Here is a 40,504-nt window from a genome sequence, read left to right on the forward strand (position 1 = left end):
AACTATGGACTTGGAGTCCATAGTGGTTCATTTCTGATGAAATTAGATTCTTAATCTAAAAGAAAATTATCGTATAAATAAAAATAGAAGTACCCCTAGGGCAAAAGTAAATTTTGCTTAATTAAATCTTGCCCGAAACTTTAATGGACTTAGTTTTGTTTTTGCTTTAAACAATTTGTTGAAACTTTGCGAATGCTCAAAACCCAGTTGGTAAGCAATTTCACTAATGGGGAGTTCACTCGTCGAGAGTTTTTCTTTTGCCTTTTCAATCAGTTTTACGTGAATGAGTTGTTGGGTAGAAAGACCAGTCAAATTTTTTAGCAAACCTCTTAGATAACTTTTAGAAACATTCAGCTTTTCAGAGATAAACTGTACGCTTGGTAAGCCTTTTGATGTTAAATCTTCTTGGTTAAAATAATCATTCAGTAAAAATTCGAGTTGATCCAAAATTTGACAATTACTTCTCTCCCTTGTTAAAAATTGTCGGTTATAAAATCTTTCGGAATAACTCAAAAGGCTTTCAATTTGTGTAATTATAATCTGCTTGCTAAATTTATCGATGTTAGATTGGTATTCTGTTTTGATATTGTTAATAATTCCTCCTAAAATATTTTCTTCTTTTTCTGATAAGAACAATGCTTCATTTACCGCATAATCAAAAAAGTCATATTTACTAATTGTATTCACCAATGATGTTCCCCAAATAAGGTCGGGGTGAATGAGCAAAGTCCATCCTGTTATATTATCTTCAGAGTTGGGTTGTCCTGTCAAAATCTGATTAGGAGCTACAAACATCATCAAGCCATCATTAAAATCAAAGCTTTGTTGTCCATAAAAAAGATTATTTTGACAACCTTTTTTAAGTGCAATGCTATAAAAATCAAACATAACCCTGTCCATAGTTGGAGTTTCAAGAGTTTCAAAATTAATTACGCTTATAAGCGGATGTTCAGGTTGTGGTAAACCCAAAAATTGGTGCATTTCACTAATAGTCTTTATTTTTAGAGGCTTCATGATGATAAATTAAAATTATTTTTGAATCATTTATTTTTTACGGAGGAAATACCCCTAGACTTACTTAAATATAATATTATATACAATTTAAAAATTTTCTTTCGTGCTTGGTAATTTACTCCGAATATTATTGTATTTTCTTAGTTTAGATCCCTATAAACTTACAGCATAATTTTCCCTCCAATTCTCATCCATTGAATTTGCTCAAGTTCTTTCGAATGCTTTTCCTTTAAAATCTGTTCGGGATAGAAAATAGGTTCTTGGCTTAAATCAAAAGTGCCATAATGCATAGGTATCCATTGTTTCGCTTTCAAATCTTTAAATGCTTTTAATGCAGCTGTTGGACCAGTATGGGCCGAACTCATAAACCATTGTGGTTCATATGCTCCTACGCCTATCATCGCAGTGTCAATGTTATATTCATTGCCAATCTCCGAAAAATGGTTTTGATAGCCACTATCACTGGCAAAGTAAATATTCTTGCCCGAAACTTTATCTTGTATCATAAAAGAACCCCAAAGGTTGATATTGGTATCTGTAAACCAACGTCTCGACCAATGGTGGCTCGGCAAATAGTCAATATCAATTTTTTCAGAAGTTTGAAAACGTTGATACCACCCGGCTTCTTGTACTCGATTTTTAATGCCCCACCTTCTCAAAAGTTTACCGATTTCCAATCCCGTTAAGATAATAGCTTGTGGGTTGTATTTACATACCTGAATGATGCTTTTTTTATCGATATGGTCTCGATGATTATGAGATAAAAGAAGGTAATCGACATTGTTTAAATCAGGAATATCAAAAGGGACTTTCGTGTATCGTTTCAAAAATTTGTTATGAGCTATAACTGGGTCAATCAACAAGCGAATTCTATTTAAATCTATGATGAAAGAAGCATGTCCAAGTGGGATTATAGCGTTTTGAATTTTGTCCGAGATATTTTCAATGGTTTGCCAACTTAATGGAGATTGTTGCCCTTTTTTTAGTTTTGAAAGTGAGCTGGGATTTCGCAACATACGCAACGCATCCTTGAATCCCTTGATGTCATCTCCATGAATGTTTGTAAATAAACCTTTATCATTTAGTTTATTTCCAGTCCATCCGGTTTTCACAAAAGATAAATCTGGATTGTGTTTTTTGAAAGCCATTGATATATTCTTCTAAAGATTTAGAAAGGTCTCATCAGATTTAATATGAATCAGTTTTTGGGTATCCTCCCATAGTTTTGCTGCTCTTATTTTATCGTACGATAGCTTTGAGGAAGGTCTTTCATTCAATTGTCCATTATTGGTTTGAAAATATTTTCCAGAACGATTGTCAAACGCAGAATCTACAGCCACTTTAGCCAAGGATTCTCCTGAAAAATCAGCGGAACTTGTTGTAATGCCATTCCTTTTCATAACCCATCGCATGAATGAGGTCTCTGCAAGCCATGCAACGAGCTTTGGCATATTTCGTAAAAATCCTGTACCTGGAGTTGCCCCGGGATCGAATGCAATAGCAGCTATCGGAATATTGGCTTTCTTTAATTTGCGATCCAACTCATAGATATATTGTATCATATCTAATTTTGAGGTGGAATACATTTTCCCTAATGATATGGGTTTTGCACCATTCTTTCCTGTATTCGCTAATTCTACCGCTGTTGCAGTATCTGCAACCCCCATCATTTTTCCATCAGCGGTGTCAGGATCATGTGTGCCACTCGAAGTAAATACAATTCGCCCCTTTTTAGCAATCCGATCCATCAGCAATTCAACCAATAAAACATGCCCTAAGTAATTGGTAGCATAGGTGGTTTCATATCCATCTTGGGTATAAGTTACCTCTCCATTTAAACGGACACCTGCATTGCAAATAATTCCACTTAAAGCGTCAATCTCCCCCCTGTCGAGCATTTTCTTACATTCGGTAACGCCTGCTCTTACCGATGCAAAAGAAGAAGTGTCCACTTTAATTAAATGAACTTTCACATTATGGTCCTTCTCTAATTCTTGTGCAAAGGATTGCATTTTATCAGGATTTCTCCCTGCCAATATCAGGTTGCATTGGTACTTGGATGCCAATAGTTTGGAGCAGTAAACCCCCAGTCCACTGTGACCTCCGGTAATTAGTATTGTAGACATAATATAAATGTTTTTATTTTCGGAATAAATTTCCGGTTGATGGGTTTAATTCGACTGCACCATTTTCATCTATGAGTATAGTTCCTCCTACTGTTACTAGATTTCGGCCAAAAGCACAACTGGGCTCAAAAACGAAACTCATCCCCGGTAAAAGTTCCATATCGGGCATTAACGTTGGGACTTCGTGGATATCAGGATACTTTTCCATCTCCGGTATTTGAATGTAATTTTCTGGTATTCGCCCTATATGTATGGCTGGATTTATGCCATGTATCTGAGGACCACGTACCCAACCACCGGCATCTTCCAACGGGGCCAATAAAGCTTCGGCAACTTCGCCAAACTTTGTCTCAGGCTTTATGATCTTTAATCCTTTTTCATAACAATCCCTAGCTACATTTGCTGCCCGCTCTCTTTCTTCATCTACATCACCAATAGCAAGTGCAAATTGATGTTGTGTACTACGGTCTCCATAGTTACAAAATACTTCTGCCGCTATATAATCATTTTCTTCTAATATTCGTGGAGGAGTAGGTCGGTAGGCCCAAGACGGAGGTCCAAAACGTAAATTATTTTTTCCGGAACACATGTGCATCCAAGGTATTACCGTTCCCCTGGATAGAGCCGCTGCCATTCCTGCAGCATATACTTCTGCTTCCGATATTCCGGGCTTGGCAATTTCAAACATTGCTTGTACCATAGTTTCACCTATATTCGCCGCATGCTTTAATACATTAATTTCTTCTTCGCTCTGTATCATCAATAATTGAGCAAACTCAAAACCTATTGATTGAAATTTAGAATTAGGAAGTTTTGATTTAATATTTGCCCAATAATTATAACCGACAAAACCTTCAGGCTGCCAAGGAATAGCTGGTTCAAGACCTATAACCCCAATTTCACTTTTAGTTAAACCAAGATCTTTAATTGCTTGAACTACAGCATTGGAATCGCGTCCAATACGGATGTTTTTTGCGGGAATCCATGCGTCTTCTCCAACTTCCATATGATCCAGGACAAACATTGGCGCAGGTAAAAGATTAATTGGAGTTCCTTCTTTAGGCAATAATACTGTTGATCCTGGACGAGAGTTAGTGAACCAAACATCATAAGAATAGCTAGCAGGACCAGCATCTTCATGTTCTCCAACTATCAGCATGGCTTCCAATCCATTTTGCTCCATAAATTGTCGTGCGAGATCCCATCTGCGATTGCGTTCCTTTAAAGAATAAATTGGAGCTTTTTGCAATTGACTATTTTCTATATTCGAATTAAATTTTTTATCCATTTTTTTGAAGTTTTATTAATAAATGATTCATTTGATTGAAAATGACCTTAAAAACACGTCATTTTTCTTAATACAAAGTTGACTCAACCTTATAAAACATATGTAGTCAAAACGACTTTTATAGTAGTCAAAAGTTATTTTTGGAATAAGTGTCACTTTTCTAAAGGATATTTATACAGTAGAAATTCATAAAACATACAATCTTGAATCTCGACATATAAAAGCTTTGTTATTTATGAAAGAAACTGGGAGAATTAATAATAAAGAGTACCAAGAACTTTTTGGAATAATCAAAAAAGGTAAATCTATTATATTCTCCAAAGGGATAATAAAGATGCAATTGTCCTACAAGAATATGTGAACATTTTGTAAATAAATGATTTAAGCTTTTTTAAGCGGCCAGTATATCGACCAGAAGTTTTAAATCCTCTATTAATTGGTTCCAATTCTGTACCATAGGGGTCACTAAAAACTCAAAAGTCTTGTAATCCCTATTATTACAAGGCTTTTGAGTTTCCATGTATAAATAATTAATATTAATTCACCCTGTATTTTATTCTTTTACAGCTATTTATAGGTTCGTATCCCATTAGGATGAGACTATATATTTGACATCATTGCGACAGCCATTTCTCTGGGAAAAATCATATTTATGAAGAATACATTTTTATAAATGTCAAGGAATAAATTCGGTGGTGGAGATTGTTTTGAAACAGGCTCCTAGCAAAATTTTCTCCGTATTTTATAGAAAGGGTTTTTATTTAACATTTTCATAACAATTTAAGAAGTACATTTATTTCTATATAAAAAAATATATAAAACCTTTAATTAAGGTATTTTAAATGATACTTTAAAAAAGTAAGATACAGATAGCCCACCTTCCTTCTGCCAAATCTTTTTCTGATATCCAACCGTTGTGGATTAGCAAGATTAAGTAAAACACTATTGACTGCCCTACCATACCCAATAATTTTTTCGAGTATTTTAATTATTAAGAATTTCTGTTTAAAGTAAATTCTTAATAAGAATCCTAACATTTAAAAATTAAAAAATAATGAAAATCCTATATTTAATATTAATCGTAAGCCTTGGAATAAGTACATCGTGCAACAATGATGATGACCAGCCCCGAAAACCTATTGATCAATTACCAGCTGCTACCCAATCCGGAGAACAGACTTTTGGCTGTTTAATTAATGGGGAGGTCTTTATTCCTGATAATTTCGGAAGGGGAAGACCAAACGCGTTTTATCAATTTGTGAATGGCGCATATACTTTGGGTATTCATGCTTCAAATAAAAGTGGAGAAGAACTTTTATCGGTTGGTCTGGGAGCTTTACATGTAGAACCAGTTCAAGAAACACAATATATTTTAAATTCAGAGGCATCAGGAAATTTTTATGGGATCTATCTTTTAGGTGGTGGTTTAACATTAGATACGACAACTACAAATAATAGTCCTGGAACCATAAATATTACAAATTTCGATCCTGAAAACTTTATCATCTCCGGTACCTTTGAATTCACCGTATTTGACAACGAGGGCAATGAAATTAAAATTACCGATGGACGCTTTGATATGCTGTATACCAATTAACTAACCACAACTAATTAATCATGAAAAAAAATTACTTTCTAGTATTGCTCTTCCTTATTTATTATGGAGGAATATTAGCCCAAACCGTGAACACCACTGTGGCGAGCCAAATGAACACTATTTTTGGTCCGCTGGAAAAGACAGGATTCCTAATAACATTCTGTTAGATTATGGTATCGAATTTATCGACATCAGTAAATACGATGGTATATTACGTACTGATAAGTGCCCGTACCGCTTTGGGGGTACCAGGCCTGGAACCGCCTCTACAAGAAGAAGCAGAATGGCAATCTTTACAAAGCCAGAAAAATAACAAGATACCTAACACTGCTTCCATGGTTTTGAGCGGACTTTATTATAATTATTCCCAAATAAGAAGCGATGCCTTGTCCAACAATAAGATAAAAGTGATCAATGGTACATATGATGATTCCTATATAAATGGGATTTGGCAAAACCCGTATGAAACAAAACTGGCTTTTGCCATTACCGCTCCAATACAGGAAGTAAATCAGCCCAATGTATCAGTTTCCCTGCCTCCCACCTTATGGCACACGAATCAAGAGTCCTCTATAAATACAATTCAAATTGACTTCGGAAATGGTACTGGTTATAAAAATCTTAATAATAATGCAGTAGCCACCACTTTCTACAATGCTGCCGGGGTCTATACTTGGACATACCGCCTGCAAATTTCCAGTGGTCAATATAAATACTGCAGACAAAAAATAAAAGTCACAGTACCTCCCGCAACAAAAAACTACTAATGCAAATTGTTCTGATATCCCGATTTCTATTACTGCAAGCAATTCTTATTTAGGAATAGCCGGTAAAGCTACTATACAAATCTCTTATGGAAATAGCGATTGTAAATTGAGGAAACCTCTAATTGTAGCTGAAGGGCTAGATACGGGTTTGTTGGGAGCGTCTGGAACTATAGGAGATTCGGATATAACTGATTTTCTTACATCGATAAGATTATCGGGAAGCAATGAACTTCGTGATCTAATCACAAACAATACCTCAATAGACTATGATGTAGTTTATGTAAACTGGGACAATGGAACGGATTACCTGCAACGTAATGCCTACGTTTTGGAAGAAGTTATTAAATGGGTAAACCAAGAAAAAACAGCGAATGGAAGCACGACGCCAAACGTGGTACTGGGCCAAAGTATGGGCGGTGTCATTGCCCGTTATGCTCTAAGAGATATGGAGAACAGGAATAAACCTCATAATACCAGTTTATATATTAGCCATGATGCTCCACCAGGGAGCACATGTTCCTTTAGGATTGCTTTATATGGCTCGCCACGTGGTGGACCAGTTTATAAGTACTCCTGTTGGGAATATTAATATTCCTGTCAACGGTTCTAATGTCGGTTTGGGAGCTGCAACCGATTTATTAGATGCTCCTGCCGTAAAACAAATGTTGATCAACTATGTGAATGGTAATTTTAAAGTGGATCCTTCGGTACACGATGCATGGCAAAACGAATTAAAACTAATGGGCTATCCTCAACAAACCCGAAATATTGCCTTAAGCAATGGGATTCATTGTGCGTCACCTCAGGAAGTTAGTGCTGGTCAACGTTTGTTGACCATAGATGCTTACGGTAGGACAACCTTTTTGGCAGATTTAGTTTTATCGATTACCGGTCTTGGAGGTATAAGCGCTACTTTAGCTACAATTTTATTAGATGAACCGGGATTGTTACTTGGAATTCTGCCCGGACGAAGTAAATTTGAAATAGATTTTTTGGCAAATGGATTTCCGGCTAGCGGAACTTCCGAAATCTATTATGGAAGAATCCGTTATACTAAAACTTTGCTTTGGCTAATTAATATTAATGTGAATTTAACATCACGAACTTATGATTCGCCTCCGGGAGTACTGCATTGAGATAGCTATCCGGGTGGAAAAAATCCTTCTTTTGGAGAAATCGACATCAGTCAATTTAAAGGAAATGCTTTGGCAAAATATGGTTATAGCGTAGATTTTGAACCAGATTTCAATTTCATACCTGTCACCAGTGCTCTTGATGTGGGGGAAAATAAGGTGAGCCTGATAGGAGCAGATTACCTGAAAATTTACACATCTGCCAATCCACCAACAGGCTCTAAGGCTATTCCTTTTGTAAATTTTACGACCTCATTTAGTACATCTAGTGTAAATGAGCCGCATATTTCATTTAATCCAAAAAATGGTGACTGGCTTGCTGAAGAAATAGATGCAGATTCAGTAACCGAGATTTTTGATTGCTCATATGTTTGCAGCAATATAGAAATTTCAGGAGCTTCAACAATTTGTAGCGGGTCAAGCACCTATTCCTTTCCCTTCTCGAATGTTACTTGGTCGATTTCCAGCTCCACACTTGCATCTATTGTACCAAATGGAAAAAAGTTACAGTAACAAAAAAAGGCAATGGTACAGTGACATTAAAGGCCTCTATTCCAGTTTCTGACTGCGGTCCTGCAATGACTTTTTCTAAAACTATAACCTTAGGATCTACCGTAAGAGTAATTCTCCAATCTAATGTAAATAGTACCGAAGCAAAAGCCAATATAACCGGACAAGGTATTAATACCACGCCCACCTATACCGTTTTATCCAGTTCTGGAACATCAACATTAAGAATGGTCAATAATAACGATGGTAGTTACACGCTTTGGGGACAAGGTAGTACCAATACATGGTCAAAACGGGTAAGGATTACTATTAAATCCAGTTGCGGAACGGAAACAAAAGATATTACCTTAACACCGCCGGCTCCAGGAGGTGGGGGAGGTTGTGACTACACCCTTCAATCAATTAACGTAGATACTTATGCTTTACTTCCGCCTCCAGATTGCGGCTCTAGTTTACAAACAATGGCAATAATATCTACTTCAAATTCATTAACTCCAGAAAATAATGTATCCAATACATTTTATATACAAGTTTATGACATGAATGGTATTGTTGTACTTGAAACTGATGAACAAATTATCAATTTAGAAAACCTTGAAAGAGGAATTTATATTATTAAAGCATACTGGAACGACATTGAGATGACTAAGAAAGTAGCTAAACTTTAAAATCTGATTTTCCAGATTCAAATAGGGAGGTTATTTTAAATACAACCTCCTTATTTTTTTATCAATACGTAGCTGCAAACTGTTATCAATTAAATAGATCGCTCAGTAATTAATGCAGAATGCCGGTAACTTGAGAATATATCAAAAGAACCACTATTCATGATTTACAGAACTGACAGGTAAAAAGTGCATTTTAAGAAAAGAAAATAACTTATAAGGGAACTACATATATTTTCCGCTCCAAAATAGCAATATAGTCATAAAAGGGCCAAAGGGAGGCTCCAATATGAGGACATAAATTCACAAAAAGCATAGCATAGTACTTATTTAATCTGTGATTTAAAAGATCCCATTAGTGATCAAGTAGCCATAATATTCGCCAAAAGCTTTAGATCTTCTATTAATTGGTTCGAGTTTTGTACCGTAAGGGTCACTACAATAACAAAAGCCTTCAAAGTCATTGATTTTGAAGGCTTTTTTGGTTCGATCTATGAAAATTGAAGTTAGAGTAAATAATAAATTATTGATTTATAGCAGTTTAACGGTTCGAGTGCCAAAGCGTTATTTCTGCGGTTAAAGTTAAATATTCTGTGCTTATACCTTTAACTATTTTTGCGAGTTATAAAGTCAAAGAAGAACCGGGTTTCTTAATCCTAATTCTGGTGGCCTATATTCTTTATACAATTATCGCAGATCTAGTACTCAATATGACCGCTTATAATGGAATTTTGTTCACCCTCAACTGAAAGGAGGATTTATGATAATTTCGTTATCATCATCCTTACTACATCCTATAATGCTCATTGCCATAACAAGGATCAGTATTCTGCTAAAAAAGTAAATATTACATTTCATAAATATTCTTTTTGTAAATTATTATTCTAGCAAGCTTAGATCAGCGATACTGCTAACTTCTGTTGATAATTCTCCCAACCAGCCCATATTAGCCTGGATTCCGGTTTGGATTTTTATAAAATCGATTCCGCTTAAATTAACCGGGTTGCCTTCTTCATCAATTGCATCTGCTAAATCTATTTTGTCTCCGCCTGAGGTGTTATCTGCATAACCATATTCAAAAGGCTTGCTGGTTATAAAAGAAGGGTTGCTCATATCAATATTATCGTCGGGTAACAAGGTTCCTGAGATTGTGTAAGAATCCTCTGTAATCCATTCTGGGTAATATGGCTGTTGGTGAAAAGTATTCGTGGCTACAACCCCGGTATTTCCCAGGTTATCTTCCCATGGAATATCCTCTGTTGCTGTATCTGGTCTAAAATAGGTTACTTCATAATCCCTCAGAGTACTTTCCTTACTATGCGCACTACCTTTTATCTCGTACCACGTATCATCTGGTAATCCGTTGGCATTATCATCTTGCATCACATAGATAACACCCGGTTCTGCGGAGGTAGGTAAGGCATTTCCATTAACTATAATATCGTTCTCGCCTTCCCGGTTTAGAACAGTATGGTCAAAAGCAAAGCTTATGGAACCACCCCAGGCACCAAGGCTTACCAGACCGCTACCTCCAACAACACCCTGGGCGCTTTCTAAATTCCCCGGATTTTTATTGATAAACTGCCCAGGAGCAGGATTGAATTCCAGGAGTTCGCTAACATAGGCGATGCTGGTTTCGGTAATAGGCCTAATTTTGGCCGCCACGTTTATCTGGTATTCATAAGAAAATGTACTAGTGGCATTAGAGGCTTCGTAAGTAAGGATATAATTTCCGGAGTTTTGGGGTTCAAAAATGTAGTGATCTTCTTCGCTTACAAGGCTATCGCCCACTGACCATACTTCTGTATAAACAGCTTCATTTTGGTTTACGGTGCCAAATTGTAAACTATCGCCTACCTCCAAGTTAATGTCCTGTTCTTCAACGGTCATTGAAACATCTACTGGTTTTGGCGCTACGTTTATTTGGTACACATAATTAAAAACACCGGAAGCGTTATAAGCATTGAAAATAAGTAGATGTTCTCCTGTAGTCTCGGCATTAAAAGTGTAATTAGCAGTAGAGGATACAAGGCTATCTTCCAGCAACCATTCCTGTTCAAAAGGAGTGTTGTTCTCGGTGCCGGCCTGCAGTTGCAGCGTATCCCCAATGGTAAGCTGTAGTTCCCGCTCAGGTGGATTCATGGTAAGTTGGGGCTTGTCAATTTCAATTTCATCGTCTTTAGAGCAAGAGGTAATTAGCAACATAAGGCAAAAAGCGATAAGAATCCTGGCCAGGTAATTTTTTTTCATGGTTTTCATTTTTAGGTTATTATTTTAGTGTTTAAATGTAATATATGCGGGTATATCTCCGGTTTGTACTTTCCATTTCAGTTCTCCATTGGAAAAACAATAAAGGTTCCCGGGGGTAACATAATCTTTTGCATCAGTTATAAAGACTTCATCGGTTTCGGGATGAATGGCGATTCCGTAGGGCATTTCTATTTGTTCGCGAAACTCTTCATTTATAAAACTATCCTCTAGAAAGGTTTCAGTTTGGGTATCCAGCATCGTATAGGTTATGTTATAATCTCCGGTGATATAGCTAAACTCTGTGCTGTACATATAAGCAATATCATTATGTATGGTAAGATCGGTCACGCCTACATCAAAAGTTTCTTTCACTTCCTCGGTTTGTGTATCTATTACAAATAGCCTTGATGGTATTTCGTAATAATCTCCCCTTGAGGTCACATAAAGATCTCCCTGGCTATCTATCTTTAACCGGTGAAGGTTAATGGCCACTTCAATGCGCCTGGTTTCTGTAAAATCCTGTAGATCTATAACCGAGATGGTAGATTCGTAATCCGGAGGGCTATATCCCCCGGAATTGGCCACATAGATCTTATCGTTATAGGCTACAAGTTCTTCAGGTTGCCTTCCCACTTCAACCCGTCGGGTGATTTCCAAACTGGTGGTATCTATCTCGGCCACCATACCGTTTTGGGCATTGGGATCTCCAATATTGCCCAGATAAGTGCTTAAGTAAGCTTTTCCTCTATAGAAAGTGATATACCGGCAGTTATCGATATCAATTTGTTTTAGGCGTACCCCCGTATCTGCATCGAGTACTTCCACTTTATTAGAAGCATTCACAACCACATACAGTTTAGAACCATAGATGCCAATATCGTTACCCACATCTCCCAGACCGCCTACCAGGTTTGGGTTTGCCTGGCTAAAGACATTCCTTCTGTATTCCCCGGTTTCAAAATCCATGTAATCAAGAGAGGCTTTGTTCATAGACATATTGCCCTCGTTGAGCAAATAGAAACCTCTTACAGCATCATCTGATTCAACAGGTTCATCATCATCATCATCATCTGGGTCTGTTGGATTCGTCGGTATCTCGGGGTTTTGTACATCCTCTTCAATATCAATGTCATCAGTCTGGCACGAATAGAGGGTAAAGCCTAATGCTAATAATAAACAGAGTTTTTTCATGTTATTTTATTAAAATTCATAATTAAGGTTTGCCCGAAACGACCGGCCGGGCATCGGAAAATTTCTTACTACCGCATACTGTTGATCTAAAACATTGTTTATTTCCAGACCCAGTTTTAGCGGGTTGTCTAAAAAATTAAAAATATAACTGGAAGATATATCATGGGTGTACCAGGGTTTCAAATAGTTCGAAGGGATATTAGCCTTTTGACTGTAACGTTCTCCCGTATAAATAAAGCTGTAATTAACATCTAATGTTTTATAAGAAGCCATTACGCTTAGGCTGCCACTATGTGTGGGGATGTAAGGAATTTGTTGCCCAAAGCTGTTCCCACCCGGGGTTACATCTAGAGATTCCTGAAAGGTATAGGTGAGTAATACCGTATAATTAAGTTCTTTGGAAAGATTTCCCGAGTTTTTAACCGTAGTTTCCAGTCCGATGGTCTCTACTTCTCCAAGATTTAGCATCGTCCATCTAAATAAATTGGTACCGGGAACGGCCACTATCATATCTGTGACCCAAATTTTATAGATATCGCTGGTGACATGAAGGAAAGTATTTCCCCATTTTTTCTGCCAGGAAAAACCTAAATTAACCTGGTCTGAATATTCTGGAGATAAAAAAGTATTGCCCACAAAGGTGTAATACAAATCGTTGAAAGTGGGCATTCTAAAAATGTTCTTGTAAAAGCCTCGTATTCTTAACTCTGGAGATGCGAAAGGCTGTAAATTAAACAATAGGCTTGGTGAATATTCCTGAAAATCTTCTGCAGCTTCATAATACCGTACCGATTCGTATATACCTGTGCTTAGAAGGCTTGCCTGCATTGTAAACCGGTTAAAGTTAAGGTTTGTGGCCAGGGCGTTTAGCAAAGTATTTCTTTTAGGGTAAGCAAAACGGTACAAATTGGCTTGCATGGTGTTTTGCTGAAAATCTGTAGCCAGGCTTAAGCTCCAGAAAGGTTTTATCTTATAGGTATTTACAAGGGAAAGATAATATTCCTGTTGGTCGTATTTATTATCCAGAAGCCCGGTAGTAGTGGTAATTTCCGGGTCCAGGTAACGAGAGAAATTCTCGCCTATTTTGCCCCGGACTTTAATCGCATATTTTTCTCCAAACTCATGCTTATAATCGGCCTGAAGAAAATTACTGCGGTCCCATAACCTTTGCGGTCGCCTAAACCTATTGGCAACAATTGCCCCTGGAAGTCCCCTTTCAGAACTATAATGGTAATATTTTACTTGCCAGGAATTATTTTTTGTATGGTTTCCGTGAACAGATGCTTCCAGGAGGTAGGAGGTGATATCTGCATTGTTTCTTACGGCCGTGGTATCATAGACCCCGTTGGAGTACAAGAATTTATACCTTCCGTGAGCTTTAACCATTTCTGAACTTAACCTCACCGCAATGGCGTCACTAATTTTATAATCTACATTCAAGGAAGGATTAAAAAGCCCGAAAGAACCCGACTTTACTCCTGCCTTAAAATTATAAGCTTTGCCCTCATTAAATTTTGGAGTTTTTGTTTTTAAATAGATGGTATTGGCTGAAGCATAAGATTTTGCTGATTGGTGTATTTCACTACGTTGCCCTTGATATAAGCTTACTTTTTCCATATTCTCTAGCGAGAATTTTCCGAGATCCACCTGGCCATTCTGTGCATTTCCCAATTGTATGCCATCATAGAAAACCCCGGTATGCTGCGAACCCATGCTGCGTACATTAACCGTTTTAATACCGCCAATGCCGCCGTAGTCTTTCAATTGAATACCACTAAAATAACTCAGGGCATCTGCTACATTTATACTATTGAGTTTTTGTAGTTTTTCACCCGAGATTGCCTGTACCGGCGCGGGAGAATTATGAGTTTCTTTAAGATTTTTACGGTGGTTTAGCAAGACTTCTTCAAGCACTATTGGGGATATGCTATCCCGCTCCTGCGCCAGGAGTAATAGTGGACTCAAAAAAAGTCCTGTAAATAATAGTATACCAATGCAAATTGAATTCTTCCTCATTAGGTTATTTTACATTCGAGGAAGAATAAGGAAGACAAACCACTTCCTTTAATGAAAGGGTTCATATTACGAATCCAAGCTTCAATCCCCGAAAGCTTTATTGAATTACTAAAAATGGCAGGTATTCTGACTTGCTTTATCCACCCGGCCTTCCCCTCTAATTAGAAAGTGACCATATATGGGCTTCATTTAAAAAGCTTACAGCTGCGGGACAGTTCTGGATTTTCACCAGATTCCCTTTTTAATGTCCGGCGAAAAATCCGGACAACCATTTTTTAATGAGCCGCAAATTTAGTTATTGTTTTTAGAAAGTTTTAAAGTTTATTAATAAAATTTAGAGTAGTGGTAAAATTGTGTTTCTTTAAATTTTATGCCAAGCCATGATGGTTAGAATCAAAAGATCGTAGATATGTTAAAAGTTGAATTTTAAGCGGAATTGATTTCTAGACCATCAGGCAAATAGTATTTTTGCAGCGTGAAATACTTATTTCCCATTACTCGCCTTTTTTATTGTGCTTCGGCCTTTTTCGCTTTATGGGGAGTATGTTTTAAACTACGAATATATTTCAGAAGTATTATGTATCAATAAAGATAAGCCAAAGTTAGATTGCAATGGTAAATGCTACCTGATGCAATCTTTGGCGGAAGCTTCAGATGATACTGGTGATGCTACGGAAATTCCATCAAAAAAATTAGATTTTTAACTATTGTATTTTACCGAAAATATTGCTTCGGACAATTTATTAAACATTGAGTTTAAAAGCCGACTTCATATCGATGCTTATTGCAACGAAGCATACCAATTTCTTTCGCCGGGACAACTGTTTAACCAAACTTTTGGCACATAAAAACTGGCGTATTTAATTACTTCTGGATTAAGAATCAAATTTTTTCTTTTTAAAAAATAAAAATTTGATTAACCATATAATTCCTAGTATTAATAAGATGGTCAAAATAGTTTGCCATATAAATAGATTAATCTCCATAATAAAGTATTTATTAGTGTTATCTTAAAAGTTAATTGCAATTTGGAACTAAGGTATGTTCCGCAGGATCACCATATATAGTTCCTATGCCTTCAAAAAATAAGTTATAATTATAAATCCCATAAGCAGTTGCATAACCGCAATGATTTTCACTGTATTTATAAGTATAACTAACTCCTAAAGTCCATCCTTCAAAAAGCTCCGCCTATTACTTCTGTAAAATTACAACTACCAGCACCTACATAAACCTGAAATATTAAATTTGCATATCCGGTATCAGCTGCACTAATCTCAATAATCCCCCCATTGCAGAGGTGATTGGGTTGAGGCATAGTTGTTTGTTTTTGCATTCCGATTTGATCTTTATGCGGTTTGTTTTTAATTTTATTAATAAAATCCCGATATTCTTCTTCTGAATTTATAATGATCGCATTGGACTCTGAGATAGTTGAATGAACCACTATGGACTTCAAGTCCATAGTGGTTCATTTTGAAAGCTTTTTTGGTTCGAAATATGAAAAATGAAATTAGTGTAAATATTAAATTATTGAAGTGTAGTAGTTTAGTGTTTCGAATACCAAGAGGTTAATAAGCCAATTTATAATAATAATCCGAGGTTATTGGTTCGAATCAAGTCCCCAGTTAATAACAATGACAATACTTCAAAGAACTAGGAACTTTTTTTTGAAACCTTGACGACATTTTTAAAGTCAAATTTTAAGTGCTATCTCAATTGAAAGAAGATTTCACACATTTTCAGCGATAATTCAGGGAGATATCATAAATCATTTTGTTATATATTTCCAATGAGAACTTCTTAGATTATATACAATTTATGAATAGAAATGGAGTTTTATATGAACCAGTTTATTAGATTTGTGACCTGTGGAAAAGTTGAGAACAAAAATATGCTTACTACTGGGAGGTATTATCCTTTCTGCCTGTATTTTACCTGCGTTGCATTCGCTTTCCCACGAAACATCTTTTGGCGATACGGATATAAGTTCGGTTCATTTTTCCGATATGGATGCCAAAGCAGATTGTGATTTTTGTTCCTTTCACCTCACTACTTCCGATTTCCCTGAATTCTATTCTTATACATTATACACTCCCCTAAAGGAAGAGATTTACAGAGTTTCCCTTGAAGACAAAGTAAATCCTTTTCCATTTCGATTATTTCAGCTTCGGGCACCCCCGGCATTAATTGGGTAAATTCTCTTTTACAAAGTTTAGAGTTTCTTTCTGATTATATCTAATTAGGATTCCACTTTTTATTAGAAGATGCCTTATAGGCTCAAGGAAACTCTTCCAAGACTATTCATACTAGTTTTAGGAGCTGATCCTTATCAGAAATTCTACCCATTCCAAGAAAACAATACCAATTGGGTTTATTCCAAAACTCTTGAATTACCCTACTTGACAATTAAAATTTATAAATCCTTAATAATTATACTAAAATCATGAAAATAAGAATTTTTTACGTACTCGCATTTATTAGTTTTTTGTCATTCACATCCTGTAGTAATGATGATGACCAAAACATAGAACCGGCAGAGGCTACACTGACCAATATTGAGATTGGATTAAATAACAATGAAAGAGGAATTATAGGCAGGGACTTTCACCTCAACGCAGATATCGTGGCCGGGGAACGAATTGATATGGTGAGTGTAGATATTCTTCCTCGCGAGCATGAAGAGTATGCTGGAGACTGGTCCTTTAACATCTCTTGGGATGAATACAGCGGCCTGCGCAACACCACCGTTCACAAACATTTTGATATTCCTGATGACGCTGTGGAAGGTGTATATGACTTTATAATCACCGTATCTGACGAGAATGGCAGTATTTCAGAAGAAGTGAGGACAATTACCATCTTTTTACCAGAAAATCTTCCTGTAGATCCAGATTTGACAACCTTCAATTTATCTCTAAATGGTAATTTCATTTATAGAAATGGAGAATTTACTGAAAACGAAACGAGTCTTAAAGTGAATGATACTATTTCGTCCCAGGCAGATATTAGTAGTGGTAAGGGAGATGGTAAAATGTACTTAATATTAATTAATGCATCACTCGATCATCGTCCTGAAACTATTGATGCAATTGACTTCTCCAAAGTCATTGTATACGATTATTATGAACATAGCAATTGGACAGATACAGAAACCTTTTCTAATTTTGTTTTTGATTTGGATTCTTTTGAGATTGTAAGAGATGTCCCGCAAATGGTTATTGGTGCTGAAAGTGATAATGCTCCAGAACCAAATCCTATAGAAGGGGAAAAGCAATGGGAAACAGGTACTTATTACTTTGGGCTTGTATATGAAAATACAACTTATAATGTTGGTTTATTTCATTACATCGAGATTGAAATCAGTGGCTTTTAATAAGCATAATTTTCATAACAACTATGAAAACAAGATTTTTTTTCCTACTGGCAATTATTGGCTTTTTATCATTTACCTCCTGTAACAGCGATGATGATAAGGTTGAAGAACTGGACAGGCCCAGCCTTAGCAACGTAGAAGTAGGATCTGGCAATAATGGGCAGGGAACTATAGGAAGGGACTTTCACCTAAATGCCGATATTGTTGCTGGGGAAAGAATTGACTTGGTAACGGTAGATATTCTTCCTCTAGAAGGGGAGGATTATACAGAAGACTGGTCTTTCAACATTTCCTGGGATGAATTTAAAGGCCTTCGCAATACCACGGTCCACAAACATTTTGATATTCCCGAAGACGCTCCCGAAGGAAATTTTAATTTTATAATCACTGTGACCGATGAGAACGGAACCATATTGGAAGAGGTATATGACCTACAACTTATAGATGCTTCCAATCTACCGGTCGATCCCTATCTATATACCTGGGATTTCTTTGCTAAAGGGGGAAGCTATTATTTTGTCAATGAGCTACTCGAGAATCCTGAAGATGTAACATTTGCTAAGCAGGATACAATTACCTCATCTGTGAGTATTAACAGTGTAAAAGGTGATGGTGAGATGTACATGTTCTTAGTAAAAAAATCTGCCAACCATCTTCCGGAAACCATTGAAGGTATCGATTTATCAAAAGTAATTGTATATGACGTTAAAAGCCATGAGAACGAAGAAGATGTTTTTTCCTTTAGTAATAGAGATGTAGATGAGGACGGTTATTATACCAGTGAAGCGCCAGAACTTATAATTGGTTCTGAGCTTGATAACAATAATCCTGAGCCTAATCCTATAGATGGTGAAAAAGAATGGGAAAACGTTGAGTATTATCTAGGTGTAGTTTACACCAATACTACTTATGATATTAGCGTTTACCATTATGTTGAGTTGGAAATCAGTGGCTTTTAAGCCTTATGTTCTTTAAAAACTATAAACGAACAAGTATGCAAATCTTAAAAAACAATTCTTCTCAGGTAGTTATAGAAGCAAAAAACCTTAGAAAGGAATATCAGGGTAAACTAGCACTTAAGGGATTGAACCTCGAAATAGGACCTGGGGAAATATTTTGCCTCTTGGGGCAAAATGGAGCGGGCAAGTCTACCACCATCAACCTGTTTCTGGGTTTTATTAAACCTACTTCAGGAGCAGCCTATATCAATGGATTGGAAGTAGCTTCCAATGTCACCAGAATAAAGGAGAGCCTTGCCTACATTCCGGAGAATGTAATGCTCTACCCTAATCTTACCGGAATTGAAAACCTGTCCTTGTTCAGCAGTCTGGCTGGATTTAAATATTCTGATAAGGAATTAAGGCAGTATCTTGAAAATGCCGGGTTACCTGCAGAGGCTGCACCACGAAGAGTAAGCGGTTATTCCAAAGGAATGCGACAAAAAGTGGGAATTGCAATTGCCGTGGCCAAACATGCTAAAGTGCTATTGCTGGATGAGCCGACTTCGGGACTCGATCCTAAAGCCAGCAATGAATTTTCTGAATTATTGCTAAACCTAAGCAATACCGGAACTGCCATTTTTATGGCTACCCATGATATTTTTCGCTCTAAAGCCGTTGGAACAAGAGTAGGGATTATGCGGGAAGGCGAATTAGTAGAAGTGTTACCGGCATCCGATCTCGAAGCCAATGAACTCGAAAAAGTTTATTTAAATCATATGCATTTATAAAAATGGTAAGAGACATCGCTAAAAAAGAATTTTTAAGCACCCTGCGCGATAGCCGTTTTATAGCATTAAGCATTTTGGTATTGCTTTTATTGCTGGCTGCAACTTTAGTGGGACTTTACAGCTACCAAAAACAGCAGGAAGAACGGGAAGTAGCGCAACAAACGGTGAACGATCAATTTGCAAATTCCACAGAAAGGCATCCGCATCGTATGGCACATTATGGCTCCTATGCTTTCCGACCAAGATCACCTCTTAGTTTCTTGGATTTCGGGCTGGATTCCTATACGGGATCTTCGGTATATATGGAAGCACACAGGCAGAATAGTGCTAATTTTAGTCAGGCGCAGCAATCATCTTCGCTCATCCGTTTTGGGGAAATGACTGTTGCTTTTGTGCTGCAAATGCTAATCCCGTTACTAATAATATTCTTGTGTTTTGGCGCGTTTACGCAGGAGAAAGAAACAGGTACTTTGAAACTATTGCTTAGCCAGGGAATTTCAATGAGGAAACTTGCCTGGGCAAAGATCAAAGGATACAGCAAAATTGTGGCTCTAGTGGTAGCACCGGCTTTGATACTGGTGAGCGTAATATTGTTCGCACAGGGAAATTTTGAAGTAAATGGAGATATTCTACTGAGATTCTTCTTGTTCATCCTGACTTACTTATTCTATTTTTTCATTTTTATTGTAATTTCTGTAGTTGTTTCAGCATTAAACGAGCGTTCCAGTACATCTCTGGTAACCTTATTGGGAACCTGGATTTTGTGCTGTATTATTATTCCTAAAGCATCAGCCAATCTTGGATCAAATTTATATACCACACCTACAAAAGCCGAAATGGACGCCGAAGTGCACCAAGAAGTGGCTAAAGGGATCGATGGCCACAATTCCAAAGATGAACGTGCAGAGACACTTAAACAGGAACTTTTTAAACAATATGGCGTTAATTCCCTGGAAGAGCTTCCTGTAAACTTTGATGGGATCGTTATGGCAGCCGGAGAAAAACATAGCAGCAAAGTATATGAAGAGCATTTTGATGAACTCACGGAAACTTTTGAAAACCAAAACCGTATTTCTGAATATGCAGGTTTTTTTAATCCTTATCTGGCAGTACGCAATCTCTCTATGGGAATCTCAGGTTCAGATTTTAACCATTATATCCATTTTCTAAAGGAAGCGGAAGAGTACCGATACAATCAATCCCAGAAACTGAATTACATTCAGGCAACACAATTAGGTTACGGGGATAAAGAAACACGGCTTAGCAGCGATACCTGGAAGGAATTTCAAGCATTTAGCTACGAAACGCCACCAGCACGATGGGCTCTACAAAATCATTTAGTTTCTATAGCTGCACTTTTTGTATGGCTCATAGCTGTAATTGTTATAGGAAATAAATTAATAGATAAAACAAAAGTTGCCTAACAATGAATCAATTTTCGACACTTTTAAAATATGAATGGCTGAATTTTAAGGCAGACAAAGGTTTACTCATTCTCACTTCCCTTGCACTTTTGGCAGGCTTATACGGAATTTATTATGGCACTTCTGAAATAGAAAGGCAGCAAGAAAATATCGCTCAGTTGGAGATTATCGCCCAGGAGAATATTGAAGAAATGAAGGATAAATACCCTGGAGATGCCGATGCAGGTGATCTGGGTTACTATCATTATACTTTTGCCATAAATGAACCTGATTCCTGGGCCGGACTCTCACTGGGACAACGCGATCTAAATCCATACTACCTGAAACTGCGTCTTTTAAATTTGCAATCTCAAATTTATGATACCGATAATATTAATCCATTAAAAATATTATCGGGTAATTTTGACCTTGCTTTTGTGTTTGTGTATTTATTTCCATTATTAATTATAGGCTTGTGTTTCAATATTCTTTCTATAGAGAAAGAACAGGGGACCCTGCCCTTGCTATTGTCACAACCTATTGGTCTTCCTATAATTGTAGGTGCAAAACTGGTGTTCAGGATCATCATAGTATTTACCCTTGCACTGTTTTTGTCGATAGTAGCTATGTGGTGGGCACAGGTAGTACCGGATATTCGTATAGTGATATGGATTGCCGCAATTTGTATGAATTGCTTGTTCTGGTTTGGTGTAACATTTCTTGTGGCAGCTTTGCAAAAGAATTCTGCTTTTAATTCCGTGGTTTTACTTGGAATATGGTTAGGACTTACCATTATTATTCCTAGTTTACTGAATATATATGTGGCAGTGAAGCAACCTGTGCCACAGGCGCTGGACCTTACCATTAAACAGCGGGAAGAGGTGCATGGAGGCTGGGATAAACCCAAGAAGGAAACGATGGAACGATTTTTTATTCACCATCCCGAATGGCAGCATACTGCCCCTATAGAGGGTAGGTTTGACTGGCGATGGTATTATGCTTTTCAGCATTTAGGAGATGTGGCGGTGGAAGATCTTGCCATAGATTATCAGGAAAGTCTTCGAAAGCGTCACAAGCTCGCTAATCAATTAGATTTTTTATCGATTCCTGTAAACGTTCAAACGACGCTAAATGCTATAGCGGCATCAGATCTACCTTCGCACTTGAATTTTATCAGAAGTGCCACACAGCATCACGATGCTATTCGAGCGTTTTATTATCCATTTTTATTCAATCAAATTCCTTTTACTCATGCCGAATATCAGGATGAACCAGAACATAGCTTTATGAGCACTCCCGATTTTACTACAGCAAATAAAGGACTCGTTAAATTATTTATAAGCACGCTTCTGGTTTTTATTGCTGGATTTCTGATTTTTAAATTAAAAGGGGCATCCGTAAAATAATAAATTTTAGAGGTATCAGGGTAGTCCAATCCTAGGATAGCAGTCCTATTTAGATGCTAGGAAAATATCCATTCCTGTTGGTTTACTTGATGATAATCAAAACCTTACATTTTATTAATATGGTAAATATTAGGTTCAAAAAGTTTCAAATTAATTTTAAAGCTACAAAATTGCAATAATGAAAAGAAGAGATTTTTTTTAAAATGGGAGTTTATTTACGTTCGGAAGTCTTTTAGTAGGGACTCCGGCCACCAACCTTTTGGATTTCCAGGAAGATTTCAAGAACAAAACCGCTAAAAACATCATTTTTCTGGTTAGTGACGGGATGAGTTCAGGCACCTTAAATATGGCCGATTTATTACTGAAAATTCGGAATGGTAAGGGTAGTAACTGGCTCAATCTTTACCGGGAAGGTAAAATAAAACGGGGCCTGATGGATACGGCATCTGCTAATTCTTTGGTTACCGATTCTGCAGCAGCCAGTTCTGCATGGGGAGGAGGAAAAAGGGTAATTAACGGTTCTCTGAATGTAAATGAAGATAGCAGTTTTAATCTACCTATATGGCAAAAATTTAAAAGAGCCGGCAAAAAAGTGGGATGCGTTACCACTGTACCGATTACCCATGCTACTCCTGCCGGCTTTTGTGTGAATCAAAAGGACTGGGGGACCAGGAAAGTATAGCGGAAAAATATGTAAAGCTTGAATTTGATTTAATGATGGGAGGGGGGCATCATTATTTTGCCGCCGAGCATCGAAAGGATGGAAAAGATATATACCAGGATTTTAAAAATAAAAATTACCAGGTTATTCGTGATCGCGGTGGGCTTCAGCGTTTTTCAGGTAAGGATAAAGTCCTGGGAGTATTTGCTGATGGCGGGCTACCCTATGCCTTGGACCGGGAGCATGATACTAAGCTAAAAAAAGAAATTCCATCTTTAGCCGAAATGGGGAGGTTTGCCATCAATCAATTATCCGAAAATAATCCAGAAGGCTTTGTACTTCAAATTGAAGCTGGAAAAGTAGATTGGGCGGCTCACGCTAATGATGTGGGAGGACTTTTGTATGATCAGATAGCCTTTGATGAAGCCGTAAAAGAAGCCATTAATTTTGCTGAAACCAATAAGGAAACCCTGGTGATCATTACCACCGATCATGGAAATGCAAACCCCGGGCTTTTAAAGGATGCAAAAGTGGATCAAAATTTCAATAATCTCCAAAAATTTACCCATACCAATGAATGGATATTACAGCAACTTAATAAAAATTCGGGTAGCTCCAAAATTCGTGAGGTCATAGCGGAAGCAAACGGGGGAAATTCAATTAATACCATACAGTCTAAAGAACTCGTCAAATATTATCGAAAAAGAAACGGCGGATTGTACAATACCGGAAATTTACCGTATGCGCAACTTGCTTTCATGCAACGGGATTATACCTCTATTGGCTGGATGGGAATGGACCATACCGCAGATTTTGTGGAATTATCGGCCTTTGGTCCCGGTAGTGAAACACTACCCTCCTTTATCAAAAATTATGAGTTACATAATTTCCTTCTTAGTGCAGCTGAGATTGAGAATACATATAAACCTTTTGTTCCATAATTAAAACAACGGAAGGCCTCCTAGAAGGCCTTCCGTAACTTCATTCTGAAAACCAGTAAAAGAAATGAAGGGTAATGAGAAATTAATTTAGTTATTCTTTTAACGTAACTATTCGGGTAACATCGTTATAGGCACCTTTAATTTTGTTTCCTTCTTTATCTATAAGCTCCAGACGTATACTTACTTCTCCTTTAGGTAAACCTTTTATTACATAAGGGGCCCATTCATCGATTAAGAATTCAATGCCATTTATAGTAGCTTTTACTTTATTCCCGTTCTTGGAAAGTTCGGTATTTAATAAGAAAAAATCCAAAAGTAAATTTTCGGTATCACTTCTACTATATTCTCCTTTAGGTCGGCTGTAAATTAGGGTTGGTTTTTCCATATCAACCCGGGTTTCATCTTCTTTTTCAGAACCAATCTGTATCGTTTTATATACAAATGAATTTTCATTTTTCACCGATTCGTGGTAAGACCGACTTAAAAAAGCGACGATATGGTGAGTCCCCTCCGAAAGTTCTTTAGAAAATTCCGGCTCATAATGTGCAGAATAGGGATTATTGTTTACAATAAGGTGAATATGTTGCCCTTTCCCTGAATTGGCTAGTGTAGAAGCCAAAGGGCTATCGGTTTGTTCCCCGAGTTCATAGTTTTCAACTTCAAAGTCAAAATCAATAGTTTTCGAATTCACTGAAGATCCTGTAGGTTTTTGCAATGTTAAGGAGGCTTCGGGATAAGAAACCGATCCCGTTAATTTTTCCAGGCGAATGGTGTCCTTAACGGCTGTTTCTTGTATTGAATTGTCAGTTTCTGGTTGCCTGTTTTCTTTGTCGGTATTCTTACAGGAGGTTAGTGTAATTCCCAAAACCAAAAGACTTATTGGTAGAATTGTTTTCATTTTCATAATAGATAATTGATTAAAAATTAGTGATTTTTAAATTCCCAAATAGATTGTTTCCCGGAGTTTTTAATGAGAAGATTTCCGAAATCCAACGTATTATTATTGTTCTCGTTTAATTTGCAGTGAATAGCTTTGAGGTAACTTTGATCTAGTTCCGATCGTAGGTGAAGCACCAGGTCAATATCATTTAATTGTGTGGTAAATTCATCACCTTTTTTTTCCCATTGATGGTCAAGCAATTGTAGTTCCATCGCTATGCGTTTAAAATCAGCCTGGTTGCAAACGATTTCCAGTTTGGATACAGAATGGAAAAATTTCTTACCATCGTAGCCCGGTTTTAAAAATTCTTCCCGGCTGTATATGTTTACATTAGTACCATATAGCTTTTTCAGAAATTCCGGATTATATTGGGCATACCAGGTATATACTTCCGTAGATATATTGCCCGTTGTATAAAATGGCTGGTACCAGAGCACCTCTTCTCCTTTAATATTGTAAGTTGCAGTATCTGTAGCTGTTAAAAAAGTTTTACTGGTTGTGGGTAAATCAAGTTTCTTCCTAATCTGGAATTCCTCATCGTTATCAAGCTGGAAACCGATTCCCATTTTTCCTGTAGGTTCTCCAAATTTATTCCCTGGTCCCAGAATCTCTATATAATGAGATTTTCCCCTTAAGTAAAATGAGTTCGCCGAAGGCTCAAGCTTATTAAAATCAGGCATTCCCCGATCCAGGTTGGCATAAGAGCTTGCCAAAAATTCATTGTTTTTAAGATTTGCAAAAGTAGTACTGTCCAGTGTTACATAAAGGTGATTAAATAAAATGGGAAAACTTTTGTTATTAAATGCAGCGTCAATATCTTCATAGGCCACCTCTGCTTTTTCTTTAGAGGATTGGTCTTCTTTACAACCTGCAAATAAAGATGGTAAGATAAAAAAAGGCAATAGTATACCCTTAAAAAGTGAAGGAGGAAATATTTTATAATTGAAAATATGATTGTGCATAACTTGTTGTGTTTTAAATGGGCCACTGATCTTCCATTTCGAGTAAGCTGGCCTCCCAAAGTTTTAATTCAGCGTCAGTTAGCAAACACTTGGTTAGCTTTTGTTCCAAATGATCGGTTTCCACACCCACTCCAATAAAAACAAGCTCATTCTTGCGGTCACCAAACTTAATGTGCCAGTTAGCTTCAATAGTATCCTGGTTGTTTAGAAATGCGTGGTTTGCAAAGCGTTCGCTAAATGGAATTGAAGCCCACCAAACCCCGGCCGGATCGGTTTTAAAAGAACCACCGGCACTACTCCAAATTAGAGCCTGGTCTGGTCGGGAGGCTATCCAAAATAAACCTTTACTACGAATAACATTACTTGGAAAATCTTTAAGCAATAAATTATACAACCTCTCGGGATGAAAAGGTTTTTGCTGGTAAAAAACAAAGGAATTTATCCCGTATTCTTCACTTTCAGGAGTATGTTCATTTTCCAGTTCCTTGATCCAGCTTGCAGAACCTTCTGCCTTTTCAAAATCGAAAAGGCCGGTGTTGATGACTTCTTTAAAATCAACCCGGGAATTGACCGTCTCAATAATTTTTGCCTCGGCATTAAGCCCGATAATAATTCCTTTCACCCGGCGAAGTTCCTCCTTGTTCACCAAATCGGTTTTATTCAGGAGAATAACGTTGGCAAATTCAATTTGATCGGTAAGCAGATTTACAATACTGCGGTTATCTTCTTCATCTGAGGCAAGTCCTCTTGTTGCGAGTAATTCGGGACTACTAAAATCTTTTACGAAATTAAAAGCATCTACGACCGTGACCATACAATCTATATAGCTGAAATTGTTGAGATCTACAGAAGTGTCTTCACTTTCAAATGTAAAAGTTTGTGCCACAGGTATAGGCTCCGATATTCCGGTACTTTCAATGATTAAATAGTCAAATCTGTTTTCCGTGACAAGCCGGCCTACTTCTACAATTAGATCTTCACGAAGTGTACAACATATACATCCGTTGCTCATTTCTACCAGGCGTTCATCTGTTCTGGAAAGGGTATTTTCATTTTCTACAAGCTGGGCATCGATATTTACCTCGCTCATATCATTCACAATAACGGCTACTTTCAGGCCTTCTTTGTTGTGCAATAAATGATTGAGTAGGGTTGTTTTGCCGGCTCCTAAAAATCCGCTTAATACAGTTACAGGTAGTTTTTGCATTTAAGTATACTTTTTCAATACTTCAAAAGTATAAAAAGAATACGTTAATGCAACATTATTGCTTTAATAAAATATTATTTCATGGAGTTAATAGTTTGGCTTCTTTAATATGGTAAATCCAATCATCGGGATTGCTGTCATTATAATCAAATTTACCTATTAGCGTAAGAAATTGATCGGTTTCCAAATTTGGGGCTTTATCTTTAAAGGCTATCCCCATTATTGATTCCGGCCCTGCCATACCACAAAAAAAACAGGTAGCCATGACATTCTCGCTAAGTGCATAGCTTTTTTCATCCATAGGGATGGCATGTCCTGAAATAGTAATATACGCTCCTTTCAATTCCTTTAGGCGTTTATTTATAATTGGGTTCATTATGCCCTGAGGATATTCCTCAGTCGCAATATCTACATAATCTATGTTTTTTAATAATTGCCAGGTGAGATCTATCGTATCTTTATTTTGAGGGATAATTGTTAGGTTGGGCGCCAGTAAACTGGAATCTTTATTTTTACTCTTAGTTTTGTTTTCAAATTTTTTTTTGGCCCCCAATAAATAATATTCCGTAATAAAAAGACCTGCCACCAGTAATACTAAGACTGTCCATTTATATTTATTCATGGGAAAGCGTTTTGGAAATATTGATATTATAAGCTTTTATGGCCGGAATTATGGCAGCTAGAATTCCTAAGATTAAAGTGACTCCAATTAATAAAAGTTCCTGTAGCCAAATAATATCAAAAGGATTGATAGCTAAATGAAATTCTTTGCTGGTATAATTTGATAAGAAATATAATGTAATCCTGCAAACTGCAGTTCCAATTATATAGCCTGTTATACATATAAAAAGGCTTTCATAAATAATCAGTTTTAGTAGTTGATATCTATTTCCCCCGGAAATACGCATTAGGGCAAATTCGTGTTTTCGTTGCGCTAACCTTGTGTATAATGCAATAAAAATACTTATGGCAGAAAGAAACATGATTCCAGAAACCAAATACTCAAACATGGAAACACCAATTCCAAATAAAGAAAACAACCTTTTAACTTCAATAATCGGCGAAGCTACCTGCATTTTCGTATTCTGTGCAACTAATCGTGGCCAGGTTACCAAAGCCATTTTATTCTTTAGTTTTATCAGGACCGAGGTAATTTCCCTTTCGCTTTTTTGGATTTCCTCCTCTAAAGATTTTGAATGATGGTCTTGATGCTCATCAATATGGCTGCCGGTTTTATTCTCACGTTTCTCTTCGTGGTGATGGTTTTCCGCTGAAGTTTTTGCTGCAGATGTTTCGGTGTCGTGATCGTGGGCAGCCCATACACTTGCAATATTGCATAAAATTAAATGATCTACGATTTTACCGGTAGGTGTGGCTACCCCAACTACCGTATAGGGGTGGTCTTTATGTACATGGCCGGATGCATTATGGCCATGGGCACCATAAAATTCGTCGCCGATTTTTAGGCCTTCCTCCTCTGCAAGTTTATTTCCTACAACGACTTCAAATTTATTTTCAAACTTTTTCCCTGATTTTAGCCCATTCCCATGAAGGGACAAATATTCAGCAGTTGTTCCTACAATTTTATAGCCTTTAAAATTATCTCCAAGTGCCAAAGGTATCGCGGTGTCAACATGAGGATGTTCCATCCATTGTAGCGCTTCGTTATAATTTATATTTCCGGTTGGCGTGTCAATTTGATATACTGAAGAAAGGATAAGCTGTAGCGGGCTTCCCTTTGCTCCCAGGACAAAATCTATGTTTTCCAGATTTGCTCTATATTTTTGTTCAAAACCCGTTTGTAGCAATACTAGTAAGGAAATTATGGTTACCGCGCTGGATAGTAAAATTATACTTAAAACGGTATTAAGCGGCTTAAACCATAAAGTTTTCCAAGCCAGTTTAGCAATCGTCATAATTCCATATGATTATTAAAATGTTTTTTTAAGCGGTCATCGTGGGTAACCACAATTAGGCTTGTTTCCAGTTCATGCACACTCTCAAGTAATAATCCTGCTACTTTGTGAGAATTTTTATTGTCAAGGCTTGAGGTTGGCTCATCAACCAGTAATACTTTTGGATTATTAATTATAGCCCTTGCTATTGCTGCTCTCTGGCGTTGCCCAGTACTTAAATTCCGAGGAAATTTATTGGCCTGTTCTGCTATATCCAATTGGACAAGAATGTTAAATATCTCTTGTTTCGGTACTTTTTTTCTGGTTGCTAGCCAATAATGAAATTCAATATTTCCAAACACCGAAAAACTTTCAATAAAAGCTGGCTTCTGAAAAACTATACCAATATTTTTTCCTCTATAACGATCGGTTTGGTACTCTTTTAAACGTGATAGTTCAGTATTATCAATTAAAATTTTTCCACTTTTTGGTTTTAATATTCCGCTTAGAAGGTGTAGTAAGGTAGACTTTCCAGATCCAGACTCTCCCGAAATAAGTAATGCTTGCGAGGCGGAAAGACTGATATCTTTGAATACCAGCTCTTCTTGTTTTGGGTATTTATAGGAGATACGCTTTGTTTGAATCATTTTCTGTAAAAATTTTGGTTCAAATTTTTAGGAACATGATTTCTTGAGGATTTTTTATAGTTTATAAAATGGCCGATTATTAAACCCAGTGAGCCCAGGTATATAAGCCTGCTATGGTAGGAGGAAATTAAGTTTAAACAGGCACTCACTATTACAAGGCTTATTGAAAACCATAGCAGCATAAGAAGAGTTTCTGATTTTATTTTTTTACTAAGCCTGGTAATAATCATCAAACCAACCAGGGCAAATATTAGATCAATCCAATGATTATGTTTAAAACCTATGGGAATTACAGCTATTAAAGGAAAAAATAAGCAATGAATAGCACAAAGGGTTGCACCCGATAATCCTAAAACATCCAGTAGCCCTTGTTTAGTTTTCATAAGTTTTGTTTGGCTACAAATATAGATATTATTTTAAAAGCAACAAAGTTGCATTTAAAAATATGATATAATATTATTACAACTAATTTATAATTAGAGAAGTAATTTTCTAGAAGGAGGGTGTTATTTACATTTTTTGCAAATCCCGATTACAAGTAACTGGGTTTCATGTATTTCGTAACCTTTTAGAGAAGGAAGGGTTATACTTTCAGAAAGACATTCTACATGTCCACAGTTCTCACATTGAAAATGTAGATGGTTATGGATAGAGTTTTCGTGATCCTCGTTGCAGCTGTTACAAAAGGCGTAATAGGATTTCCCTTCCTGACCGGTTATAAGATGTACTTTACCAGCATCGGAGAATCTTTCCAGCATTCTATAGACCGTGGTTTTGTTAATTTTACCAGTAAGGCTTTCCCTAATCTCATCTGCGGTAAGGGCTTTATCTGAACTTTTAAGTAGTTCAAGCACGTCCTTTTGATGTTGGGTTTTTCTGGTGTTTTTTGATGTTTTCACGGGATTAAAAATTTACCAATAATAAAACAATAGTTTATTGTTTTCCAAATAAAAGTTGGGATAAAACAGAGTAATAGGATTTTCTATTTGATTTTGTTCAAGTAAATCCTAAATTCCACTCAGGAATTCCAAAAATCCACTATATGAAAATTTTTATTGCGGTTGACGGTACGGTTGTAGTTTAAGGTGTTGCTGCGAATGGCATCAATGCGTTCTATAATTAAGTCTTAAACTGGGCTATTTATACTGAAACTATTTTGAAAGACCAAACCTTTCTTCCAGACAAGTCAATGCTATATTATACATTAAAGTACACGGTTCTATAAATAATGCAGAATATCAGCAAATGTGAGAATATATTTAAAAGATCTGTTACACGTGATTTACAGTAACTAATAGATAAAGATTTCATTAAAGAAAGGAACTACTAGCAATGGAATTTCTTGCATATTTCACTGTAAAATAGCAAAGCGGCAATATAGGGGCAAAAGCAGACTAAAAGGGACAGTAAAGATGCAGCTGTTCCAAAACAGCACATTTAACCTTAAATAAGTGATTTCAATGTTTTTAAGCGGCCAGTATATCGACCAGAAGTTTTAAATCCTCTATTAATTGGTTCGAATTCTGTACCATAGGGGTCACGTACTGCCGGGTTTTATGATGTCAGGTTATTGAAAAAAGAACAATAAAGTCCTATAAAGATTACAATGAGAAAAAACAAAAAATTATCTTCAGCGGGATTGCTGCTGTTATCCTGTACCGCTTTAGTAGCACAGGATGACATGGAACGAAGCCTTAAATGGATTAAGTCTTTGTTAGGGGGAGTGCTCAATATTGTCAGATTTATAAGTATGATCAGTATCAAATTGGGTACTTTCTAAGTGATTAATTTTGTAGAAATTCTTTCTTCTTTGAAAATATCCTTTATAGAAGGTTTTCTTAGCCGATCGAGCAATAATTGAGAGCCTTTTTCCCCATTTCTTCCGGAAATTGTTCAATATAGTTTATAGAAGGAGTTAGTAAAGAAGCAAACTAATTAGTTTAAGTTTCTGGGGAATATCTATTTTACACTCGTAAGAAAGTCTATAGCACGTCATTGTACTTTCAAAATATGTACAGATCAGAGTTTCAACTTCTCCCTCCAAAAGAAGTTTTTTATTTCTTCCCGAAGAATTTCCTCATTTGAAGAACCGACTATTAAAAAATCATTTTCATTTTTTATTGCCTGTTTATAACCTTCTGTTCTAAGTCTTCCAATCTTCAAGTCCGTAATTGAAGAAGCGAGAGCTATCTTTATTCCTCCTTTTTTTCATAGATACCCCGTTGCATCATATATACTCTGCTCATCGTCAATCCCGATTTTATCAACCAAAATTTCCAACTGAGTTCGATCAAAAAGTACTAGCGGAATTCCTAAAACCGAAAGATTTAAAAGATGAACAAATTTTTTTTTGTTGGGTCTCTTCTGAAAATGCCACCATTCCGCCATCAGCGAACCCTGAGGAGAGAAGAGTAGCTATTTGTTTTTTGCGCTCAAGAGATTCATTAGAATTATAGATAATTACCTAAATTCCCTGTCTCTGTGCTTCATCCTGAAAGTACTCTTGCAAAAAAACTGTTAGAAATATTCGGAACTATTACGGCTATAGTGCCACTCCTTCTGCTTCGCATATTATCCGCTACAGGGTTAGCCACATAATTATTCTCAGCAGCTACTTCTTTTACTCGCCTTTTGGTATTCTCAATGATTTCCGGACTATCGTGTAGCGCTTTCGAAACAGTCGACCTGGATACCTTTAGCAATTTCGCCAGGTCTTTTAATGTTGTCCTATTCTTCATCTATCCTTCCATCCCTTTTATTAGCCGCAATTCTCAATGGAAAAATTTCTCCAGCTTGCGTTTATAGAAATCAGTATTTTCCACAATTTATATGTTTAATGGAATTTACTATTTTTTGCTATTGATCAAGTTTTATAAATATCAGAGTCTGCTTGAAAGGTTATTAATTTCCAAAAGATTAATAAGTATTATTAACCCGAATCTTCATATAAAAAAAAGCCTGCTTTTGCAAAATGCTCCGGCAGACCCTGCAAACTAAACACACATTTAACATTAACTACTCAACGAGTTCTGCTAATTTCTGGTTTTCATTGATCACCTTTCCTTTTAGTTTTAGTGCTTGGGAAAATACCCCAAGAGAGAATTATTGATAAGTAATATTTCAATTTTATTTTTTTGAGTTCTATTGTCTGAATTCAAATTTTCTAAATAAAATAAGATATAAACGCGTACAACATCTTCTTGTATTTACGACAGTTGAAAAACAAAGGGATTCTTTCAAGTATGATGTCATTGATTGTATAATTCAGAAGTAAGTCCCCAGTTTATTACTAAGACCTAAAATCTTTGTTTTACAATGAATGAGTATTTATTTTTCTTCTTCCAGAACATTTCCTTTCTCATCTACTCGGAGTTTTATGGTTGTATCGCCCTTACGCAAACGAACACCATAGTATATTTCTCCACTGTCTTCCGATGCATTTACTCGATCCACTGTATATCCTGAATATTTACTCAAAACTTCGCGTTGTACATCCAATGGTAGCGTATCTTCGTATGAAATTGTATTATGATGATATCTCTCCGATATCGCGCCATCCTTCATTTCTTTAAATGTGTTTGGACCATTTGCATTTTTGGTAAGACTAAAAGCGTCATAAAGATCACCTGTAGCGGTATAGGATTCAAAAGTGAGTTCATCTCCATCAACTGAGACTATCTGAAATAACTGTGTGTTTTCTGCCGCACGATCCCGTTCGGCCTCATAATCATCCCAGCCATTGGATTTAAGACTGTACATCTTTCCGCCGCTCACAGAAACAACATAAACTGTACCTGTCTGATCCCTTTTATTTAAACCGGAAACCAGATTGTATTCTGCCGGGGCAACGCGCCCTCTTGCATAGCTGTGATCATGTCCTTGTAGCGCTAAGTCAACACCATATTTGTCAAAAAGAGGTTTGAGATGTTCCCTCCACCTTTTGTTGTCCCTTCCTTCTGAAGCTGAGAATAAAGGATAATGATAGCTAACTACGGTCCATTGATTTGGGTTGTTTTTCAATACCTTCTCCAACCATTCGGCCTGTGTTTCCCACTTTCTCCAATCTAAAGAGTTCAATCCTATTATCCTTGCCCCTTGGTAATCTATATAATAAGCAGTTTCCTCTAAACCTTCGGGACCGTTGTTAGGCAGTGTGAACTGTGGCTTCCATTGTACTGATAAGGTTTTATCTCCACCCTCCTCAATAGCCCCGTATTCATGATTCCCGGGAACCGAGAGAGAAGGAAGCATACTATGAATCCAGCCTCCTGCCTGGAACCATTCATGCCATTGTTCATCATTGTGAGCATTGTTTATCAAATCACCTGCATGAATGATAAAACTTGCCTCGGGTGCCATTCGATAACCTTCCCTTATTAGCCGCGACCAGAGTTCAAGTATGTAATTCTGGGCATCACCAACATATAAAAAAGAAAATTTCTCTGGAGTCGAGGCAGCCGTTTTAAACTGGATCCATTCACTCCAGTGCTTGCCGTCACCTACTCGATAACCATACAAGGTGCCAGGTTCCAGTTTAGTAAAGGTTACGGAATGATAATTCGCAATTACTCCGGCTTTCTCTACATTTTCAGCATTAAGGGTTTCCGTTTTAGCATCAATGGTATTTGCTGTTCGCCAGAATTTTGGTGCAGCAGTGGCTTTAGCAATTTCAGCAAAACCTTCTTTGATGTCAATACTGGTACGCCAGGTTATGCTCATGGTTGTAGAAGGATCTACTCCTGGATTTATTATAATCCGGTCAGGATGATTGGTAGGTTTACTCCATTCTTCCTCATACTCTGGAGCCTTATAGACCCTAGGTGTTTGTGAGTAACTATATTTTACAAGAAAGATGATAAAGAATAGTCCTATTAATTTTTGTGAGTATTTCATTGTTATTTTAAAGATTTATTTTTATTAAGCACCCTTTTTTTACTATTAGTTATCGCATTGATTTAATAATCAAACAGTTTATTTCCTAATATCCCGGGTTTTGAACAAGATTGGGGTTAGCATCCATTTCTCTCTGTGGTATGGGAAACAGTAAATATCTCTCGGGAATAGCAAAACCCATCGTTTCTGTCATGACCGGTATAAGCTGACCAGTCCGTTTTAAGTCAAACCAACGGATCCATTCCCCAGCAAATTCCCATTTTCTTTCTTGATATAAGGTTTGTCTAAACTCGTTTTGAGAAAGATCTTGATAATCGACAGAGGATTCATTTTTAAAATTTTCCCCGTAGGCCCTCCTCTTGATCTGATTAAGTGCTTCGTATGCTTCTTCTGTTGGGCCATTCAACTCGTTTAATGCTTCTGCATAGATGAAAAGAATATGCGCATAACGTAAAAGAGGAATATCATTATTATTATCATCGGTATTATTTAATGTTGCATAATCCATAAACTTGTGCCAGTGAGGTGCAAAAGTCCAGGTCTCCCCTTCGTGCGTAAAGGAGGTCCACATGGTCCAATCCCTTCTCAAATCGCCCTCTTTATAGGTATCATAAAGATGTTCTTTGGAAGGAACATAGCGCCCAAGACCTCGAGCTACGGCGTCATCTATCTCTGTAGGAAGATAATATTTCAATTCCCACTGTTGATCACCAGGCATGCCTGCTACGAAATTCATAACAAATATATTCTCCTTGTTTGGCTGAGTTTCAGGTATAAAAACATCAGGGAAATCTTCCATAAGATCGAACTTTCCACTGTCAATAACTTCTTTGGCTTTTTCAGCAGCCATAGACCACTGTTGATTGGTGAGATAAACCCTAGCCAAAATACCTGTTGCTGCTAGATTTGAAGGTCTCCCTTCCTCGGTATTATTGGGGTCTGGCAAGTTGCTTTCTGCATATTCCAGATCTTCAATTATTTGTTCATAAACTGTAGCAACTGTGGTTCTCTCGGCATTAACATTTTTCATGTCTACAGTAGGATCTAAAATTAATGGAACATCACCATAAAAACGCACTAGCCGAAAAAATGCCATTGCTCTCATGAACCTGGCCTCCGCCAACAAAGCTTTCTTATTGTCTTCATTCATCTCAATTTCGGGAATTCTATCTAAGGCAACATTAGCCCTGGAAATTATACTATACATCAGCGACCACATTTCCGTTATAGTTCCGTGGGTGGGACCATATTCATATAAGTCCAAAGGATCAGAACTTCCAACCCTCGGCACTCCCTCATCTGTTGGAATTGCATTCATGATATACATATTCCGGCTATGATCTTTTGTCCACGGCTGATATATAGAATAAATAGCAGCTTCAGCATCTTCCTCACTATTATAAAAGTTTTCAGAGGATAGAAAGCTTTGAGGATTCTCTTCCAAATTGTCCTCACAAGACACTATAAGTAATCCTAGAGCTAAGCTCAGTAATCTCAAATTTTTCATAACTTCTTCAGTTCTAATTAAGGTGTTCTATATTTTATTAACTATAGGTTAAAAACCTAACTGTAAGCCTATTCGGAAAGTCTTTGCTGTGGGATAAACATCCTGATCTATTCCCTGAGACAAGGCGTTTTGACCATACCCACTAACTTCGGGATCAAAGCCGGAATAATCTGTTACCGTAAGTAGGTTTTCCCCACTCACAAAAATCATTATGTTTTTGAAATTCAATTTCTCTAAAAGGTTAGTAGGAAAAACATAAGCCAATGTAAGGTCCTGCATACGCAGATAAGAACCATCTTCTATATATCTATCAGAGAAATATCCAGGCCTACCCCTTCTGGCGGCTGGTATAGTATTGCTTGGATTATCTGGTGTCCAACGGTTTAATGCAACAACACTTTGATTTTTAGTACTTCCACTCAGCGACTCCAGGTGCCTTCTAGTTTCATTATATATTTCATTGCCCACGCTATAATTAAACCTTGCTGATAATTCGAAATTTTTGTAGAACAGTTTGCCTGAGAAACCTCCTATAATATCTGGTTGAGCATTTCCTATAACCTGTCGATCTTCAGCATTGATTCTTCCATCCTCATTAAGATCCGCAAAACGCTCATCCCCAGGTTGTGCTTCAGGTTGTGCCGAATTCTCTATCTCTTGCTCATTCTGGAACACTCCTTCATAAACATAACCGAAAAAAGAACCAAGTGGCAAGCCCTCTCTGATGATACTTTCTCCGACGAAAAAGGGCTCTATATCACCCAGATTTAAAATCTCGCTCTTATTTTTTGCAGCATTAAATGACAAATTCAATCTAGCTTCTCCGAAACGAATAGTATTTGCGTTTATGGCTAATTCAACCCCCTCATTTTTTAATTCTCCTAAATTTACTAAAGCATCAGAAAATCCGGTTGTCCAGGGAATGGGCACATTTAACAATAAATCTGTAGTTGTTTTTTTGTAGTAATCTGCGGTAATAGATATAGCGTTATTCCATAATTCCATATCTACCCCAACATCGAATTGATCTGTAGTTTCCCATTTTAAATCAGGATTAGCAATATTACGTGGATAAATTCCAGTTCGAGCTTGATCCCCTGTAAGAACATTTACAGTACTTAGTAAGCTTAGAGACCCATAATTACCAATCTCTTGATTTCCGGTTTTCCCATAACTTGCTCTTAATTTCAAGTCGCTAAAAATATTGGATGTTTGCATGAATTCTTCATTTGAGATCCTCCATCCTATAGCTCCAGAAGGGAAAAAACCGAATTTGTTACCTGCTCCGAAACGTGAAGAACCATCATAACGTGCAGATGCCGTCAAAAGATACTTATCATTAAAAGTATAGTTAGCCCGTCCCAGATATGAAATAAGGTTCCAGCCATCCACAAAAGTCTGGGGGGCATTAAATACGGTCCCTGATGACAAATCGTAATATTTTAAATCATTAGTTGGAAAGCCGCTCGCTCCGGCGCGCAACACTTCAGTATTTTCCTCGTCTATCGTGATTCCTCCCAATAACTCCAAAGATTGCGGGTAAGTTTCTCCAAAGGTGGAATTAAAGGTGATTGTGTTACTGCTAGTCCAATGCTCCTTTTGATAAGCTCCCACCCTGGCAGTATTCCTGAGACTGCCTGCAAGATAAATCGTGCTCGGTTTAAAATAATTTTCATTGTTGTCCAATAAATTAATTCCGAAAGCAGATCTAAAAAGAAGGTTTTCTGTTAAATCAAATTCTACATAAAGGTTATTCAGTAGTCGCGTTGATTCTACCTCGTTGGTGAGTTCCAGAGCATGAGCTACAGGGTTAGGGGTATCATCCTCACTGCTTAAAATATATGTGCCATCTTCGTGATAAATAGGCAGAGTAGGATCCATCGATAGAGCACCAAACACGATACCAGAAGCTGAACCAGAAGTAGCGGTACTGGTATTCACAATATCCGAATTAGTTCTGGCTAATGTTAAAGCATTACCTACTCTAACGTTATCAGTGACCTCTGTATCGAGATTCACTCTAAAATTTAAATTTTTCAGGTCAGAGTTAATTATTATGCCCTGCTGATCGGTATAAGATCCAGACATATAATAGCGCGTTTTTTCATTTCCTCCAGAAATTGATAAACTATAATTTTGTAATAGAGCTGTACGAAAAACTTCATCCTGCCAATCAGTTCCTCTTCCTAAAGAATTGATTTCTTGCTCCGAGTAAATGGGTTCATCTCCAGATTTTACCGCTACTTCATTTCTGTACCGTGCAAATTCAGTTGCATCTAACAATGGTATGGTTTTCCTCACCTTTTGTAGTGAAAAACTCGAATTAAAATTGATCATGGTCCTGCCCGCTACACCAGTTTTGGTAGTAATAATTACCACGCCATTGGCACCTCTTGACCCATAGATTGCAGTTGCAGAAGCATCTTTCAAAACACTTATGGATTTAATATCACTAGGATTAATATTTGTTAATGGATTAAGAGAACCTCCTGACGCAACCCCAGCACTTGAAGATTCAGCGTTCATATCCAGAGGGACACCATCAACAATAAATAAGGGATCATTCCCGGCATTTATGGAGGTTCCACCTCTAATCCGCATAGTAGTTGTCCCTCCCGGTTGTCCCGAATTTTGTGATATGAAGACTCCAGGCATTCTACCTTTCATCAACCTATCTGGAGCTTCTACTGGATTAACAGGTAGGGCCTCTGGAGAAATTGAGGAGATAGAGCCAGTTACGTCTCTTCTTTCCTGTTGACCATACCCAATGATCACTACCTCCTCCATTTGAGCAACATTTTCAGATAGAATAACCTTTACATTAATTCTTCCTTGAACAGGAATTTCTTGTTTTTCAAATCCAAGGAAGGAGAAAACAAGAATTGCTTCGCTGGAAGCAACTTGAATGGTAAAGTTTCCATCAAAATCTGTTTGTGTTCCATTAGTAGTTCCTTTTTCCGTGATATTGACTCCTGGAAGAGGTAAACCTGATTCATCTAGAACTGTTCCGGTTATAACCTCCTGAGCAGTATTTCTTTTAATATTCTTGAAGATATTAGTGGATTTCTCAAATGGAAAACTTTCCCGTATCCCAACATTCTTTAAATATGGTTCTGCTTTTGTTGCGGCCGATGAGCTTACGATTACGAAACAACAGCTTAATAGATAAAAAGATATCCCCTTGAAAAAAGAGAAAATATATTGTATTTTTGAATTCATTACAATTTGGCTATAAAATAATTTTTGTAGTCTTAGTTTTGGCTAAGCCCATTCTGTTGCTGCAGAATGGGCTGTTTTTTGGCTAATTTAAAATCTGAGTTTCTTCTTATATGAATGTATTTTTGGGTTACTTAAGTATTTTAGTGCTTTTTGTTGATGTTGAATATTAAAACAAAAGAAGACAATCCCTTTCAGTACTGGTTATGATTAAGTTTAAGCTTGGATTAACTAATCTTTAACTCCAGCAAAAAGGGCGTTTCCTCGTCCACAATTTTTACTGTTGTTTCTGTTTCTTTTAAATACTTGAGAGAATTTTTGCTAGTTAATGCTGTAAATAATTCTAAATAGTGTAGGACATGAGTGAATAATTAGCTCCACCACCTGTTGTGCTTTTTATTCCTTTTCGGAAGCAGCTCCGCTAGATATGATCAACTATATTGAATGCAAAGCTTATTACGTGACATTAAATTAGCACTTTCCGTCTTGAACAAAAAGGTACCTTTTGGAGGTTCACAAATTGGTCAGCAAAAGAATGTGAGAAAACTGTTGACTAAATGGAAAAATTGTGTGTCTTTCTAAAGAAGTTGGTCTTAAAAATATAGCAAATGATATCATTTAAATATAAAATGATGGAAGAATGTAAACCCATCACTTTTGTTTCTGTTTTGAGAAGAGATTTTCTTCAACCATTATTTCTTATCTCCAGTACTTTTTCTGGATAATCTGTAATTATACCATCTACGTTAAGATCAATCATTTTCTGAATATCTTCGGTTTCATTTACCGTCCAGGGTATCAGGTCCATTTTCTGCAATCTGATTGAATCTACAAACTGTTCGTTTTTTACGAGCGTGTAGTTAGGGCTATAAATGTCTGGTTTAAAATCCAGGAGAGCTAAATTCTTTTCTATGCCCTGCCGGTAAACCAAATAAGCAATTTCTATCTCAGGAGAATTTTTATTAATCACCTTCAGGATTTCAGGATCAAAAGACTGGAGGCTGGTTATATTTTCTATTTCTTTTTCTCTGATAATCTTCATTACAAGATCCACGAATTCTTCGGGTTCAGGCTGGTATTTACCGTATTCAGCTTTGACCGATTTTATTGGTCTCAGGGTTAGTTCAAACTATGCACTTTAGTGCATTTCGCTTTAGCTTCTAA

Annotated in this window: 34 protein-coding genes, 1 pseudogene and 1 riboswitch; of the genes and pseudogenes, 14 read left to right on the forward strand and 21 right to left on the reverse strand. The window is 36.9% G+C overall.

Features of this window, described 5'->3' with window-relative positions:
• Positions 1–117 precede the first annotated feature (117 nt).
• From RM539_RS18220 to RM539_RS18235, 4 genes are all read right to left on the reverse strand, one after another.
• Complete coding sequence (locus RM539_RS18220; protein WP_311504855.1) at positions 118–1,014, reverse strand: helix-turn-helix domain-containing protein; 897 nt, start codon at positions 1,012–1,014, stop codon at positions 118–120.
• A gap of 161 nt (positions 1,015–1,175) precedes the next feature.
• A complete protein-coding gene (locus RM539_RS18225) occupies positions 1,176–2,162 on the reverse strand; it encodes an MBL fold metallo-hydrolase (RefSeq protein WP_311504856.1) in 987 nt (328 codons plus the stop codon).
• Between the two features lie 12 nt (positions 2,163–2,174).
• Positions 2,175–3,140, reverse strand: a complete 966-nt coding sequence (locus RM539_RS18230; protein WP_311504857.1) for an SDR family NAD(P)-dependent oxidoreductase — start codon at positions 3,138–3,140, stop codon at positions 2,175–2,177.
• Positions 3,141–3,153: 13 nt separating this feature from the next.
• Positions 3,154–4,428, reverse strand: coding sequence for a M24 family metallopeptidase (locus tag RM539_RS18235; protein WP_311504858.1), 1,275 nt, complete (start codon positions 4,426–4,428; stop codon positions 3,154–3,156).
• A gap of 1,054 nt (positions 4,429–5,482) precedes the next feature.
• On the opposite strand from RM539_RS18235, the gene RM539_RS18240 reads away from it, so the two are divergent.
• From RM539_RS18240 to RM539_RS18265, 6 genes are all read left to right on the forward strand, one after another.
• Positions 5,483–6,025 carry a Riean_0653 family protein gene (locus tag RM539_RS18240; RefSeq protein WP_311504859.1) on the forward strand — a complete coding sequence of 181 codons (543 nt, stop codon included), beginning with the start codon at positions 5,483–5,485 and terminating at the stop codon, positions 6,023–6,025.
• A 203-nt stretch (positions 6,026–6,228) separates the two neighbouring features.
• Positions 6,229–6,792 carry a hypothetical protein gene (locus tag RM539_RS18245; protein WP_311504860.1) on the forward strand — a complete coding sequence of 188 codons (564 nt, stop codon included), beginning with the start codon at positions 6,229–6,231 and terminating at the stop codon, positions 6,790–6,792.
• A 106-nt stretch (positions 6,793–6,898) separates the two neighbouring features.
• Entirely contained in the window at positions 6,899–7,381 is a 483-nt protein-coding gene (locus RM539_RS18250; protein ID WP_311504861.1) for a lipase family protein, read from the forward strand.
• Positions 7,329–7,928 (forward strand): hypothetical protein, encoded by a 600-nt coding sequence (locus RM539_RS18255; protein ID WP_311504862.1) that lies wholly within the window; start codon positions 7,329–7,331, stop codon positions 7,926–7,928. The genes RM539_RS18250 and RM539_RS18255 overlap by 53 nt, the downstream gene beginning before the upstream one ends.
• A 69-nt stretch (positions 7,929–7,997) precedes the next feature.
• The gene (locus RM539_RS18260; RefSeq protein ID WP_311504863.1) at positions 7,998–8,438 is read left to right on the forward strand and encodes a hypothetical protein; all 441 of its coding nucleotides are present in this window, start codon (positions 7,998–8,000) and stop codon (positions 8,436–8,438) included.
• 20 nt (positions 8,439–8,458) lie between these two features.
• The gene (locus tag RM539_RS18265) at positions 8,459–9,103 is read left to right on the forward strand and encodes a T9SS type A sorting domain-containing protein (protein ID WP_311504864.1); all 645 of its coding nucleotides are present in this window, start codon (positions 8,459–8,461) and stop codon (positions 9,101–9,103) included.
• 876 nt (positions 9,104–9,979) lie between these two features.
• Here the strand turns inward: RM539_RS18265 and RM539_RS18270 are convergent.
• The 4 genes from RM539_RS18270 to RM539_RS18285 all read right to left on the reverse strand — a co-directional run bounded on the left by RM539_RS18270 (position 9,980) and on the right by RM539_RS18285 (position 16,022).
• Positions 9,980–11,350, reverse strand: a complete 1,371-nt coding sequence (locus tag RM539_RS18270; protein WP_311504865.1) for a hypothetical protein — start codon at positions 11,348–11,350, stop codon at positions 9,980–9,982.
• Between the two features lie 24 nt (positions 11,351–11,374).
• Positions 11,375–12,541: a YncE family protein gene (locus RM539_RS18275; protein WP_311504866.1), complete on the reverse strand. Its 1,167-nt coding sequence runs from the start codon at positions 12,539–12,541 to the stop codon at positions 11,375–11,377.
• A gap of 9 nt (positions 12,542–12,550) precedes the next feature.
• Positions 12,551–14,557: a TonB-dependent receptor plug domain-containing protein gene (locus RM539_RS18280; RefSeq protein ID WP_311504867.1), complete on the reverse strand. Its 2,007-nt coding sequence runs from the start codon at positions 14,555–14,557 to the stop codon at positions 12,551–12,553.
• 99 nt (positions 14,558–14,656) lie between these two features.
• Positions 14,657–14,845: riboswitch (cobalamin riboswitch) on the reverse strand.
• A gap of 889 nt (positions 14,846–15,734) precedes the next feature.
• On the reverse strand, positions 15,735–16,022 hold the full coding sequence (locus tag RM539_RS18285; RefSeq protein WP_311504868.1) for a hypothetical protein: 288 nt from the start codon (positions 16,020–16,022) through the stop codon (positions 15,735–15,737).
• Positions 16,023–16,428: 406 nt separating this feature from the next.
• Here RM539_RS18285 and RM539_RS18290 point away from each other — a divergent pair, with 406 nt between their 5' ends.
• From RM539_RS18290 to RM539_RS18320, 7 genes and pseudogenes are all read left to right on the forward strand, one after another.
• Positions 16,429–16,755: a hypothetical protein gene (locus RM539_RS18290; RefSeq protein WP_311504869.1), complete on the forward strand. Its 327-nt coding sequence runs from the start codon at positions 16,429–16,431 to the stop codon at positions 16,753–16,755.
• A gap of 248 nt (positions 16,756–17,003) precedes the next feature.
• A complete protein-coding gene (locus RM539_RS18295; protein ID WP_311504870.1) occupies positions 17,004–17,933 on the forward strand; it encodes a DUF4625 domain-containing protein in 930 nt (309 codons plus the stop codon).
• A gap of 23 nt (positions 17,934–17,956) precedes the next feature.
• The gene (locus tag RM539_RS18300; RefSeq protein WP_311504871.1) at positions 17,957–18,892 is read left to right on the forward strand and encodes a DUF4625 domain-containing protein; all 936 of its coding nucleotides are present in this window, start codon (positions 17,957–17,959) and stop codon (positions 18,890–18,892) included.
• A gap of 35 nt (positions 18,893–18,927) precedes the next feature.
• Positions 18,928–19,662: an ABC transporter ATP-binding protein gene (locus RM539_RS18305; RefSeq protein WP_311504872.1), complete on the forward strand. Its 735-nt coding sequence runs from the start codon at positions 18,928–18,930 to the stop codon at positions 19,660–19,662.
• A 2-nt stretch (positions 19,663–19,664) separates the two neighbouring features.
• Positions 19,665–21,086: an ABC transporter permease gene (locus RM539_RS18310; RefSeq protein ID WP_311504873.1), complete on the forward strand. Its 1,422-nt coding sequence runs from the start codon at positions 19,665–19,667 to the stop codon at positions 21,084–21,086.
• A gap of 2 nt (positions 21,087–21,088) precedes the next feature.
• Positions 21,089–22,471 (forward strand): ABC transporter permease, encoded by a 1,383-nt coding sequence (locus RM539_RS18315; protein WP_311504874.1) that lies wholly within the window; start codon positions 21,089–21,091, stop codon positions 22,469–22,471.
• A 178-nt stretch (positions 22,472–22,649) separates the two neighbouring features.
• Positions 22,650–24,073 (forward strand): annotated as a pseudogene (locus RM539_RS18320) (alkaline phosphatase).
• 91 nt (positions 24,074–24,164) lie between these two features.
• On the opposite strand, the gene RM539_RS18325 reads toward RM539_RS18320, so the two are convergent.
• The 8 genes from RM539_RS18325 to RM539_RS18360 form a co-directional block, all read right to left on the reverse strand.
• Positions 24,165–24,971: a hypothetical protein gene (locus RM539_RS18325; RefSeq protein ID WP_311504875.1), complete on the reverse strand. Its 807-nt coding sequence runs from the start codon at positions 24,969–24,971 to the stop codon at positions 24,165–24,167.
• A 26-nt stretch (positions 24,972–24,997) separates the two neighbouring features.
• Complete coding sequence (locus RM539_RS18330; RefSeq protein ID WP_311504876.1) at positions 24,998–25,975, reverse strand: DUF5829 family protein; 978 nt, start codon at positions 25,973–25,975, stop codon at positions 24,998–25,000.
• A gap of 13 nt (positions 25,976–25,988) precedes the next feature.
• On the reverse strand, positions 25,989–27,182 hold the full coding sequence (locus tag RM539_RS18335) for a GTP-binding protein (RefSeq protein WP_311504877.1): 1,194 nt from the start codon (positions 27,180–27,182) through the stop codon (positions 25,989–25,991).
• Positions 27,183–27,261: 79 nt separating this feature from the next.
• The gene (locus RM539_RS18340; protein ID WP_311504878.1) at positions 27,262–27,804 is read right to left on the reverse strand and encodes a hypothetical protein; all 543 of its coding nucleotides are present in this window, start codon (positions 27,802–27,804) and stop codon (positions 27,262–27,264) included.
• The gene (locus tag RM539_RS18345) at positions 27,797–29,098 is read right to left on the reverse strand and encodes an ABC transporter permease (protein WP_311504879.1); all 1,302 of its coding nucleotides are present in this window, start codon (positions 29,096–29,098) and stop codon (positions 27,797–27,799) included. Before RM539_RS18345 ends, RM539_RS18340 begins: the two co-directional genes overlap by 8 nt.
• Entirely contained in the window at positions 29,095–29,724 is a 630-nt protein-coding gene (locus RM539_RS18350; RefSeq protein ID WP_311504880.1) for an ABC transporter ATP-binding protein, read from the reverse strand. Before RM539_RS18350 ends, RM539_RS18345 begins: the two co-directional genes overlap by 4 nt.
• Positions 29,721–30,107: a MerC domain-containing protein gene (locus RM539_RS18355; protein ID WP_311504881.1), complete on the reverse strand. Its 387-nt coding sequence runs from the start codon at positions 30,105–30,107 to the stop codon at positions 29,721–29,723. The genes RM539_RS18350 and RM539_RS18355 overlap by 4 nt, the downstream gene beginning before the upstream one ends.
• A 123-nt stretch (positions 30,108–30,230) precedes the next feature.
• A complete protein-coding gene (locus tag RM539_RS18360) occupies positions 30,231–30,623 on the reverse strand; it encodes a Fur family transcriptional regulator (protein WP_311504882.1) in 393 nt (130 codons plus the stop codon).
• 707 nt (positions 30,624–31,330) lie between these two features.
• Between RM539_RS18360 and RM539_RS18365 the strand changes: the two genes are divergently transcribed.
• Positions 31,331–31,504 (forward strand): hypothetical protein, encoded by a 174-nt coding sequence (locus RM539_RS18365; RefSeq protein WP_311504883.1) that lies wholly within the window; start codon positions 31,331–31,333, stop codon positions 31,502–31,504.
• 706 nt (positions 31,505–32,210) lie between these two features.
• Here RM539_RS18365 and RM539_RS18370 read toward each other — a convergent pair.
• The 5 genes from RM539_RS18370 to RM539_RS18390 all read right to left on the reverse strand — a co-directional run bounded on the left by RM539_RS18370 (position 32,211) and on the right by RM539_RS18390 (position 40,382).
• Entirely contained in the window at positions 32,211–32,462 is a 252-nt protein-coding gene (locus RM539_RS18370; RefSeq protein WP_311504884.1) for a LacI family DNA-binding transcriptional regulator, read from the reverse strand.
• A gap of 589 nt (positions 32,463–33,051) precedes the next feature.
• Positions 33,052–34,617, reverse strand: a complete 1,566-nt coding sequence (locus RM539_RS18375; protein ID WP_311504885.1) for a purple acid phosphatase family protein — start codon at positions 34,615–34,617, stop codon at positions 33,052–33,054.
• 85 nt (positions 34,618–34,702) lie between these two features.
• A complete protein-coding gene (locus RM539_RS18380; protein WP_311504886.1) occupies positions 34,703–36,124 on the reverse strand; it encodes a RagB/SusD family nutrient uptake outer membrane protein in 1,422 nt (473 codons plus the stop codon).
• 48 nt (positions 36,125–36,172) lie between these two features.
• On the reverse strand, positions 36,173–39,343 hold the full coding sequence (locus RM539_RS18385) for a SusC/RagA family TonB-linked outer membrane protein (protein WP_311504887.1): 3,171 nt from the start codon (positions 39,341–39,343) through the stop codon (positions 36,173–36,175).
• A 682-nt stretch (positions 39,344–40,025) separates the two neighbouring features.
• Complete coding sequence (locus RM539_RS18390; protein ID WP_349254720.1) at positions 40,026–40,382, reverse strand: glycerophosphodiester phosphodiesterase; 357 nt, start codon at positions 40,380–40,382, stop codon at positions 40,026–40,028.
• Positions 40,383–40,504 lie beyond the last annotated feature (122 nt).

Source organism: Autumnicola musiva (assembly GCF_031846585.1).
Taxonomy (GTDB): domain Bacteria; phylum Bacteroidota; class Bacteroidia; order Flavobacteriales; family Flavobacteriaceae; genus Autumnicola; species Autumnicola musiva.

Bases quoted from the DNA above. Each gene is read 5' to 3' on its own strand.
- RM539_RS18220 (WP_311504855.1), bottom strand. From the start codon at position 1,014: ATGAAGCCTCTAAAAATAAAGACTATTAGTGAAATGCACCAATTTTTG.
- RM539_RS18225 (WP_311504856.1), bottom strand. From the start codon at position 2,162: ATGGCTTTCAAAAAACACAATCCAGATTTATCTTTTGTGAAAACCGGA.
- RM539_RS18230 (WP_311504857.1), bottom strand. From the start codon at position 3,140: ATGTCTACAATACTAATTACCGGAGGTCACAGTGGACTGGGGGTTTAC.
- RM539_RS18235 (WP_311504858.1), bottom strand. From the start codon at position 4,428: ATGGATAAAAAATTTAATTCGAATATAGAAAATAGTCAATTGCAAAAA.
- RM539_RS18240 (WP_311504859.1), top strand. From the start codon at position 5,483: ATGAAAATCCTATATTTAATATTAATCGTAAGCCTTGGAATAAGTACA.
- RM539_RS18245 (WP_311504860.1), top strand. From the start codon at position 6,229: ATGGTATATTACGTACTGATAAGTGCCCGTACCGCTTTGGGGGTACCA.
- RM539_RS18255 (WP_311504862.1), top strand. From the start codon at position 7,329: ATGGCTCGCCACGTGGTGGACCAGTTTATAAGTACTCCTGTTGGGAAT.
- RM539_RS18270 (WP_311504865.1), bottom strand. From the start codon at position 11,350: ATGAAAAAAAATTACCTGGCCAGGATTCTTATCGCTTTTTGCCTTATG.
- RM539_RS18275 (WP_311504866.1), bottom strand. From the start codon at position 12,541: ATGAAAAAACTCTGTTTATTATTAGCATTAGGCTTTACCCTCTATTCG.
- RM539_RS18280 (WP_311504867.1), bottom strand. From the start codon at position 14,557: ATGAGGAAGAATTCAATTTGCATTGGTATACTATTATTTACAGGACTT.
- RM539_RS18285 (WP_311504868.1), bottom strand. From the start codon at position 16,022: ATGGACTTGAAGTCCATAGTGGTTCATTCAACTATCTCAGAGTCCAAT.
- RM539_RS18295 (WP_311504870.1), top strand. From the start codon at position 17,004: ATGAAAATAAGAATTTTTTACGTACTCGCATTTATTAGTTTTTTGTCA.
- RM539_RS18300 (WP_311504871.1), top strand. From the start codon at position 17,957: ATGAAAACAAGATTTTTTTTCCTACTGGCAATTATTGGCTTTTTATCA.
- RM539_RS18305 (WP_311504872.1), top strand. From the start codon at position 18,928: ATGCAAATCTTAAAAAACAATTCTTCTCAGGTAGTTATAGAAGCAAAA.
- RM539_RS18310 (WP_311504873.1), top strand. From the start codon at position 19,665: ATGGTAAGAGACATCGCTAAAAAAGAATTTTTAAGCACCCTGCGCGAT.
- RM539_RS18315 (WP_311504874.1), top strand. From the start codon at position 21,089: ATGAATCAATTTTCGACACTTTTAAAATATGAATGGCTGAATTTTAAG.
- RM539_RS18325 (WP_311504875.1), bottom strand. From the start codon at position 24,971: ATGAAAACAATTCTACCAATAAGTCTTTTGGTTTTGGGAATTACACTA.
- RM539_RS18330 (WP_311504876.1), bottom strand. From the start codon at position 25,975: ATGCACAATCATATTTTCAATTATAAAATATTTCCTCCTTCACTTTTT.
- RM539_RS18335 (WP_311504877.1), bottom strand. From the start codon at position 27,182: ATGCAAAAACTACCTGTAACTGTATTAAGCGGATTTTTAGGAGCCGGC.
- RM539_RS18340 (WP_311504878.1), bottom strand. From the start codon at position 27,804: ATGAATAAATATAAATGGACAGTCTTAGTATTACTGGTGGCAGGTCTT.
- RM539_RS18345 (WP_311504879.1), bottom strand. From the start codon at position 29,098: ATGACGATTGCTAAACTGGCTTGGAAAACTTTATGGTTTAAGCCGCTT.
- RM539_RS18350 (WP_311504880.1), bottom strand. From the start codon at position 29,724: ATGATTCAAACAAAGCGTATCTCCTATAAATACCCAAAACAAGAAGAG.
- RM539_RS18355 (WP_311504881.1), bottom strand. From the start codon at position 30,107: ATGAAAACTAAACAAGGGCTACTGGATGTTTTAGGATTATCGGGTGCA.
- RM539_RS18365 (WP_311504883.1), top strand. From the start codon at position 31,331: ATGAGAAAAAACAAAAAATTATCTTCAGCGGGATTGCTGCTGTTATCC.
- RM539_RS18370 (WP_311504884.1), bottom strand. From the start codon at position 32,462: ATGAAGAATAGGACAACATTAAAAGACCTGGCGAAATTGCTAAAGGTA.
- RM539_RS18375 (WP_311504885.1), bottom strand. From the start codon at position 34,617: ATGAAATACTCACAAAAATTAATAGGACTATTCTTTATCATCTTTCTT.
- RM539_RS18380 (WP_311504886.1), bottom strand. From the start codon at position 36,124: ATGAAAAATTTGAGATTACTGAGCTTAGCTCTAGGATTACTTATAGTG.
- RM539_RS18385 (WP_311504887.1), bottom strand. From the start codon at position 39,343: ATGAATTCAAAAATACAATATATTTTCTCTTTTTTCAAGGGGATATCT.
- RM539_RS18390 (WP_349254720.1), bottom strand. From the start codon at position 40,382: ATGAAGATTATCAGAGAAAAAGAAATAGAAAATATAACCAGCCTCCAG.